51 protein-coding genes (2 of these 51 cut by a window edge) are annotated in these 56011 nt (G+C 71.8%); 29 read left to right on the forward strand and 22 right to left on the reverse strand.

The features are described from left to right. Positions 1-271: the 5' portion of a S1 family peptidase gene (locus ACIBK3_RS17925; RefSeq protein ID WP_399366580.1), read on the reverse strand. Its footprint begins 1178 nt before the window's first position; 271 of the gene's 1449 nt are visible here — the first part of the coding sequence; it begins with the start codon at positions 269-271; its stop codon lies off the left edge, out of view. A gap of 909 nt (positions 272-1180) precedes the next feature. Between ACIBK3_RS17925 and ACIBK3_RS17930 the strand changes: the two genes are divergently transcribed. The 10 genes from ACIBK3_RS17930 to ACIBK3_RS17975 all read left to right on the forward strand — a co-directional run bounded on the left by ACIBK3_RS17930 (position 1181) and on the right by ACIBK3_RS17975 (position 11612). Then, complete coding sequence (locus ACIBK3_RS17930) at positions 1181-1396, forward strand: type A2 lantipeptide (RefSeq protein ID WP_399366582.1); 216 nt, start codon at positions 1181-1183, stop codon at positions 1394-1396. A gap of 96 nt (positions 1397-1492) precedes the next feature. Next, positions 1493-2299, forward strand: coding sequence for an HlyD family efflux transporter periplasmic adaptor subunit (locus ACIBK3_RS17935; protein WP_399366584.1), 807 nt, complete (start codon positions 1493-1495; stop codon positions 2297-2299). After that, entirely contained in the window at positions 2296-4518 is a 2223-nt protein-coding gene (locus tag ACIBK3_RS17940; protein ID WP_399366586.1) for an NHLP family bacteriocin export ABC transporter peptidase/permease/ATPase subunit, read from the forward strand. Before ACIBK3_RS17935 ends, ACIBK3_RS17940 begins: the two co-directional genes overlap by 4 nt. 1 nt (position 4519) lies before the next feature. Next, a complete protein-coding gene (locus tag ACIBK3_RS17945) occupies positions 4520-7336 on the forward strand; it encodes an NHLP bacteriocin export ABC transporter permease/ATPase subunit (protein WP_399366588.1) in 2817 nt (938 codons plus the stop codon). 404 nt (positions 7337-7740) lie between these two features. After that, entirely contained in the window at positions 7741-8748 is a 1008-nt protein-coding gene (locus ACIBK3_RS17950) for a Ppx/GppA family phosphatase (protein ID WP_399366590.1), read from the forward strand. Between the two features lie 111 nt (positions 8749-8859). After that, entirely contained in the window at positions 8860-9057 is a 198-nt protein-coding gene (locus ACIBK3_RS17955) for a hypothetical protein (protein WP_399366592.1), read from the forward strand. A 100-nt stretch (positions 9058-9157) separates the two neighbouring features. Beyond that, positions 9158-10171: an iron-containing redox enzyme family protein gene (locus tag ACIBK3_RS17960; protein ID WP_399366594.1), complete on the forward strand. Its 1014-nt coding sequence runs from the start codon at positions 9158-9160 to the stop codon at positions 10169-10171. Positions 10172-10215: 44 nt separating this feature from the next. Next, positions 10216-10857 carry a HemK2/MTQ2 family protein methyltransferase gene (locus tag ACIBK3_RS17965; protein WP_399366859.1) on the forward strand — a complete coding sequence of 214 codons (642 nt, stop codon included), beginning with the start codon at positions 10216-10218 and terminating at the stop codon, positions 10855-10857. Continuing rightward, on the forward strand, positions 10838-11035 hold the full coding sequence (locus ACIBK3_RS17970; RefSeq protein ID WP_399366596.1) for a CDGSH iron-sulfur domain-containing protein: 198 nt from the start codon (positions 10838-10840) through the stop codon (positions 11033-11035). The genes ACIBK3_RS17965 and ACIBK3_RS17970 overlap by 20 nt, the downstream gene beginning before the upstream one ends. A gap of 190 nt (positions 11036-11225) precedes the next feature. After that, positions 11226-11612 carry an STAS domain-containing protein gene (locus ACIBK3_RS17975; protein ID WP_399366598.1) on the forward strand — a complete coding sequence of 129 codons (387 nt, stop codon included), beginning with the start codon at positions 11226-11228 and terminating at the stop codon, positions 11610-11612. A gap of 253 nt (positions 11613-11865) precedes the next feature. On the opposite strand, the gene ACIBK3_RS17980 is transcribed toward ACIBK3_RS17975, so the two are convergent. Continuing rightward, positions 11866-12300, reverse strand: coding sequence for a protease inhibitor (locus ACIBK3_RS17980; RefSeq protein WP_399366600.1), 435 nt, complete (start codon positions 12298-12300; stop codon positions 11866-11868). Positions 12301-12626: 326 nt separating this feature from the next. Here ACIBK3_RS17980 and ACIBK3_RS17985 point away from each other — a divergent pair, with 326 nt between their 5' ends. Together ACIBK3_RS17985 and ACIBK3_RS17990 are read left to right on the forward strand one after the other, a co-directional pair. Further along, positions 12627-13178: a hypothetical protein gene (locus ACIBK3_RS17985; protein ID WP_399366602.1), complete on the forward strand. Its 552-nt coding sequence runs from the start codon at positions 12627-12629 to the stop codon at positions 13176-13178. Between the two features lie 116 nt (positions 13179-13294). Next, complete coding sequence (locus ACIBK3_RS17990) at positions 13295-14458, forward strand: lactate 2-monooxygenase (RefSeq protein WP_399366604.1); 1164 nt, start codon at positions 13295-13297, stop codon at positions 14456-14458. Positions 14459-14483: 25 nt separating this feature from the next. Here ACIBK3_RS17990 and ACIBK3_RS17995 read toward each other — a convergent pair whose 3' ends face one another. The 3 genes from ACIBK3_RS17995 to ACIBK3_RS18005 all read right to left on the reverse strand — a co-directional run bounded on the left by ACIBK3_RS17995 (position 14484) and on the right by ACIBK3_RS18005 (position 17417). Beyond that, positions 14484-16259 carry an RICIN domain-containing protein gene (locus ACIBK3_RS17995; RefSeq protein WP_399366606.1) on the reverse strand — a complete coding sequence of 592 codons (1776 nt, stop codon included), beginning with the start codon at positions 16257-16259 and terminating at the stop codon, positions 14484-14486. Between the two features lie 531 nt (positions 16260-16790). Continuing rightward, positions 16791-17168 (reverse strand): toxin Doc, encoded by a 378-nt coding sequence (locus ACIBK3_RS18000; protein ID WP_399366608.1) that lies wholly within the window; start codon positions 17166-17168, stop codon positions 16791-16793. 3 nt (positions 17169-17171) lie between these two features. Further along, a complete protein-coding gene (locus ACIBK3_RS18005; RefSeq protein ID WP_399366609.1) occupies positions 17172-17417 on the reverse strand; it encodes a hypothetical protein in 246 nt (81 codons plus the stop codon). A 214-nt stretch (positions 17418-17631) separates the two neighbouring features. Between ACIBK3_RS18005 and ACIBK3_RS18010 the strand changes: the two genes are divergently transcribed. Together ACIBK3_RS18010 and ACIBK3_RS18015 are read left to right on the forward strand one after the other, a co-directional pair. Then, on the forward strand, positions 17632-18354 hold the full coding sequence (locus ACIBK3_RS18010; protein WP_399366611.1) for a 2OG-Fe(II) oxygenase: 723 nt from the start codon (positions 17632-17634) through the stop codon (positions 18352-18354). A 104-nt stretch (positions 18355-18458) separates the two neighbouring features. Continuing rightward, positions 18459-20039, forward strand: a complete 1581-nt coding sequence (locus ACIBK3_RS18015; RefSeq protein WP_399366613.1) for a cytochrome bc complex cytochrome b subunit — start codon at positions 18459-18461, stop codon at positions 20037-20039. On the opposite strand, the gene ACIBK3_RS18020 is transcribed toward ACIBK3_RS18015, so the two are convergent. Both ACIBK3_RS18020 and ACIBK3_RS18025 read right to left on the reverse strand, forming a co-directional pair. Beyond that, a complete protein-coding gene (locus ACIBK3_RS18020; RefSeq protein ID WP_399366615.1) occupies positions 19984-22236 on the reverse strand; it encodes a glycoside hydrolase family 9 protein in 2253 nt (750 codons plus the stop codon). The two genes, ACIBK3_RS18015 and ACIBK3_RS18020, sit on opposite strands and share 56 nt — an antisense overlap. Before the next feature lie 144 nt (positions 22237-22380). Then, a complete protein-coding gene (locus ACIBK3_RS18025) occupies positions 22381-25476 on the reverse strand; it encodes a glycoside hydrolase family 2 TIM barrel-domain containing protein (RefSeq protein WP_399366617.1) in 3096 nt (1031 codons plus the stop codon). Between the two features lie 266 nt (positions 25477-25742). Between ACIBK3_RS18025 and ACIBK3_RS18030 the strand changes: the two genes are divergently transcribed. Then, positions 25743-28133, forward strand: coding sequence for a SpoIIE family protein phosphatase (locus tag ACIBK3_RS18030; RefSeq protein WP_399366619.1), 2391 nt, complete (start codon positions 25743-25745; stop codon positions 28131-28133). Positions 28134-28207: 74 nt separating this feature from the next. Here ACIBK3_RS18030 and ACIBK3_RS18035 read toward each other — a convergent pair whose 3' ends face one another. After that, on the reverse strand, positions 28208-28759 hold the full coding sequence (locus ACIBK3_RS18035; RefSeq protein ID WP_399366621.1) for an RNA polymerase sigma factor: 552 nt from the start codon (positions 28757-28759) through the stop codon (positions 28208-28210). Between the two features lie 45 nt (positions 28760-28804). Here ACIBK3_RS18035 and ACIBK3_RS18040 point away from each other — a divergent pair, with 45 nt between their 5' ends. From ACIBK3_RS18040 to ACIBK3_RS18050, 3 genes are all read left to right on the forward strand, one after another. Beyond that, positions 28805-30175: a serine/threonine-protein kinase gene (locus ACIBK3_RS18040; RefSeq protein WP_399366623.1), complete on the forward strand. Its 1371-nt coding sequence runs from the start codon at positions 28805-28807 to the stop codon at positions 30173-30175. A 136-nt stretch (positions 30176-30311) separates the two neighbouring features. Continuing rightward, positions 30312-31007: a DUF4232 domain-containing protein gene (locus ACIBK3_RS18045; protein WP_399366625.1), complete on the forward strand. Its 696-nt coding sequence runs from the start codon at positions 30312-30314 to the stop codon at positions 31005-31007. Between the two features lie 116 nt (positions 31008-31123). Continuing rightward, on the forward strand, positions 31124-32380 hold the full coding sequence (locus ACIBK3_RS18050) for an SLC13 family permease (protein WP_399366861.1): 1257 nt from the start codon (positions 31124-31126) through the stop codon (positions 32378-32380). 60 nt (positions 32381-32440) lie between these two features. Here the strand turns inward: ACIBK3_RS18050 and ACIBK3_RS18055 are convergent, their stop codons facing one another. Both ACIBK3_RS18055 and ACIBK3_RS18060 read right to left on the reverse strand, forming a co-directional pair. Further along, positions 32441-34393 carry an RICIN domain-containing protein gene (locus ACIBK3_RS18055; RefSeq protein ID WP_399366627.1) on the reverse strand — a complete coding sequence of 651 codons (1953 nt, stop codon included), beginning with the start codon at positions 34391-34393 and terminating at the stop codon, positions 32441-32443. A gap of 422 nt (positions 34394-34815) precedes the next feature. Further along, a complete protein-coding gene (locus ACIBK3_RS18060) occupies positions 34816-35736 on the reverse strand; it encodes a helix-turn-helix domain-containing protein (RefSeq protein WP_399366629.1) in 921 nt (306 codons plus the stop codon). Between the two features lie 63 nt (positions 35737-35799). Here ACIBK3_RS18060 and ACIBK3_RS18065 point away from each other — a divergent pair, with 63 nt between their 5' ends. Beyond that, a complete protein-coding gene (locus ACIBK3_RS18065) occupies positions 35800-36606 on the forward strand; it encodes a phytanoyl-CoA dioxygenase family protein (RefSeq protein WP_399366631.1) in 807 nt (268 codons plus the stop codon). A 60-nt stretch (positions 36607-36666) separates the two neighbouring features. Here the strand turns inward: ACIBK3_RS18065 and ACIBK3_RS18070 are convergent, their stop codons facing one another. The 3 genes from ACIBK3_RS18070 to ACIBK3_RS18080 all read right to left on the reverse strand — a co-directional run bounded on the left by ACIBK3_RS18070 (position 36667) and on the right by ACIBK3_RS18080 (position 38709). Continuing rightward, positions 36667-37638, reverse strand: a complete 972-nt coding sequence (locus tag ACIBK3_RS18070) for an aldo/keto reductase (protein ID WP_399366633.1) — start codon at positions 37636-37638, stop codon at positions 36667-36669. Positions 37639-37713: 75 nt separating this feature from the next. Continuing rightward, positions 37714-38241: a flavoprotein gene (locus tag ACIBK3_RS18075; RefSeq protein ID WP_399366635.1), complete on the reverse strand. Its 528-nt coding sequence runs from the start codon at positions 38239-38241 to the stop codon at positions 37714-37716. 9 nt (positions 38242-38250) lie between these two features. Then, positions 38251-38709, reverse strand: coding sequence for a nuclear transport factor 2 family protein (locus ACIBK3_RS18080; RefSeq protein WP_399366637.1), 459 nt, complete (start codon positions 38707-38709; stop codon positions 38251-38253). A gap of 107 nt (positions 38710-38816) precedes the next feature. On the opposite strand from ACIBK3_RS18080, the gene ACIBK3_RS18085 reads away from it, so the two are divergent. Continuing rightward, positions 38817-39368, forward strand: a complete 552-nt coding sequence (locus ACIBK3_RS18085; protein ID WP_399366639.1) for a TetR/AcrR family transcriptional regulator — start codon at positions 38817-38819, stop codon at positions 39366-39368. Positions 39369-39501: 133 nt separating this feature from the next. On the opposite strand, the gene ACIBK3_RS18090 is transcribed toward ACIBK3_RS18085, so the two are convergent. Together ACIBK3_RS18090 and ACIBK3_RS18095 are read right to left on the reverse strand one after the other, a co-directional pair. Continuing rightward, on the reverse strand, positions 39502-39702 hold the full coding sequence (locus tag ACIBK3_RS18090) for a ferredoxin (RefSeq protein WP_399366641.1): 201 nt from the start codon (positions 39700-39702) through the stop codon (positions 39502-39504). Positions 39703-39714: 12 nt separating this feature from the next. Continuing rightward, positions 39715-40914, reverse strand: coding sequence for a cytochrome P450 (locus ACIBK3_RS18095; protein ID WP_399366643.1), 1200 nt, complete (start codon positions 40912-40914; stop codon positions 39715-39717). A gap of 331 nt (positions 40915-41245) precedes the next feature. On the opposite strand from ACIBK3_RS18095, the gene ACIBK3_RS18100 reads away from it, so the two are divergent. Then, positions 41246-41878, forward strand: a complete 633-nt coding sequence (locus ACIBK3_RS18100; protein ID WP_399366645.1) for a LysE family transporter — start codon at positions 41246-41248, stop codon at positions 41876-41878. Between the two features lie 11 nt (positions 41879-41889). Here ACIBK3_RS18100 and ACIBK3_RS18105 read toward each other — a convergent pair whose 3' ends face one another. Next, positions 41890-42324, reverse strand: coding sequence for a nuclear transport factor 2 family protein (locus ACIBK3_RS18105; RefSeq protein ID WP_399366647.1), 435 nt, complete (start codon positions 42322-42324; stop codon positions 41890-41892). Positions 42325-42533: 209 nt separating this feature from the next. Between ACIBK3_RS18105 and ACIBK3_RS18110 the strand changes: the two genes are divergently transcribed. After that, complete coding sequence (locus tag ACIBK3_RS18110) at positions 42534-42983, forward strand: nitroreductase family deazaflavin-dependent oxidoreductase (RefSeq protein ID WP_399366649.1); 450 nt, start codon at positions 42534-42536, stop codon at positions 42981-42983. A gap of 62 nt (positions 42984-43045) precedes the next feature. Here ACIBK3_RS18110 and ACIBK3_RS18115 read toward each other — a convergent pair whose 3' ends face one another. Further along, positions 43046-44017, reverse strand: coding sequence for a cation diffusion facilitator family transporter (locus tag ACIBK3_RS18115; RefSeq protein WP_399366651.1), 972 nt, complete (start codon positions 44015-44017; stop codon positions 43046-43048). Between the two features lie 223 nt (positions 44018-44240). Between ACIBK3_RS18115 and ACIBK3_RS18120 the strand changes: the two genes are divergently transcribed. Further along, positions 44241-45266, forward strand: a complete 1026-nt coding sequence (locus ACIBK3_RS18120; protein WP_399366653.1) for a glutathione S-transferase family protein — start codon at positions 44241-44243, stop codon at positions 45264-45266. A gap of 14 nt (positions 45267-45280) precedes the next feature. Continuing rightward, complete coding sequence (locus ACIBK3_RS18125) at positions 45281-45577, forward strand: DUF4235 domain-containing protein (protein WP_030675005.1); 297 nt, start codon at positions 45281-45283, stop codon at positions 45575-45577. Between the two features lie 166 nt (positions 45578-45743). Here ACIBK3_RS18125 and ACIBK3_RS18130 read toward each other — a convergent pair whose 3' ends face one another. Together ACIBK3_RS18130 and ACIBK3_RS18135 are read right to left on the reverse strand one after the other, a co-directional pair. Then, positions 45744-46136, reverse strand: a complete 393-nt coding sequence (locus ACIBK3_RS18130; protein WP_399366655.1) for a VOC family protein — start codon at positions 46134-46136, stop codon at positions 45744-45746. Between the two features lie 455 nt (positions 46137-46591). Further along, positions 46592-47299: a TetR/AcrR family transcriptional regulator gene (locus ACIBK3_RS18135; protein WP_399366657.1), complete on the reverse strand. Its 708-nt coding sequence runs from the start codon at positions 47297-47299 to the stop codon at positions 46592-46594. A 151-nt stretch (positions 47300-47450) separates the two neighbouring features. Here ACIBK3_RS18135 and ACIBK3_RS18140 point away from each other — a divergent pair, with 151 nt between their 5' ends. From ACIBK3_RS18140 to ACIBK3_RS18155, 4 genes are all read left to right on the forward strand, one after another. Further along, the gene (locus tag ACIBK3_RS18140; RefSeq protein WP_399366659.1) at positions 47451-49010 is read left to right on the forward strand and encodes an APC family permease; all 1560 of its coding nucleotides are present in this window, start codon (positions 47451-47453) and stop codon (positions 49008-49010) included. A 64-nt stretch (positions 49011-49074) separates the two neighbouring features. Then, on the forward strand, positions 49075-50703 hold the full coding sequence (locus ACIBK3_RS18145; protein WP_399366661.1) for an amidohydrolase: 1629 nt from the start codon (positions 49075-49077) through the stop codon (positions 50701-50703). Positions 50704-50782: 79 nt separating this feature from the next. After that, positions 50783-51145 carry a DUF1304 domain-containing protein gene (locus ACIBK3_RS18150; RefSeq protein WP_399366663.1) on the forward strand — a complete coding sequence of 121 codons (363 nt, stop codon included), beginning with the start codon at positions 50783-50785 and terminating at the stop codon, positions 51143-51145. A gap of 4 nt (positions 51146-51149) precedes the next feature. Next, entirely contained in the window at positions 51150-51713 is a 564-nt protein-coding gene (locus ACIBK3_RS18155; protein ID WP_399366665.1) for a TetR/AcrR family transcriptional regulator, read from the forward strand. A gap of 43 nt (positions 51714-51756) precedes the next feature. Here ACIBK3_RS18155 and ACIBK3_RS18160 read toward each other — a convergent pair whose 3' ends face one another. Beyond that, entirely contained in the window at positions 51757-52764 is a 1008-nt protein-coding gene (locus ACIBK3_RS18160) for a GlxA family transcriptional regulator (RefSeq protein WP_399366667.1), read from the reverse strand. A 71-nt stretch (positions 52765-52835) separates the two neighbouring features. Here ACIBK3_RS18160 and ACIBK3_RS18165 point away from each other — a divergent pair, with 71 nt between their 5' ends. Continuing rightward, entirely contained in the window at positions 52836-53786 is a 951-nt protein-coding gene (locus tag ACIBK3_RS18165; RefSeq protein WP_399366669.1) for an NADP-dependent oxidoreductase, read from the forward strand. A 42-nt stretch (positions 53787-53828) separates the two neighbouring features. Here ACIBK3_RS18165 and ACIBK3_RS18170 read toward each other — a convergent pair whose 3' ends face one another. Then, a complete protein-coding gene (locus ACIBK3_RS18170; RefSeq protein ID WP_399366671.1) occupies positions 53829-54935 on the reverse strand; it encodes an NAD(P)-dependent alcohol dehydrogenase in 1107 nt (368 codons plus the stop codon). 25 nt (positions 54936-54960) lie between these two features. After that, positions 54961-56011, reverse strand: the 3' portion of a protein-coding gene (locus ACIBK3_RS18175; RefSeq protein WP_399366673.1) for an aldehyde dehydrogenase family protein. The gene runs 404 nt beyond the window's last position; 1051 of the gene's 1455 nt are visible here — the last part of the coding sequence; its start codon lies beyond the right edge, outside the window; the stop codon is at positions 54961-54963.

The raw sequence follows: 56011 nt of genomic DNA on the forward strand, positions 1-56011 counted from the left end.
TTTTGTCGCCCGAGATGACGTTGACGACCAGCTGCTTGCTGTCGGTGTCGTAGTAGGAACCGGCGAAGGCGTCACCGAGCAGACCTGAGAGCTGCGAGGCGAGGTCCGAGGCGTCGCCGGCCTTCAGAGTCTTCGGCGCGGCGGCGGCGTCGTTCGAAGCGCCGTCCTGGGACGCGTTGGCGTTCGGGAGCAGAATCGCGGCTGCTCCGAGCGCCACCACGCCGCCCGCCGCTATCGCGGCCTTGCGCTTCGGAATTCGCTTGTGACTCAAACTTCTCGACCTCCTGAGGGACCGGAGTCTGCTGCCTCGTACGGCAGTTGTTGGGGCGCCTGGATGGCTGAAGGTACGGACGGGGTGCGCGGGGCGTTCAATTCCGTTTCCGCGCGCCGGGCGCACGGCACCGATTCGGCCATGGCTCAAGCCGAACGGCCGACGCGGGGATCAATCCCCCATATGGCGATGACGACCGCCGACATATGACGATGACGACTCCCGAAGCCGACACGTTCTGCGCCGCACGACTTCGCCCATGCGAATTCCTCCAACTGGGACTGCCAGAAGGCTCGTTGGGTGGCGTCCCGGGCGCCCGGGACCCGATGACGACGGTGCCGCGGCCGACGCCCTCCCGGGGCGCCGCAGCCGGTTCGGATGTCTTGATCGAAGCGGTTGCCACCCAGTGGGCTGTCACGAGCGACGCACTTCCTGGGCCCCTGTGGGACGACACGGTCGGCAACCTTTCGGTGACGGTCCGTCTCGAACGGCGGACCGAATCCTCCCTTCAGGGAATCTGCACATCGGCCGCCCAAGGAAGTCACTGTGCGCGGAAGTTCTCCACACGCCCGCAGCGCCCGCCCGAGCATTGGCGCGGAGTGTCGGATTCGCTCCCGGGGCCGCAAGGGCTCGTGTGAGCCGATGCCGCCCACCGTGTGAAGAAGTCGCCGCCAATCCGTGCCCGCTCCTGCACCAATCGGTGCCTCTGAGGCACAAGTGCGCTGGTGAGACGCATGGTTGATTGGAAGCGCGGAGGCGCCGCGTGCTTTGATCCATCGCACCGCAGGGGCCGTCCAGGGCTCTTCGGCAACGGACGCTCCCGGCGCCTGCGGTCGCGGCCGTCCATCTGTCCCCCAGAGGGGGCCGCTCCCCCCCTTGTGAAATACCCATACGAAGGGAAGTTCCATCATGAACTCCACCCCCCAGGTTGAGACCGTCGAGATCTCCGACGCTGAGCTCGACAACGTCTCCGGCGGCCTGTCCGTGAACGCCCTCGGCACCGCCACCGGCCTGGTGGACGGCGTTGCCCCGGTTTCCGGCCTGGTCAACACGGGTGTCAGCCTCGTCGAGGGTGTCACCGGCCTGAACACCGCCCCGGTCTCGGGCCTGGTCGCCGGTCTCTGACCGCACCTTTTATGACTGATGAGTCCCGGAGCCGTTCAGCGGTTCCGGGATTCTCGGGTGCCGTAAAAGATCTCTCCCACAGGTGAGGGAAGTTCCGTGCAGTTCCGCCAACAGGCCCTCGCCAAGCTCCAGTCGCCCGAAGAGCTCGACCTTCCGGTGCGCTTCGCCCGCCCCCAGGGCTGGCTCGTGCTGTCCGTGACGGTGATCGTCTTGGCGGCCGCGTCCGTGTGGGCGGTCACCGGATCGGTGGCCTTCACGGTCAGCGCGCCGGCGATCCTCACGCACGGGCAGGGCAGTTACATCCTGCAGAGCCCCGTGGCCGGGCAGGTCACCGAGGTCGTCGCCGAGCAGGGCGAACGGCTGCCGGCGAACGCGCCGGTGCTGAAGGTCCGTACATCCGACGGCACGACCGTGGTCCGCACGGTCGCCGCGGGCCGGATCACCGGGCTCGCCGCCACCATCGGGCAGATCGTCCAGACCGGCGCGAACGTCGCCGCCGTGGAGAAGGTCGCCCGACCCTCCGATCCGCTGTACGCGACGGTGTACGTGCCCGCCGAGAACGCGGCCACCATTCCCGCGAACGCGTCCGTGGACCTGACCGTGCAGTCGGTGCCGACGCAGGAGTACGGCGTGCTGCGCGGCCATGTGAAGACGGTGGACCGTTCGGCCCAGTCGGCGCAGCAGATCGCCGCGTTCCTCGGCGACAGTCAGCTCGGCGAACAGTTCACCAAGGACGGCAGGCCGGTGGCCGTCCTGGTGAAGCTGGACAAGTCGTCCGGCACGAAGAGCGGTTACCGGTGGTCGTCCGCGGACGGGCCGCCGTTCGCCCTCGCCTCCATGACGACCGCCACGGGCGCGATCCGGCTGGCCGACCAGCATCCCGTCGACTGGCTGCTGCCGTGAGCGCCGCGCAGGACACCCGCGGCAGGCGCCGTGCCGCGCCGCCCAAGCGCCCCGTCCCCACGGGGAAGGCGAAGACCGTCCGTACCCCCACCGTGCTCCAGATGGAGGCGGTCGAGTGCGGTGCGGCCTCGCTGGCGATGGTGCTGGGCCACTACGGCAAGCACGTTCCGCTGGAGGAGCTGCGCATCGCCTGCGGTGTGTCCCGGGACGGCTCGCGCGCCAGCAACCTGCTGAAGGCGGCCCGCGGCTACGGCCTGACCGCCAAGGGCATGCAGATGGACACGGCCGCCCTAGCCGAGGTGAAGACGCCGGCGGTCCTGTTCTGGGAGTTCAACCACTACGTCGTCTACGACGGCATGGGCCGCCGCTTCGGCCGCCGGGGCGTGTACATCAACGACCCCGGCAAGGGCCGCCGTTTCGTGCCCATGGAGGACTTCGACGGCAGCTTCACCGGTGTGGTGCTGGTGATGGAGCCCGGCGAGGGCTTCACCAGGGGCGGCCGCAAGCCGGGCGTGCTGGGCGCGATGCCGGCCCGGCTGCGCGGCACCGCGGGCACCATGCCCGCTGCCGTACTGGCGAGCCTGCTGCTGGTGCTGGTCGGCGCGGCGGTGCCCGCGCTCAGCCGCACCTATATCGACATGTTCCTGATCGGGGGCCAGACCTCCCTGCTCGGCGTGCTGTTCGCGTCGATGGGCGCGAGCGTGCTGCTCACCCTGGTGCTGACCTGGCTGCAGCAGGCGAACCTGCTGCACGGCCGCATCATCTCCTCCACCCTCTCCAGCGCCCGCTTCCTGCGCCATCTGCTGCGGCTGCCGGTCACCTTCTTCTCCCAGCGCAGCCCGGCCGACCTGGTGCAGCGCCTCCAGTCGAACGACCAGGTGGCCGAGACCCTGGCCCGCGACCTCGCGGCGGCGGGCGTCGACGCGGTGGTCGTCGTCCTGTACGCGGTCCTGCTCTACACCTACGACCCGCAGCTGACGTACGTCGGCATCGGCGTGGCCCTGCTGAACGTGGTGGCCATGCGGGTCGTCATCAAGCTGCGCGCCACCCGCACGGCGAAGCTGCGCGCCGACAGCGCCCGGCTCACCAACACCGCCTACACCGGTCTGCAGTTGATCGAGACGATGAAGGCGACCGGCGGTGAGGACGGCTACTTCCGCAAGTGGGCCGGACAGCACGCCACCACGCTGGAGGAGCAGCAGCGGCTCGGCGTGCCGAGCGCCTGGCTGGGCGTGGTCGCGCCGACGCTGGCCTCGCTGAACAGCGCGCTGATCCTGTGGATCGGCGGGATGCGGGCGGTGGAGGGCGGCATCTCGGTGGGCCTGCTGGTCGCCTTCCAGGCGCTGGTCACCCGCTTCACCGCCCCGATCACCCGCCTCAACGGCGTCGCGGGCCGCATCCAGGACTTCGCCGCCGACGTGGCCCGCCTCAAGGACGTGGAGAACTTCCAGGCGGACCCGCTCTACGACCGTCCGGGCGCCGTCGAGTCGACGCGCCGCCTGCACGGCCACGTCGAGCTGGAGAACATCACCTTCGGCTACAACCCGCTGGACAAGCCGCTGCTGACCGGCTTCGACCTGACCGTCGGCCCGGGCCGGCAGGTGGCGCTGGTCGGCGGTTCGGGCAGCGGCAAGTCGACGGTGTCCCGGCTGATCTCGGGTCTGTACACGCCCTGGGAGGGTGTGATCCGCATCGACGGGCAGCGCCTGGACGACATCCCGCGCGGCGCCCTCGCTGCCTCCGTCTCCTTCGTCGACCAGGACGTGTTCCTCTTCGAGGGCACCGTCCGCGACAACGTGGCGCTGTGGGACCCGTCCATCCCGGACGACGCGGTGGTGGACGCGCTGCGGGACGCGGCCCTGTACGACGTGATCGTGCGGCGGCCCGGCGGCATCCACAGCAAGGTCGACCAGGACGGCCGCAACTTCTCCGGCGGGCAGCGCCAACGCCTCGAGATCGCCCGGGCGTTGGTGCGCCGGCCCAGCATCCTGGTGCTGGACGAGGTGACGAGCGCGCTGGACGCGGAGACCGAGCTGGTGGTGATGGACAACCTGCGCAAGCGCGGCTGTGCCTGTGTGGTGATCGCACACCGGCTCAGCACCGTGCGCGACAGCGACGAGATCGTCGTACTCGAACACGGCACGATCGTGGAGCGCGGGCGGCACGAGGAGCTGGTGGCACGCGGTGGCGCGTACGCCCAGCTGGTCAGGGAGCACTGAGATGACGACCGCACCCGAGGGGGACCTCGTTCTCGGCGCGCTCGGAACCATGGGCACGCCCGTCGACTGCACCGGCTTCACCCGCCTCGACCTCGAGGGGCCGCAGGTGCTGTGGCTGGTCGCGGCGGGCGCCCTGGACCTGTTCGCGGTCGACGCCGAACAACAGGGCCACTGGCACCACCTGGGCCGGCTGGAGGCGGGCTCGCTGCTGCTCGGTCCGGTCGCCGGACCCCAGCACACCCTCGTGGCACGGCCGCTCAGGGACTGCGTGGTGCACCGGATCAACCTGCGCGAGCTGTACCAGCCCGCGAACACCCAGACCTGGTCCTACGACGAGTACGGCAACCCCCAGTACGTGCCGCCGACGACGAGCCCCCTGGAGTACGCCCTCGCCCTGGGCATCGGCCGCAGCCTGTCCATCCTCTTCCAGGCGCCGATGGCCACCGAGGGGGCCGTCGCACCGACCGATGACGACGTCTTCTGGATGCAGGTGCCGCCGGGCAGCGTGCAGTACGGCTCGGTGTACGGCGCTCAGGCGGCGGCCGACCTGCTGATGGACCCGGCGGTGTGGCAGAGCATGGTCGACCAGCAGTACCGGCTGCTGACCACGCTGGACCGCTGGATCGAACAGCTGGAGCACACGCACGAGACGCGGACGGCGGCCGGCATCAAGGCCGGTGAGGCGGTCCGCGCGCAGGCGGACCGGACGCTGCTGGCGTCGATCGGCAAGCGGTCCGCCCGGCGCACCACGGCCGCCGACGCGGACGCCAGTCACGCCGCGTGCAAGCTGGTCGCCCAGGCCGCCGGGATCCCGCTCTCCGAGCCCGCGCAGTCCGGCACCGAGAGCGACCGCCTCGACCCGGTCGAGCGGATCGCGATCGCCTCCCGGGTCCGCACCAGGGCGGTACGCCTCGACGGCCGTTGGTGGCGCGACAACGTCGGCCCGCTGGTGGGCCACCGGGCCCTGTCCGGCGCGCCGGTCGCGCTGCTGTGGCGGCGCGGCGGATATGTGGCCGTCCATCCGGCGACCGGCCGTGAGACACCGATCGAGAAGGCGAACGCGGAGGAGTTCGAGCCGCGCGCGGTGATGTTCTACCGCCCGCTGCCCGACCGGCCGCTCAGCCCCCTCAGGCTGCTGCGTTTCAGCATGCGCGGCACCAGGGGTGACCTGACGAACCTCCTGATCAGCGGACTGGTGACGGTCGCGATCGGGGCGCTGGTACCGATCGCGACCGGCAAGGTGCTCGGCGAGTACGTGCCGAAGGCGCAGAGCGACCTGATCGTGCAGGCCTGTCTGGCCGTGATGGTCAGCAGTGTGGTCGCGGCCGCCTTCATGCTGCTGCAGAACCTGACCATGCTCCGGCTGGAGGGCCGGATCGAGTCCACGCTGCAACCGGCGGTGTGGGACCGGCTGCTGCGGCTGCCGACGAATTTCTTCACCCAGCGCTCCACCGGCGAACTGGCCAGCGCGGCCATGGGCATCAGCGCGATCCGCCGGATGATGGCGGGCATCGGGCCGGTGGTCGCCCAGTCGGTGACCGTCGGCGCCATGAACCTGGGGCTGCTGTTCTGGTACAGCGTCCCGATGGCGTGCGCGGCGATCGGCATGCTCGTCGTCATCGCCGCGATCTTCCTGGGGCTGGGACTGTGGCAGGTGCGCTGGCAGCGACGCCTGGTCGTGCTCGGCAACAAGCTCAACAACCAGGCCTTCCAGACCCTGCGCGGGCTGCCGAAGCTCAGGGTCGCGGCGGCCGAGAACTACGCGTACGCCGCCTGGGCCTCCCAGTTCGCGCGCAGCCGTGAGCTCCAGCAGAAGGTGGGGCGCATCAAGAACCTCACCACGGTGATGGGCGCGGTGTATCTGCCGCTGTGCTCCCTGCTGATGTTCATGCTGCTCGCGGGCCCGGCGCGCGGGACGATGTCGGCGGCCTCCTTCCTCACCTTCAACACGTCGGTGACGATGCTCCTGACGGCCGTCACCCAGCTGACCGGTTCCTTCGTCTCCACGGTGTCCGCGCTGCCGCTGTTCGAGGAGATCAAGCCGGTCCTGGACGCCACGCCCGAGGTGCGCACGGCGAGCACCCGGCCGGGCCCGCTGACCGGCGCGCTCGAGGCCCGCCGTCTCTCGTTCCGCTACTCGGACGACGGTCCGCTGGTCCTCGACGACGTGTCGTTCGCGATCCGGCCCGGCGAGTTCGTGGCGATCGTCGGCCCGAGCGGCTGCGGCAAGTCGACCCTGCTGAGATTGCTGATCGGCTTCGACAAACCGGTCTCGGGCAGTGTGCTGTACGACGGTCAGGACCTGGCCGCCCTCGACCAGTCCGCCGTACGCCGGCAGTGCGGGGTGGTGCTCCAGCACGCGCAGCCGTTCACCGGCTCGATCCTGGACGTCATCTGCGGCACCGAGCCGTACACGCCGGAGGAGGCGCTGGCGGCGGCCGAGATGGCGGGACTCGCCGAGGACATCAAGCGGATGCCGATGGGCCTGCACACCATCGTCTCGGGCAGCGGGGCGATCTCCGGCGGGCAGCGCCAACGCCTGATGATCGCCCAGGCGTTGATCCGCCGTCCGCGCATCCTCTTCTTCGACGAGGCGACCAGCGCCCTCGACAACGAGACGCAGCGCACGGTCATCGAGAGCACCAAGGCCCTCAACGCCACGCGTATCGTCATCGCGCACCGCCTGTCAACGGTCATGGACGCCGACCGGGTGATCGTGATGGAGGACGGCAAGGTCGCCCAGCAGGGCCCGCCCGCTCAGTTGCTCGCGGACACCGGGGGCCGGCTGCACGAGCTGGTGCGGCGCCAGATGGCGTGAGCGCCCGGGCGTCCGGAGCCGCCTCGCCCAGGCCACGGTCGAGAGCTGCACCACCGCGTTCTGCCGGTCGGCGGGTTCTTCGCCGCGGGCGCGCTCATCGCGTTCCCGCTCTGCCGGCGTGGGGTGCCACAGCAGGACACGGAGGCGGCACCGGTCGTCCGTACATGAGCCGCGCCGTCCTGGCCGCGAGGTCCGAGCCGCCAGGTCGGGCCGCGAGCGCCGACCCGCCTGGTCCGACCCGCCAGGTCGAGGGGCCGCCGTCTGCGGGGAGACGGCGGCCCCTCTCCGCACTTTCGTTCGACTCGACACCCAACTGGCCTGTGCTGCCAGGCGGTTGACTGCCCAGAGACCTCCCGTCACGGCGGCCGACGTTGGACCGTCAGCCGAGTGGGTACTCGTCGGCCATGCGAATCAGCGTGGTGGACGTGGGGTCGAACACGGTCAGACTTGTGGTCGCGGACGCGGAGGGCGGCGTACCGCTGCCGGTCCACACCGCCAAGTGGCGCCTGAGGCTGTCCGATCACGTGAAGCCCGGGGGACCGGTGCCGGAAGAGGCCGTCGAGCGGCTGGTGGACGCGGTGGCGGAGGCGAGCCGGACCGCGACCCGGTGGGGTGCGGCGGTCCCGCTGGCCTTCGCCACCGCGGTGGTGCGCGGCGCCTCCAACCGCCAGGAGGTACTGCGCACCGTCCGGGCGCGGACCGGTGTCGACCTGTGCACCCTGCCCGGCGAGGTGGAGGCCGAACTCACCTTTCTCGGAGCCCGGCGCTGGATGGGCTGGCGATCGGGACCGCTCGCCCTGCTGGACATCGGAGGCGGCTCACTCGAAGTCGCCTTCGGTCGCGGACGGATGCCGGACTTCGTCGCCTCGCTGCCGCTCGGGGCGGGACGGCTGACCCACGAGTTCTTCGACGGGCAGGATCCGCCGTCCCCGGAGTCGGTACGGGCACTGCGCCGCAAGGTCCGCCACCAACTGCGGGACGTGGCGGCACGCATCCGCTGGGAGGGACCGCACACAGCGGTGGCCACCTCACGCACCTTCCAGCAGCTGGGCCGGCTGTGCGGGGCTCCGCCGGGGCGGCACGGCCCGTTCGCGGAACGCCGGTTGCACCGGGACGACCTGCGGGACGCCGTCGTACGACTGGCCGCCCTGCCCGCCGCCGAGCGCGCCCTGCTGCCCGGCATCTCCGCACCGCGCGCCCAGCAGAGTCTGGCCGGTGCGGTGGTCGGGCACACGGCGATGAAACTGACCGGGCTCAGGACCCTCACGCTCTGCCCGTGGGCGATCCGCGAGGGCGTGCTGCTCCGGCACATCGAGGATGGCGCTTCCTGGTGGGCGGAGATCACCCGCCACAGCGAGGAGGCCGCTCCCCCGGACCCGGTACCGCTGCGCATCGCCGCCGCGACGAGCTGAACCGGGGAACCCGGAGGACGACAGCCCCGGCCGAGGCACCGGAAACCGCCCGGGGCACCGGACAGCAACGACCACAAGCGAAGCAAGGACAGCAAGCGAAGGGAGCCAGCCGTGGCCGACACCGGCAAGCACGACCGGAACGACCGGACCCATGAGCCGCCCGAGACCGCGCTCGACGAGGTCCTGCGCGAGATGGAGGACGCCGGCACCCGCACCCGGGACTCCGACGAGCAGCGGCGCCGCCGAGGGGAGGCGGCAGAGGCCATCACGCCGAACACCCGTGCCCAGGAGGAGTCCGCGGGCGAGTGATCCGGGAGCGAGTGACCTGCTCGGTCGGCGTGCCCGGAGGCCGTCCCCGCCGCGCACAGGCCGGGCGGGTGGCCCGCTTCGGCCGGGGTACCCGGCGCACATGCCACACGAGAGTCAGGAACCACGGCTGCCGACCGCGCGGGGCCCGGTGTCGGCAGCCGTCACTCAGTACCTGCGGGGCGCCGGGCCGCTGCCGCGCCCCGAGGAGACCGCGGACGCGTCCGTGTACGGCGACGATCTCCAGCTGGCCCTGTACCTCTGCTACGAGCTGCACTACCGCGGTTTCGCCGACGTGCCCGCGGACCGCGAGTGGGACCCGGATCTGCTGCGCGTCCGTGCCGCGCTGGAACACCGTTTTCTGTCCGCCCTGCGCGCGGACACCCGCGTCCACGACCGCGTCGAGGACGCGCTCGCCGAGATCCTGGTCGAGCCCGTCGACGGCACCGGCGTCTCCCACCATCTGCGTGACAAGGGCGAACTGTGGCAGCTGCGCGAGTACGCCGCCCAGCGCTCCCTCTACCACCTCAAGGAGGCGGACCCGCACGCCTGGGTGCTGCCCCGGCTGTGGGGCCGGGCCAAGGCGGGGATGGCCGCGGTCGAGTTCGACGAGTACGGCGGCGGCCGTCCCGACCGCGTCCACGCCCGCCTGTTCGCCGACCTGATGACGGACCTGGGCCTGGACACGACGTACGGCCGCTACCTGGACGCCGCCTCGGCCGAGGTCCTGGCCACGGTGAACCTGATGTCCCTCTTCGGCCTGCACCGCTCCCTGCGGGGCGCCCTGGTGGGCCACTTCGCGGCGGTGGAGATCACCTCCTCCCCCGGTTCCCGCCGACTGGCCGAGGCGATGCGGCGCACGGGAGCGGGGCCCGCCGCCGAGTTCTTCTACGACGAGCACGTCGAGGCCGACGCGGTCCACGAGCAGGTCGTACGTCACGACGTCATCGGCGGTCTGCTGGAAGAGGAGCCGCGGCTCGCGCCGGACGTCGCCTTCGGCATCGATGCCACAGGACTGGTCGAGGACCGTTTCGCCGCGCGGCTGCTCGCCGACTGGAACGCCGGCCGGTCGTCCCTGCACGCCCCGCTGCCTTCCGAAATCTCCGGTATCTCCTGATTGCGCAGGGGTACTCGACCGAGGTGAATCCACTGGTGCTGCCACTGATCATCCCGGGTGTCTACACACCGCAGGAGGACACCGCCCTGCTGGCCGGTGCCCTGTCCGAAGAGCCGCTCCCACCGGGCGCGGACGTCCTCGACGTGGGTACCGGGAGCGGAGCGCTGGCCATCGAGGCCGCTCGCCGCGGCACCCGGGTGACCGCGGTGGACGTGTCCTGGCGTGCGGTGTGCACCGCGCGCTTCAACGCCTGGATGGCGGGAGTACCGGTCCGTATCCGGCGCGGAAACCTGTTCGCGCCCGTCCGGGACCGGTCCTTCGACCTCATCCTCACCAACCCGCCGTACGTGCCCGCCCCGGCGGGCATCCGGCCGCGAGGGATGGCCCGGGCCTGGGACGCGGGGCATGACGGACGGTTCGTACTGGACCGGATCTGCCGGGAGGCGCCCATGTTGCTGCGGCCCGGAGGGGTCCTGCTGATGGTGCACTCCGCGCTGAGCGACCCGGACCGGACCCTGGATCATCTGCGCACGGCCGGGCTGAAGGCCTCCGTGACCCGTCGGAGCCGGATCGCGTTCGGTCCGGTGCTGCGGGGGCGGACGGACTGGCTGCGGCAGCGCGGGCTGTTGTCCCCCGCCGACGAGAAGGAAGAGCTGGTGGTCGTCCGTGCCGAACTCCCCGTGTGACCAGCCCCGCCGGATCACGGTGCAGCGCCGGGGGCCTCTGCTGATGGAGGGCCCGGTGGAAGTGGAACTGGAGGACGGCAGCACGGTGTCCTCAGACCGTTTCCGCGTGGCCCTGTGCACCTGCCGCCGCAGCCGCCGCTATCCGTGGTGCGACACCAGTCATCGCGACCGGGCCTGAGCGGGGCCGAGCCGCTCCGCCAGGGCCCTGCGGCCCTACGCTCACCAAGGCAGCGGTATGTCAATCAAATTGACGGAACTTCACCGGGTCGTGTGAACCAGATCTTGCGGACGCCCTCTACAGGGATGCTCCCGACCGCGCCGGGGTAACTACCGAGATCGAATGCGCCCCCTGCCGAGGTGGAGCGAACATGACCCCGGACGCCGACGACCGCGCCTTCGAGCCGCCCGCAGCCAACCCGCACGCCCGCACCAGGACGAGCGGCGCCTTCACGGTGGTCGAGATAGCGGGCGAGATCGATCTGGCGACCGCCGGTCTCGTCGCGGAGCACCTCGACGCGGCGACCGCGGGCCTTGAACCGGACGTCCTGGTGGACCTGCGCGGCGTCGACTTCTTCGACTGCTCGGGCCTGCGGGTGCTGTGCCGTGCCGACAGCCGGGCCAGGGAACGCGGCGGCCGGCTCCGCGTCGTCCTCGACGAGCCACGGCTGCGCCGGCTGCTGCGCGCCGCGGGCCTGTGGGACCGCTTTTCCCCACTGCCCGCGATACCGCCCGCGATACCGGAGGTGCGGGACTGATCCGGCGCCCGGGCGCTTCCAGGGCGGTGAGTGGGCCTCCAGGATTTCCCACGGGTGACCCGCGGCCCGCGGGTCGGGACTCCACAGGGCGTCCCGACGCCCGGCGGATTCCGGCGTGGCCCAGGGGGTCGGCGGACGGCCCCACTCCGTCCGCCGACCCCGGGTGCGGAATCGCATGTCCTCGCGCCACGGGCCCGCACTCCCCAGCTGCGGGCCCTTGGGAGGGTCACGAGGACCCTGCGATCCCGGTCCTTCAGAACGCGAAGAGGCTGCTGCCCTGGGCGCTCTTCACGCACTCGTTGGAGAAGGTGTGCTCGTAGGACACGCGCCGCCCCTGCCAGACACCGTCGACCGTGACGACCACGGGGTCGTACTGCTTGGTGCACAGGACGCCGTCCCCCGCCGCCAGGGCGTCGAAGTCCCCACCGACGGAACGGAGTTCGGCGCACGCGGGCGCGGCGGCCGGGTGGCTGCCGGAGGCGGTCGGGGCGCAGTTCAGAGTGACCGCGCGGGCCGGAGTGGCGAGGGCCGCGCTCTCACCGTGGCCCACGGTGAGCACCAGGGCCGAGGGGGCGTAGAGCGAGGCCGGGGCGGTGGGCTGGTCGGCGAGGGCGGCTCCGGTCAGGGGGCCGCAGACGGCGGTGGCCGTCAGGCCGAGGGTCGCTGCCCAGCGCGCGGTGTTCCGCATGGTGTGCATCCTTCCGCTCGATTCGAGGGTGTACCGCGGACCGGCTCGGTCGGTGCCGGCCGCGGCGAGCGTGAGTCTGCCGAGTCCGCCGCCGGAATTCACATCGGACCCACCGGTTTCAGTAACCTTGCGTATTGAATCAGTGGCGCGAAGTCACGGAATTCGAACGTTCCAACCCCTGAAGAAAGCGGTTCATGATCGCCGGATCGGACCGCATGGCCGGATTCCCCCGCCTCGGCAATAGGCCTGAAACATTCCGCTTCAGCCGTGAGCGCACCTCGTCGCAGTCTCTTGCGTTCCCAGGCGAGCGGAGTAATGGTGATTACATGATTACGTCAGAGCAACGAGAGAAGCTGCGCGGCTGGTTCGCCGGCCGCTTGCCCGACGACCTGTTCGAGGAACTGCTCGAGGTCACGGTGGACCGCGAGGAGATCACCGTGATCGGCCGAGCCCCCGGGCCCCGGCTCGCGGAGGACGCGTCGGACGCCGAGCGCAAGTCGGCCGTCCAGGGCCGGATCCAGGAGTTCAGGGAGCGGACCCGGGACGCCCGGATCGCGGTGGCCCGCGACGCCGAGCACCGGTTCGGCCGGAAGGTCTCCTGGGGCGTGGAGTGCGACGGCGAGCGCGCCCTGTTCACCCATGTCGCGGCGCCCGTGATGACCCGGCTGCGGCAGCCGGAACGGCAGGTGCTGGACACCCTGATCGCCGGCGGTGTCGCCCGCAGCCGCAGTGACGCGCTCGCCTGGTGCGTACGCCTGGTCCAGCGCCACACCGACGACTGGCTGGCCGAACTGCGGGAGTCCCTGGAACACGTCGAGCGAGTGCGGGCACAGGGACCCGACGCCGAACCGCAGGAGGCGCCCACGGACGAGGCATGAGGAAGGATCCGCGTCCCGGTACGCCCCTCGCGGACCCACGCACCGGCCCGCCCGCCCGTACTCGCCGGTATCGTCGCCCCACGACGCGGTCTCCACGACGAGAGGCGGGACGTACGGTGGCCGAGCACTGGGCGGACTTCCAGTACGAGATCTATCTGAACGGGATGTCCGGTGCCGTACCGCGGCTGCCCACGGATCTGACCCGCCTGGAGGAGCTGACCGAGCAGCGGCTCGGCCCCGGTCCGGTCGGCTATGTGGCGGGCAGCGCGGGCAACGGCAGTACGGCCCGCGCCAACCGGGCCGCGCTGGAGCGCCGGCGGATCGTGCCGCGGATGCTGCGGGACGTGCACGAGCGTGATCTGTCCGTCGAGGTCCTCGGCCGCACGCTGCCCGCCCCGCTGGCCCTGGCACCGGTCGGTGTGCTGTCGATCATGCATCCGGACGCCGAGCGGGCCGCCGCCCGGGCCGCCGCCGCGCAGGGCGTGCCGTACATCCTGTCGTCGGCGTCCAGCACGCCGTTGGAGCAGGTCGCGGAGGCGATGGGGGACGCCGAGCGCTGGTTCCAGCTGTACTGGCCCAAGGATCCCGAGGTGGCCCGGAGTTTCCTGAGCCGGGCGAAGACGGCCGGGTTCACCGCGCTGGTCGTCACCCTCGACACCCCGCTGCTGTCCTGGCGGCCACGCGACCTCGACCAGGCGTATCTGCCGTTCCTGCACGGCGTCGGCACCGCCAACTACTTCTCCGACCCAGCGTTCCAGTCGGGCCTGGCCAAGCCGGTGCACGAGGATCCGAACGCGGCCGTCATGCATTTCGTCGGCATGTTCTCCGACCCGGCCAAGACCTGGCCGGACCTGGCGTTCCTGCGGGAGAACTGGGACGGCCCGATCGTGCTCAAGGGCGTCCTGCACCCGGACGACGCCCGGCTCGCCGCCGACGCCGGGATGGACGGGGTGGTGGTGTCGAACCACGGCGGCCGCCAGGTGGCCGGTGCCATCGGCGCGGCCGACGCGCTGCCGCGGGTCGTTCAGGCGGTCGGCGACCGGCTGACCGTCCTGTTCGACAGCGGCATCCGCACCGGCGACGACGTCTTCAAGGCGCTCGCGCTCGGAGCGCGGGCGGTCCTGGTCGGCCGGCCGTACGTCTACGGGCTGGGCCTCGACGGGCAGGCAGGCGTGGAACACGTGATCCGCTGCCTGCTCGCCGAGTTCGACCTCACCCTCGCCCTGTCCGGCCACGCCGGGCCGACCACGATCGGCCCGGCCGACCTCACGGACTCCTGACCTCACCCAGGGCCGGTCGGCACTCCTAGACCCGGTCCGACAGCCTCATGGCCGGCGCCGGCGGCCTCCGCGTGCCGGTGACCGACAGCGACCCCGGGGTCGCCGCCGACGCCGGGTCGGTCAGCCAGCGCTGCTCGTCGGAGCCGTCGCGGACCTTGACGACGATGTCGGCGCCCGCGTCGTCGGTGGTGGAGGTGAGCGCCAGCTGCCCGTCCCAGCGGGGCAGGAACTCGCCCCGCACGGTGAGGTCGTAGCGCACGTCGTCACCCCGCTTGTCCTTCTCGGCGGCGCAGGTGCCGAGGATCACCACGCCGGCGTCCACGTGGGAGTCCAGGCACAGATCGGGGTCGGCCACGCTGCGCAGCAGCCCGTCGGTCTCGTACGACCACTGCTGGGTCGGCGCGGACGAGCACGCCGCCAGCTGTGTCCCGGCCCCCTTCCTCGCCTCGCCCTGGATGTCGAGGCACAGGTCGGCGTCGGCGTCGCGCAGTCGGGTCCGGCCGAACGCGGCGGGGAGTCGAGCGGTGCCGGAGGACGCCGTCGGCGGGGACTGGGAGCCGGTGCCCGGGGTGGTGCCGAGACCGCCGTTCGCGCTGGTGGAGGCGGCCGGGTCGACGCCGTCGTCGCCGGACCACAGACCGGTGACGAGCACCGTCGCGAGCAGTCCGGCGGAGGCGAGCCCCACGCCGGTGAGTAACGTCCGTGAGGAGCGCAGGCCGCCGGGGATCCGGCGGTGGGGCGCGGGCACACCCGCCGTTCCGGGCACCCCCCGCCCCCCGGTCCGACCTGGTGTCCCGGTCTCACCCAGCTCCCCGGACGGAACCGGCGCCCCGGGCAGACCCGGCCGCCTGGGGACAACCGACGTATCCGACCCACCGGTCGTGCCCGGCACACCGCGGATCCCCGGCAGACGACGGCGTCGGCGGTGGCCGTGCCGGACGGACTCGTGGGTGTGCGCTTCCGCCCGGTCGCGGCCGGGGCGGGTGTCGAGGTAGCGGCGGGCGCCCCAGCCGAGTACCGCCTCGGCGATCAGAACGCCCAAACCACCCTCGAAATGGTTCAGTTGTTCGGCGGCGTTCCGGCAGTAACGGCACTGCGCCAGATGGTGCTGAACATCCGGCAGCAGGGCCCCGCCACGGCGAATCGGAACATCCAGGAGGCGGTTGTAGAAGCGGCAATCCTTGGTCGGCGCGAGTTCCCGATGAGCGTGTACAGACCCCTCTCGGAATTTTTCACGCGCTTGTTCGAGTGCGGCCGACGCGGTGTCGATGTCCATGCCGAGAAGTGCGGCCGGGACGGACAGCGACTCCGCCTCGACCTCCACATGCCACAGCAAACAGCGGGAGAGGCCGGGAAGAGCATGGAATGACCGCTCGGCGAGCTTGCGGTTTTCCGGTGTCATGGACTTGGCCGTACGCATACCGCGGCCGCCCGCGGGTTTCCCGATATCCGGCAGAACACCGGATATCCGCTCCTCCTGAGCCCACTGACGGACCGTGTCCCGCACGGCCAGCAGCAGTCGGGGGCGCAGCGCCACGGCCGTCTCGCCAAGGGCCACTCGGTCGAGGACCTGGTGGAAGGCGGCCGTGCCGGCCATGGAGGCGGTGTCCGACGGCGAGGCCAGGCAGATCACCGCGTATGCGTGGACGGACGGCCAGTGCCGGGCCATCAGCAGGGCGACGGCATGAGTGGCCTCTCGGTCCGGGCGGCCTCTCAGGGCGGCGCCGAGGCTCTCGTCGGATTCTTCCAAAGCCCCGCCGGGCGGGGGGTAAGGAGGGCGAGGGGGGTGGGGGGTGGACACTGAGCGGATTCCTTCCCACGCGCATGGGGGACACAGAAGTTCTGGTCGCCGAAAAGGGGCCGCAGAGTGCGGCACCTTTGGGCGCGGGCGCGGGGAGCGGAATTCACCACCGTCCATCCGTCCCGGTTCCCCGCGAGACGCATACGGTCCGGCCCTCACACCCCCCACACCGGTTGTTCACCCTTGCACAAGTCACTCATGACCAACAAGGCACTCGAGCAACCTCCACATCATTGAAGGAAAGTCAGATACGGCGGCAACTCAGCCGGCTGCACGAATTTTCGGGACTCCCCGCCCGCACCGGGTCGTTGGCGCCGGCACCCCGCGAGCGCCCCGTGTGAAACACGCGCACGCGCCGGGGCCCCGCGCACGCTCCCGCCGCAGGACCCCGCGTAGTGCACTGGGGTCGGCCTTTCCTCGGAGGCCCCGCGCAGGATGGCGGCTCTTCTGCGCGACGACGGCCGCCGACCCCGTTCCTCCCGCCCTCGGTCGGCGGCCCCGAGGGCGGTTCGGCAGGTCTCACGGAGGGGGTCAGATCTGCCAGGAGCGCAGCCGGTCGGCGGCGCCGTACACGTCGGTCTTGCCGGAGATCAGATCCCGGGCGAGATCGACGAGAGCGCCGTAGGGCGGGTCGATGCCCACGCCGCTGACGAACATGTAGGACACGGCCGTCGCGCAGGCGAAGCGGGCGTTGGCCGAGGGCAGGGGCTTGAGCAGGGCGAGGGTGTGCAGCAGGGCCGCGGCCCGCCAGGCGGGGTCGGAGTCCACGCCGAGTCGGGGCGGATCGACGCGGTGCCGGGCGACGGCGGCCACCAGCGCGGAGAAGTCGTTGACGGTGGGCTGGTCGGGCAGGACCTCTTCGTGACGCTGGAGCAGCCAGGGCACGTCGATGTGGACGACGGGGGCCATCAGTCAGGCGACCCGCCCCTCGCCCCGGATGTGTGGTTCGTCTTCGGGGAAGGCCGCCGCGAACTCGTCGGCGTGCGAGGCGAAGAAGCGGCGGAAGGCCTCGGCGCCCTCCTGCAGGGCCCGGTGCCGGGCGATGTCGGCCGCCGCCGCCTCGCGCACCAGAGCCTTCATCGACGTACCGCGCTCCTTGGCGATCTGCCGCAGGTCCTCCAGCTCGCGGTCGCTGAATTCCACGTTCAGTGCAGGCATGGCCCCACGGTACCGCTCGGGTACTCAATCGTAAATACCCACAGGTCAGGACAGGATTCCAGCGGTACCGGAGGGCCGACAACACCGTGTCCGATTCCCGCCGGACGCCCGTCCCGGCGGGCGGCAGACTCGTCGGAGAGAGCACACCGTACGCGCGGACCGCACGCACAGGCCCCACGAACAGACCACACAGACCGAGGAGGAGGGCGGACCCATGACCCTCACCGCCGACCGGGCCGTACGACGTGTCGCCGACACCGACTGGACCGCGCTCGCCGAGGAGTTGGACGTGCACGGCTGCGCGCCGACGGCCCCGCTGCTGACCCCCGATGAATGCCGCGACCTGGCGGCCCTGTACGAGAAGCCGGAGCTGTTCCGGACCACCGTCGACATGGCGCGGCACCGCTTCGGCTCCGGGCAGTACCGCTACTTCACCCACGAGCTGCCGGACGCGGTCGCAGCCCTGCGCGCGGCCCTCTATCCCCGGCTGCTGCCGATCGCCCGGGACTGGGCGGCCCGGCTCGGCCGGCCGGCGCCGTGGCCGGACTCCCTCGACGAGTGGCTGGAGCGCTGTCACGAGGCCGGGCAGGACCGCTCGGCGCAGATCCTGCTGCGGTACGGGGAGGGCGACTGGAACGCCCTGCACCGTGACGTGTTCGGGGAGCTGCTCTTCCCGCTCCAGGTGGTCGTCGGTCTCGACGCGTACGGCACCGACTACACGGGCGGCGAGTTCCTGATGGTGGAACAGCGTCCCCGAGCCCAGTCCCGCGGTACGGCGACCGCGCTCCGCCAGGGTCACGGCCTGGTCTTCACCACCCGGGACCACCCGGTGCGCACCCGGCGGGGCTGGTCGGCGGGGGCGGTGCGGCACGGGGTGAGCGTGGTGCGCTCCGGCAGCCGGCACGCGCTGGGGATCGTCTTCCACGACGCGTCCTAGACGCGCCCCGGGATGAGGCGTGGGTCACATTCCGCCGGGCCGATGTCACATTCCGGTCCCGCCGGCCGTCGCAGGGGTGAGCGCGCCGCTGGGGAGGCCCACTTATGTCCGAGCACACCGTTACCGACACCACCAGCACCAGCACCGCCGAGCTCGCCCCGCGTGCGCCGGCGGGAACCGGGGCGGGCAAGGGCGAGCGGGTGGCCGACTGGCTGGACGGCCGGCTCGGCATCCACACCCTCGGCAGTCGGTATCTGCGCAAGGTCTTCCCGGACCACTGGTCCTTCCTCCTCGGCGAGATCTGCCTGTACAGCTTCGTCGTGCTGATCCTCACCGGCGTGTGGCTGACGCTGTTCTTCCACCCGTCGATGAACGAGGTGACCTACCACGGCAGTTACGTGCCACTCAACGGCGTGCGCATGTCCGAGGCGTACGCCTCGACGCTGGACATCAGCTTCGACGTACGCGGCGGACTGCTGATCCGTCAGCTGCACCACTGGGCGGCGCTGATCTTCGTCGCCGGGATGTTCACGCACATGATGCGGCACTTCTTCACCGGGTCGTTCCGCAAACCACGGGAGGTCAACTGGCTGTTCGGCTGGTCGCTGCTGTTCCTCGGTCTGTTCGAGGGCCTGTTCGGCTACTCGCTGCCGGACGACCTGCTGTCCGGCACCGGCCTGAGGTTCGTCAACGGTGCCCTGCTGTCGGTCCCGATCGTGGGAACGTACCTGTCGATGTTCCTGTTCGGCGGCGAGTTCCCGGGCCATGACATCGTGGCCCGCTTCTACTCGCTGCACATCCTGGTGATCCCGGGCGTCATGGCGGCGCTCGTGGTAGCCCATGTGCTGCTGGTCGTCTATCACAAGCACACCCAGTTCGCGGGTCCCGGCCGGACCGAACGCAACGTGGTCGGCGCCCCGTTCATGCCGGTGTACCTGGCGAAGGCCGGCGGCTTCTTCTTCCTGGTGTTCGGGACCCTGGCGCTGATCGCGGCCGTGGCGGCGGTCAACCCGGTCTGGCAGTACGGCCCCTTCCGCGCCGACCAGGTCTCCACGGGCGCCCAGCCCGACTGGTACCTGGGCTTCGCGGAGGGCCTGGTCCGGGTCATGCCCGGCTGGGAGATCAGGCTGTGGGGTCACACACTCGTCCTCGGCGTGCTGGTCCCGATCGTGGTCTTCCCGCTCCTCCTGCTCTTCATCGGCGTGTATCCGTTCCTGGAGGCCCGGGTCACCGGCGACAGGCGCGAACACCACCTCCTCGACCGGCCCCGCAACAGGCCGGTGCGTACGGCGATCGGCGCGGCCTGGATCAGCGTCTACCTGATCCTGCTGGCGGGCGGCGGCAACGACATCGTGGCCACCCGACTCCACCTCTCGATCAACACGGTCACCTGGGCGGTCCGGATCGCGGTGTTCGTCGTCCCGGCGGTCGTCTTCGTCGTCACCCGGCGCATCTGCCTCGGACTCCAACTCCGCGTCAGGGAACTGGTGTTGCACGGCCGGGAGACCGGCGTGATCAAGCGGCTGCCGCACGGTGAGTACGTCGAGGTGCACCAGCCGCTCGATCAGGCCCGGCTCCACACGCTCACCGCGCACGAGCGGCCCGGGGAGCTGGTGGAGCACACGAGGGTCAGCCTTGATCCGCCACGAAGGACGCCATCCGGGTCAGGGCCGAGTTCCAGTTGATGGTGTGCTCGTTGGTCGACCAGGACTGGATGTCGTCGATGTAGCAGAACTGGCCGACACAGCCCTGGAGTTTGCTCTGCGCGTAGGGGTCCTGGATGGACGAGTTCGGCCCGCCCGCGAGGGTTCCGGCGGGCGGGTCCGGCAGGTTCGGGTCGAGCTGGTGGGCGTACCAACGGCTGTGCTGGTTGTGGGAGTTGACCTCGCCGTAGCCGGTCACGTACGAGATGTTCAGCGCGTTGCGGCCGAACAGGTAGTCCATGCTCTGGACGGCCCCGTCACGGTATTTCGCGCCTCCCGTGATGTCGAACGCGGTGGCGATGACGACCGCGTTGTGCAGGATCTGGTGGTTGGAGCCCCAGTCGTAGAGGTTGTCGGCGGGGGCGTACGGCATGCCGTACGGCTGTGACTTCAGGGTGGCCAGATAGCGGTCGGCGCCCTTCACGACCGACTGGCGCACCGCGTCCCGGCCGGGCAGCCTGCTCGGTACGGTCGCCAGGTCGAGGCGGGCCGCTGCCGCCGTGCGGGCCCAGTCGTAGCCGAGCGGGCCGAAGATGTCGGCGGTGTGGACGGGCGAGACGAGTACGTGGTCGGCGAACTGCTTCTCCCCCGTGGTGAGGTACAGCTCGGCCGCCGCCCAGTAGAACTCGTCGGTGGCGTCGGAGTCGGGGTAGGCGCCGCCGCCGATGCCGTCGTCGGGGTCGGCGTACATCGCGGGGTGGGCGAGCGCGGCCGTCCAGGCCTTGCGGGCGGCGGCCAGGGCCTTGGTGGCGAACGCCTTGTCGTAGGGCCGGTACAGGCGGGCCGCCTGCGCGGCGGTCGCCGCAAGGTTCAGGGTGGCCTGCGTGCTCGGCGGGTGCAGCTCGCGCTTCTGCGGGTCGTCGCTGGGGAGGAGGGGCAGCCCGGTCCACTGTTCGTCGTGGATCTTGTGGTGGGCCATGCCGGCCATCGGCTGTCCGTCGGGCACCTGCATCTTCAGCAGGAACTCCAGCTCCCAGCGCGCCTCGTCGAGGATGTCCGGCACCTTGTTGCCGCTCTCCGGGATGGCGAGCGTGCCGTCACCGAGCTCGGCCGGCCGTCCGGTGCGGGCGTGCAGCGCGCGTTCGTAGGTGCTGAGCAACTCCCAGGTGGAGATGCCGCCGTTGACGACGTACTTGCCGTGGTCGCCTGCGTCGTACCAGCCGCCGGTGACGTCGAGGCTGTAGTCGCAGACCCCGGGTTGGCAGGGCACGTTCGAGTCGCCCTGGTTGGGGGCCACGCCGACGTGGCCCGCCGGGCGGCCGTAGCCCGGGCGCAGGTCGTCGCGGATGGCGATGCCGCTGCGCTGGGTGTAGTAGTACTTCGCGGCGTCCAGGCGCAGCTTCTCGTAGGCGCTCGTCCCGATGTCGAAGGGGCGGCTGGTCTCGCCGTCCGCGACCAGGGTGAGGCCGGTGGCCTGCTTCCGGTAGGCGCCGAAGTCGATCGAGTGGACGTTCTGCCCGGAGGAGGCGTCGGTGCCGCGCGGCACGCTCCAGCCGTGCGCCACGACCGTGCCGCCGGAGTTCTTCAGCTGCCAGGGCAGCTTGGCGGTGGCGTCGGTGACGAGTGTGGCGTTCTTCGGTCCGGAGGGCAGATAGGCGACCTGGTTGACGCGTACGCGGGGTCCGGTGTCGGGCTCGTACACCTCGGGCGGTACCCCGCCCAGCAGCGACACGTCGTCCACGCAGAAGCGGAACGCCTCGGCGCTGCCGCCGAGTTGGAGGCCGACCTGGCCCTGGGTGGTGTCGACGGGTGAGGTGAAGGTGTAGGAGTAGGCGTTGCCCGAGACGCTGAGCTGCGGACTCACCTCGAAGTAGGTGTCGTACGGGGAGACCGACAGACCCACGATGGCGCGCACGACGTGTCCGTCGGGCGAACCGTTCGCGGTGAAGGAGAACTTGTACGACTCTCCCTTCACCAGGGTGATGTCGTTCTGGCCGACGGCCGCGTCCCAGCGGTTGGCGGTGCCGCCCGGCACGTCCGCGCACAGCTGTCCGTCGGACAGGCCCGCGGTGACGTTGCTGGTGGTCCACCAGGGGGCGGTGGTGGTGTCGAAGGTGCCGTTCTTGACCTGTTCCACCTCGTCGGCGGCGGCCCCGGGGGCGGGGAGGCCCACGAGTGCCGCCCCGATCAGGGCGGTCAGGGACAGCAGGGACAGCATGCTGGTTCTGCGTCGTTTCACGTCTGGGCTCCTCGGGTGAGGTGCGGGTGACGCTCGCGGTGGGAGCGCTCCCAGAAGCGGACGCAGCCATGCTTGTTTGAGGCATGACACTCCGTCAACGGTCCGGACGGGACTGGTTCCCGTCCGGACCGCGGCGCGAGCCGGTCAGCCCGCCGGGACCTCCAGCCTGCTGATGCGCACCGCGCCCCGGGCCTCGCCCGGGTAGGCGCTGGTCAGCGTGAGCCGCACCCGGGAGCCGCGCACGGCGTCGAAGGTGATGACCGTGGGCTCGTCCGAGGCGGTGGCCCAGTCGACGGCCGCTCCCTTCACCGGCGCATAGGTGCTGCCGTCCCCCACCTCGACCGCGACCGAGGCGGGCAGGCCGTGGGTCGCGCCCAGGGTGAAGGAGGCCTCCACCCGGGCGAAGGTCCGGGTCCGTCCGAAGTCCACCGAGACCCAGTCCTCGGCCCGGGCCCCGTCGAACGCGGGCAGCAGGGCCGTGGCCGCCTTGCTGAAGGCGTTGGACCAGCCGGTGGCCGGGTCGCCGTCGAGCATCGCGGCGGGCAGGGTGTCCGGTCGGCCGGAGTAACTGGCGTCCGCGTGAGGGTAGTCGGGAGCGGCCGGGTGGTCGGGCCCGAAGACGGCCGCCGGGGTGGTCGCGGCCGACCGGGCGGGCGTGGTGCGCACGCCGGCGGTGCCCGTCCGCAGGCCCTCCACGCGTGCGGTCACCTTCAGGGCGCCGGGACGCGTACCCGACCGGACGATCGCGAGCGCCTTGCCGTGGAAGGCGGTCCGGGTGCTCGCCTGATACCGCTCGGCGCTCTCCTGGCGGCCGTTGTCGAGTCCCGCGAGCGAGCCGCCCCGCACCGCGAAGGAGATCAGGTGCTCGGCGTCGGGCACCACGACCCCGCGGGCGTCGACGATGTCGGCGGTGACGAAGACCAGTGAACGGCCGTCCGCGGCGAGGGAGTCGCGGTCGGCGGTGAGCCGCACGGCGTACGGCTCCCCTGCCGTGCGCAGGACATCGGTGGCGACGACCCTCCCGTTCCTGCGTGCCACCGCCTTCAACTCCCCAGGCCGGTACGGCACTTTCCAGGTGAGGTGGAGCTTGCCCGCGCTGCCGTTCGGGCTGGTGTAGCTGCCGGGGTAGGGGCCGTCGGTGAAGGTCTTGTCGTCGCCGGTGGCCTCAGTGGTCTCCAGGTACGCGCGGCCGTCGGTGGTCTTCTTGGTGTCGAACTTCCTTGTGCCCAGGGACTTTCCGTTGAGGAACAGTTCGACCGTGTCGACGTTGGAGTACGCCCACACCTCGACCGTGTCGCCCTCCCGGTGGTTCCAGGTCATCGGCAGCAGATGGACCATGGGATCACCGGCCCACTGGCTGCGGAACAGGTGGTACATGTCCTTCGGGAAGCCGGCCGTGTCGACCGCGCCGAAGAAGGACGCCTTCACCGGGAAGACGTCGTACGGGGTCGGCTCGCCGATGTAGTCGATGCCCGACCACAGGAACTGCCCGGCGAACCACTTGCGGTCGCGGTCCTTCTTGTGGCCGTACTCGCCGCTCATGGTCCAGGAGGCGAGGTTGTTGTCGTACGACGAGGTCGCCCGCCTGCCCGGCGTGTGATTCTCGCCGGTGTTGAGGTGCTCGGGCTCCTGGTAGGTGCCGCGCGTCGAGGTCTCGGAGGACGACTCGGACTCGAAGAGGAACAGGTGCGGGTAGGCGGCGTGCAGGGCGTCCACCGACTTGGCGGTGTTGTAGTTGAGACCGAGGCCGTCGAGCTTGGCCAGCATCAGATCGGCCGCCGAGCCCTTGGCCGGAGGTCGCCGGTACTTGTCGGAGCCGATCACCAGGGGGCGGGTGTCGTCGGCGGCCCTGATCGCGGCGATGATCCGGTCGGCCATGGCGAGTCCGGCGGTGGAGGTGGAATCCGGGATCTCGTTGCCGATGGACCACATCAGGACGGCGGGCGAGTTGCGGGCGGCCAGCACCATCTCCGTGGCGTCCCGCTCGCACCACTCGTCGAAGAACCGGCCGTAGTCGTAGCGCGTCTTTCCGGTCCGCCAGCAGTCGAACGCCTCCACCAGCATCACGATGCCCAACTCCTCGCAGACCTCGATGATCTCCGGCGAGGGCGGGTTGTGGGAGGTGCGGAAGGCGTTGACACCCATCGACTTCATGATGGTCATCTGCCTGCGGACGGCGTCCTTGCTGACCGCGGCGCCGAGGGCGCCCAGGTCGTGGTGCAGGTCGACGCCCTTGAGCTTGTGGTGGGTGCCGTTGAGGTGGAAGCCCTCGTCCGGGTCGAAGCGGAAGGTGCGCAGGCCGAAGGGGGTGCGGTAGGTGTCGACGACCTTGCCGCCGACGCGCAGCTCGGTCTCCAGGGTGTAGCGGCGGGGCGTGTCGATGTCCCACAGCTGAGGGTCCGGGACGGTGAGCTCATGGACCTCCGTGGCCTGTCCGTCGACGGTGACCGTGGTCGCCGTACCGGCCGCTGTCCGGCCGCGCGGGTCCCTGATCCGGGACCGGATCTCGACCGGGCGCGCACTGCCGGACTCGTTCACCACGGAGGTCTGCACCCGCACCGTGGCCCGGTCCCCGGTGATCTCGGGCGTGGTGACGCGGGTGCCCCAGCGGGCCACGTGCACCGGGTCGGTGACCACGAGACGGGCCTCGCGGTAGATGCCGCTGCCGGAATACCAGCGGCTGCTGGGCAGCCGGTTCCGCACCATGACCGCGAGCACGTTCTGTGTGGTCCCGTCGGTGTGCAGCAGGCCGGTGACGTCGAAGGCGAAGCCGGTGTAGCCGTAGGGGTGCCGGCCGACCTCGGTGCCGTTGCAGTACACGTAGGAGTCCATGTAGACGCCGTCGAACTCCACCGAGACCCGCTTGCCGGCCAGGGCGGGCGGCAGCGTGAAGGCGAGTCGGTACCAGCCGAGGCCGCCGGGGAAGAACCCGGTGCCGCTGGTGGTGCCGTGCTGCGTGGTCGGAGCCGGCTCGATGCTCCAGTCGTGCGGCACCACGACCTCGCGCCATCCGGAGTCGTCGTATCCGGGTGCGGCGGCGTCGGCGTACGCGCCGGTCGGGTCGGTTATCCCGACCGGGTCGGCCAGCACGAAGCGCCAGCCGTCGCGCAGGGTGACCGTGCTGCGGCCGGGCGCGCTGCCCGCGGTCTCGGCGGCGTGTGCGGCCTGGGTGCCCAGCAACGCTCCGGCGGCCGGTGCGGCGGCGGAAGCGAGCAGGACCGATCTGCGAGTGACCTGCATGGCGGCTCTCCCTCATCAGGGCCCAGAAGTACTCACAACTGATCGTGAACAAACAGATTCTGACGGGCCGCCACTCAGACCCGTCAAGGGTGCGGGCACGTCCTTCTGCCTCAGGCGTCACAACGGCCGGATCTCCCCCTTGACCGGTACCTGGTCGCCTGTTTTGTCCGCTCCGGGAGTTGGGGTCCATGGGCGGCCCCCAGGCACTACGCTGGAACCCATGTGACCGCACCTGTTCACTGAGCGTGCGCAATGGAGTGGCGCCGATGAGTCCCGCGTATCCGTTCGACGATTCCGCCACCGCGCGGGCGGTCATCGACGCCACGGGCACGCTCGTCGAGTGGAACGAGGGCGCCCGCAGGCTGCTGGGCCACACGGCCGCCGAGGTGGTGGGCCGCCCCGCTGCCGAACTGCTGGCCGACGGCTCGAAGCCGTTCGCCACGCGGGCAGCCCGCTGGGACGGCACACTCACCCTCCGTCACCGCGACGGCTCGATGCTGCCGGTGTGGCTGCTCGCCCACCGCAGGCAGGCGGAGGGCGACGGCCCGGGCGGCTGGCTCCTGGTCACCCCGGTGGAGGGCGACGGACCGCGTCCCTACGACGACCCCCTGGAGAGGGCCCACCTCCTCCAGTCCCCCTGTGCCATCGCGATCTACGACGAGCGGCTGCGGCTGCGCCGGATGAACCCCGCCATGACGGAGGTCCTCGGGCTCCCCGAGGAACGGGTGCGGGGACTGCGCATACCGGAGATGAGCGACAGACCGCAGAGCGAGGGCCTCGAGCAGCATCTGCACCACGTGCTGACCACCGGCCGCGGCCACGACGTGCGAACCCACCTGCCGATAGGCGGCGACGGCCGGATGAACTCCTGGCTGGCCCGGATGGCCCCGATCACCGACGAGAAGGGCCGGGTGCGGGGCGTGTGCGTCGCCGCCCACGACTTCACCGACCAGTATCTCGCCCGGGAGCGGCTGCAACTGGTCAACGAGGCCAGCGTCCGCATCGGCACCACCCTCGACGTCACGCGGACCGCCCAGGAGCTCGCGGACGTCTGCGTCCCCGCCCTCGGCGACTTCGTCAGCGTCGACCTGCTGGATCCTCCCGAGGCCGGCGGGGAGTCCTTCACCGAGTTGCTGACCGCGCCGGTCAGCCTGCGCCGGGCCGCCGTGCGCTCGATCAACCCGGGCAGCCCGGAGGCCGTGGCCAAGCCGGGCCAGGTGGATGTCTATCCGGCCAACTCTCCGCAGGCCGACTCACTGGTCGCGGGCCACACCATCGTCGCCTCGATGGAGACCGGCGACCTCGCCGACTGGCTCGCCTGGGACGAGGAACGGCTCGAACGCATAAGGAAGTACGGCATCCACTCCACCATGTCCGTACCGATCCAGGCCCGCGGTCTGACCCTCGGCGTCGCCGTCCTCACCCGGTTCCGCAGGGCCGACGAGTTCACGCCGGACGACGTGCTGCTCGCCGAGGAGATCACCGCCCGGGCGGCGGTCTGCATCGACAACGCCCGCCGCTACTCCCGCGAACGGCAGACCGCCCTCGCCCTGCAGCGCAGCCTGCTCCCCCGCTCGCTGCCGCGCACCGCCGCCGTGGAGGCGGCCTCCCGCTATCTCCCGGCCGCCCGTGCCGGGGTTGGCGGCGACTGGTTCGACGTGATCCCCCTGTCCGGGATGCGGGTCGCGATGGTCGTCGGCGACGTCGTCGGCCACGGCATCCAGGCGTCCGCGACCATGGGCCGGCTGCGGACCGCCGTACGCACCCTCGCCGACATCGACCTGGCACCCGACGAACTGCTCACCCACCTCGACGACCTGGTCGTACGGCTGTCCGCCGAGGCCGGGAGCGAGGGCAGCCCCGGCGAGGTCGGCGCCACCTGCCTGTACGCGGTGTACGACCCGGTATCGCGGCACTGCACGGTGGCCCGGGCCGGCCATCCCGCCCCCGTGATGATCCTGCCGGGCGGCACGCCCCAGGAGGTCGACCTGCCGCCGGGGCCGCCGCTGGGCCTGGGCGGGCTGCCGTTCGAGTGCGCCGAACTCGACCTGCCCGAGGGCACCGTGCTGTCCCTGTACACCGACGGGCTCATCGAGACCCGGGAGCGGGACATGGACTCCAGCCACGCCCTGCTGTGCGAGGCACTGGCCGCGTCGCCTGGGCCGACCGGTTCGCTGGAGGAGGCCTGCGACCGCGTCCTGCACCGGCTGCTCCCCACGGGCGGCGCGCTGGACGACGTCGCGCTGCTGCTGGCGCGCACCCGGGGTCTGCCCTCCTCGCAGGTCGCCACCTGGGACATACCGGCCGACCCGGCGCTCGTCTCGCCGATCCGCAAGCAGGTCCTCACCCAGCTCGGCCGCTGGGAGCTGAGCGAGGTCGCGTTCACCGCCGAGCTGGTGGTCAGCGAACTGGTCACCAACGCCATCCGGTACGGCTCGCGCCCCATCCGGCTCCGGCTGATCCACGACGCGACCACCCTGATCTGCGAGGTGTCCGACACCAGCCACACGGCCCCGCATCTGCGCCGGGCCAAGACCTGGGACGAAGGAGGCCGCGGTCTGCTGCTGGTCGCCCAGCTCACCCAGCGCTGGGGCAGCCGGCACACGGCCGAGGGCAAGACCATCTGGTCGGAGATCCCACTCGTCGACGAGGAATGACTCGTCGTCATCCCTCGTCGACGAATCATGGGGACGAGTGCCGAGGAGCGACGACGAGCAGACCCTCGCGGGGGTCAGGCGGTCTCCGACAGCCACGGCCGGACCTGTCGGCGGGCTTCGTGCAGCCGTGACTTGAACGTGCCGAGGGGGATACCGGCGCGTTCGGCGGCCTCCGCGTACTCCAGCCGGCAGATGTCCCGGTACACCAGCGGCGCGACCAGGCGAGGGTGCTCGCGCTCCAGTCTCTCCAGCGCCTCCAGCAGATCGATCCGGGATCCGGCGATCACGCTGGTGGTGCGCGGGTCGGTGTACCGTGCCGCGTCGATCGGGGCCGGCTGCTCGGCGGATCGCCGCTTGAGCTCGCGGTACTTCTGGCGGGCGCAGTTGGCGACGACCGTGTACAGCCAGGTGCTGAACCGGCTGCGGCCCTCGAACCCGTCGATCTTGCGGGCGACCTGGAGCAGGACGTCCTGCGCGGCCTCCTCGGCGTCCTCGCGGCAGGGCAGGAACCGTCCGCAGCGCCGGACGACCTCGGGCCGGATCTCCCGGAGCAGCGCGTCCAGGGCCGCCCGGTCACCGGCGGCGGCACGCAGTGCGAGTTCCTCGGCCGGCGCCGTGTCCTGCACGGGTGCTCCCCTCGGAGTGGATCTCGGACCAGGCATGATAGTCCCATGCACTCCGCCGAACGGATCGGTCGCTACCGCCTCGAACGGCGCCTGGGCAGCGGCGCGTTCGGCACGGTGTGGCTCGCGCACGACGACGAGCTCGACGCCCCGGTCGCCGTGAAGGTCCTCGCCGACAACTGGTCCGAACGGCTCGACGTGCGCGAGCGGTTCCTGTCCGAGGCGCGGATGCTGCGCCGGGCCGGTTCGAACCGGGTGGTGCAGGTGTACGACATCGGCGAACTCCCGGACGGCAGGCCGTACTTCGTCATGGAGTACGCCGACGGCGGCACCCTCGACGACCTGCTCGCCGACGGACCGCTGCCCGTGCCCGAGGCGCTACGGCTGACCGCGCTGGCCGCCCTGGGCGCCGCCGCGCTGCACGAGGCGGGGATCGTGCACCGGGACATCAAGCCGAGCAATGTCCTGCTGGGCACGGGTCCCGACGGCGCCCGCCGGGTGCTGCTCGCCGACCTCGGGCTGGCCAAGAGTCTCGCGCAGGCCTCGGGGCTCACCCAGGCCGCCGGTTCGGACGGGTACCGGCCGCCCGAGCAGACCGTGCCCGGGGCCGGCATCGACGAGCGCGCCGACGTCTACGGTCTCGGCGCGGTCGGCTACCACCTGGTCACCGGCCAGGTCCCCGGTCCGCCCGGCCGGGTGGTCCGGCCGGACCGGCTGCGTCCGGGTCTGCATCCCGGGGTACGGCGGGCCCTGCTGCGCGCGCTGCGACCGGACCGGGAGCGCCGCTGGCCGGGTGCGCGGGCGTTCGCACAGGAGCTGGAGCGGCTGGCGTCCGCGTCGTACGCCGGGCGGTCCCGGCACCGTACGAAGGCCGTGGCGCCGGCGGCCGTGGTGGTCGCGGTGGTGGCGGCCGGGGTGACCACCCTGCTGGTGGACCGGCCTCCCGGGGCCGGCGGCGTACAGGTCGAGGACGGCACCGGCCGGATCACCGCGGAGGTGCCGGACGGCTGGGGGCGGCAGCTGCGCGACTCGGGCTGGGATCCGGCGGCCATCGGGCTGCCCGCCGGGCGCGAGCCGGGCCTCGTCGTCGCGGACGAGCTGGCGAACTGGCCGGACCTCACCGGCGCGGTGAACGGCGTGTTCGTCGGCCTGAGCGAACACGGCGACGTCACCGCAAGGGTGAACGCCGTCACCCATCCGGGCTGCCGCTACGAAGGTGCCCGCGCCTACAGCAGCGCCGCCTGGCACGGCAGGATCCGCGGCTGGAGCTCCTGTCCGGGCGACGGCGGGTCCGTGACGGATACGGCGCTCACCCCGGCGGACGGAGGCGGGCAGCCGCAGGTGTACGTGCAGATCCGGCAGCACGGCGGCGCCTCGGTGACCGGCCGTGTCCTGGAGGCGGTACGCGTCCGGAACTGACACGATTTCCCTGGGCGACGCGCGAACTTTTCCGCGCCCGTCCGCATCGCACCTCAGTGACGGGGCACAAGGCGCCGTACACACGTGGGCCATCCGTGGCCACGGGTGCGAGGGATCTCCGGGAGTGTGGACAGACATGGTGAAAACGTCCCAGGGCGCTCGGCGGGCGGCCGGGCTCGCGGGCGCGGTCGCGGTGATCGGCCTGCTGACCGCGTGCGGCGGCAACGATGCGGCGGGCGGTCCCCGGACGGTGTCCGGGACGGCCGCGCCCGCGACCGACGGCGCCACGACCGCCTCGGCCTCACCCACCGACACCGCGACCGACATCGGCTCCACGACGGACACCGCGACACCGAGCGCGCACTCGGCGACACCGGCCGCCACCGGGACCACCGACGCGGCGGTGGTCTCCAGCAGCCGCTGTCACACCTTTGAGCTGCGCGCGTCGGTCGGGCGCAACGACCCGGGCGCCGGGCAGGAGAACTTCCCGATCGTCCTGACCAACAAGTCCGGCCGTACCTGCACGGTGCGCGGTTACCCGGGCGCCGCCTTCCTCGACGCGTCCGGCAAGCAGCTGGGGCCGGACCCGAAGCGGTCCCCCGCTACGCCCGGGACCGTGAGGCTGGCACCGGGCAAGAGCGCGTGGGCCGGGCTGTCCTTCGCCAACCCCGAGATCAGCGGGGCACACTCGGCCACTCCGGAGTCGCTGCTGGTGACTCCGCCGGACGAGCGGGACCCGCTGAAGGTGAAGTGGAAGGGCGGTGCGGTACCGGTGTCCGGCAACGAGTCGTCGGTGAAGCTGATCCCCTTCAGTCCCGGTACCGGCGCCTGACGGACGGCTCCCCCGGGAGGCCCGGCCTCCCGGGGGCGAGGGGTGCTTGGTGAATCTCTTACCAGGTCCTGGTTCGATGGCGGGGCTCCGTCTGATCGCGCTCGAAGGATCCCGCCCTGAACGCCCCGCTCGCCGAGTCCCTGTCCGTCGTGCTGCTCGTCGCCGTCCTCACCTGGGCGGTGCTCAGGCCCTTCGGCCGGCCGGAGGCGGTGGTCGCGGTCCCGGCGGCGGGGTTGGCGGTCGCGGCCGGGGCGATCTCGCTGGACCACGCGCGGCAGGAGGCCGAGCGGCTGGGGCCGGTGGTCGGCTTCCTCGCCGCGGTACTGGTGCTCGCCCACTTCTGCGATGTCGAGGGACTCTTCACGGCGTGCGGGGATTGGATGGCCCGCCGGGCGGCCGGGTCGCCCGGGCGGCTGCTGGCGGCGGTGTTCGTGCTGGCGTCGGCGATCACGGCCGTCCTCAGTCTGGACGCCACCGTGGTGCTGCTGACGCCGGTGGTGTTCGCCACCGCCTCCCGCATGGGGGTCGCCGCCAAGCCGCACAGCTACGCGAGCGCGCACCTGTCGAACACCGCCTCGCTGCTGCTGCCCGTCTCCAACCTCACCAACCTGTTGGCGTTCGCGGCGAGCGGGCTGAGCTTCACCCGGTTCGCGGCGCTGATGGCGCTGCCGTGGCTGGTCGCGATCGGTGCCGAGTACCTGGTCTTCCGGCGCTTCTTCGACCGCGAGCTGACGTGGGCCGCCCCCTCCCCCGGCCCGGCCGACGCACCCGGGCTGCCGCTGTTCGCGCTGGTGACCGTCGCCTGCACGCTGGCGGGGTTCGTCGTGACCTCCGCCCTCGGCGTCGAACCGGCCTGGGCGGCGCTCGCGGGAGCACTCGTGCTGGCCGGCCGGGCGCTGGTCCGCCGGCAGGCCACCCCCCTCACCGTGGTGCGGGCGGCGTCGCCGGCGTTCCTGGCGTTCGTGCTCGCGCTCGCCATCGTCGTCCGCGCGGTCGTCGACAACGGCCTGGCCGGCGCGCTGCGGCACGTGCTGCCGAGCGGGACGGGCCTCGCCGCGCTGCTCGGCATCGCGGTGTCGGCCGCCGTACTCGCGAACCTGATCAACAACCTGCCCGCCGTGCTGGTCCTGCTGCCGCTGACCGCCGCGGCCGGACCCGGCGCCGTTCTCGCGGTGCTGCTCGGCGTGAACATCGGCCCCAACCTCACCTACGCCGGATCGCTGGCCACGCTGCTGTGGCGGCGCATCGCGCACCGGCACGACCACGAAGTCGGACTCGGAGAGTTCACCCGGCTCGGACTGCTCACCGTCCCGGCCGCGCTCGGCGGCGCCGTGCTGGCGCTGTGGGCGTCGCTCCAGGTGGTCGGAGGCTGAGCCGGGAGCCGCGACGGGGCTGCGTCGGGGCTCGCGTCGCCTTCGGGGCCGAGGGCCCGGTCAGCGGCGAGCGCCGCCGTAGCCGGGGCCGTAGCCGCCGCCGTAGCCGCCGCCGTACTGGCCGCCCCAAGAGCAGGAGTACGGGTTGTAGGAGCAGGACCCGGCTGGGGGATACGGAGCCGACGGCGGCGCTGTCGGGGTCGGCCTGGCCTTGGGAGTCGACGGGGTCGCGGACGGCTTCGGGGTGGGTGTCGGCGTCGGGCTCCTGGACACCTTGGGCGTGGCCTCGGACCGGGGCGGGGCCGGCGGGGTGCTGTCGGCGCCCCAGTTGACCACCTCCATCTGGAGGTCGGTCTTCGAGGTGTCGATGGTCCAGCGCTGGGCGGAGCTGTCGTCGCGGTTCTTGACGACCAGGGCGCCCGCCGCGTCGGTGGCCGCGGGGGTGAGCGCCAGGTCCTGGTTCCAGCGCGGTACGAGGGCGCCCTGGAGGGTGAAGTCGTAGCGGATGTTCTTGGCGTCGGCCTTGGCCGTGCCGGTGCCGGTGCAGGGGGCCAGGCGTACGGAGTAGCCGAGGTGGGAGTCCAGGCAGAGGTCGGGGGCCGCCACGCTGCGCAGCACACCGTCCGCCTCGTACGACCACTGCTGGTCCTCGTCCGCGGAGCAGGCGGTGAGTTCGGTCTCGGCACCCTCGACGGCCTTCTTGCCGATGACGTCGACGCACAGCCCGGACGCGACGTTGTGCAGCCGGCCGCGCACGGTGCCCTGCGGCGGGTCCCCGGCGCCCGCCCAGGACGGGTCGGAGGTCGAGGTGTCCGCGCCGGAGCCGGGTGCCTCGGAGGGGCGGGCGTCGTCGCCGGGCGCGTTTCCTTCCGAGGAGCCGAGGGAGGACCACAGGACCAGCGGCAGGACGATCAGCCCGCTGACGGTGAGAACGGCCACGGCGAGATTGCGGCGGTTGGTGCGGCGGGCGGCCCTGTGGGCCGATCTGCGGGAGGCGGTACGGGTGCCCGTGGCGGGGGTGGCGGACGCGGGTGTCGCGGGTGCGGGTGTCGCGGGTGCGAAGTCCTCGCCCATGATCGAGGGATCCACCGTCCGGGGCGCGCGGACGAAGGGCTCGCCCCGGGCCGCCGCCGGCCGCGTATCCGTCTCCTCCGCTTCCCGCGGCCCGTGCGGAGCGGCGTGCACGCGGGCCCGGGCCTCCACGTAGGCGTGGGAGCCCCAGCCGAGCACCGCTTCGGCGAGGGCGCCGCCGAGACCTTCGTTGAACTGGTGCAGTTGGTCCGCGGTGTGCCGGCAGTGCCTGCACCGCTCTAGGTGGCCGCGCAGGTCGGGGTCGAGGTCGACAGCGCCGCGCCGGTAGGTCACGTCCAGCAGGCGCAGGTAGTGCCGGCAGTCCGCCTCGGGGGCGAGTTCGCGGTGGACCTGGAGGCACTCCTCGCGCAGCCGTTCGCGGGCCCGCCGCAGTTCGACGCCGGCGTCCTCCTCGTCCAGGCCCAGGAGTGCGGCGGGTATGCCGATCGGTTCGGACTCGACCTCGATGTGCCACAGCAGACAGCGGGCCGACTGGGGCAGCCGCTGGAACGCCCCCGACATCAGCCGGCGGTTCGCGGGCGGCAGCAGGCGGGCCGCGGCCCGGTCCCCGCCGCTGCCCTCGGTTCTCAGCTCCGGGTGCAGCATGTCGCGCCTGTGGTCGGCGTCCCACTCGGCGGCGATCCGGCGCACGGTGACCAGAAGCTGTGGGCGCCAGGCGGAGCTCGGCCCGGTCTGGCGCAGGGATTCGCCGAAGAGGCGGGTGAATGCCGCGGTGGTGAGCATTCCCGCGGGGCGGGGGCCGTCGGTGCACAGCCGGGCGTAGGCGAAGGCCGCTTCCCAGTGCCGGTCGAGGAGTTCACCGACGGGCTGCAGCGCGGGTGTCGCCCCGCTCCACTTCTTGAGCTCAGCGCTCAGTTGTTCGTCCGTGGCGTCGGACGGACGCGCGGGAGTCGGGGAATTCGACAGGCCTGCGTCGTTCACGGCGGCATTTCCTCCGAGGGCTTACTGCACAAAGTCCATACCATTGGGTATGCGGTGCCGCCGACAGAGCGACGGGATCCGTCCGCACAGGGTTCGGCGTCTCGAACACCCGCCCCAAAGGCAGCCCTTTTGGAGCGTGAGGAGCGGGCGGGATCAGCCTCGTGCGCACAGGGGAAAAGTTATTGTCCGTGCGCCGACCAGGCACACTTTTGCACAGGGCAGCCAGTAGTAACAAGGCATCTCGCGGTTCGATGCATTGTCGGTCATCCGCGGCGTTTTGACGAATCGTCAAGAGGCTGGGGCATTGGAGATTGCCCCGGTATCCCCCTCGTATTCGGAAATGATATTCAGGTGGCTGCGGGTCCCATCGACCCGAACCATTGAACGTCCACTCCAGCACGGGCTCCGCCCATCTACGCGGGTCACGTTCCAACCATTGGACCGCCCGACCGATAGGCACCGGGGGGCATGCCGTAGCGCTCACGGAAGACCCTGTTGAAGTGGAAGGGGCTCACAAAACCGGAGGCGGCGGCCACACGTTCCACGGGCAGGTCGGTGCCCTCCAGCAGTCGGGCGGCGTGGTGCAGCCGCACCTCACGCAGTGCCCGCATCGGCGACTGCCCGAGCTGCTGGGTGAAAATGTGCGCGAACCGGGAGGGGGACAGCGCGACTTGGGCGGCGAGCGACCGGACGGTGTGCGGGGCCGCCGGGTCGGCCGCTACCAGCTCCTGGGCGCGGCGCACCCGCGGATCGACGCCGGGGCCTGACGACGGGCCGCGCACAGCGCCGGCCGTGAGCAGGACGACCTCCTCCAGCGCGCACAGGGCGAGTTCACGGGCCGCGGTGCCGTGCGCCACGGCAACCTGCTCCCGGTCGGCCTCGACGGCGGGCGGTGCCCCGGTGCCCGTCCAGCGGGCGTCGGCCAGCATCCGGCGGAACGCGGCCTCGACCCGGTGGTGCACGTCCGCCGGCGTCGGGGTGACGACATGCAGGCCGTCGGCGACGCCGTACGGACGCAGCCAGGCCGCCCACGACGGTCTGGCCCGGCAGTGCGCCCACCAGAAACGCCAGTGCGAGGCTCCCGGGGCGACGCCGTAGTCGTGCCGGACACCCGGCGCGAGCACCACCAGGTCGCCGGCACCGGCCCACGTCCCGGTCCCGCCCTGCCGCAGCCGGCCCCGCCCTCCCGTCGTCCAGGTGAACAGCCAGCTGCCCGCTCCCCGTGGCCGGTTGACGCCGTATCCCGGGGGTTGGTCGAACCGTCCGACCACCACCAGCCCCGGCGGCGGGTCGGGATCACCGGGCCCGGCAGCCCCGGGCAACGCGTCAGCGGTCACGGGCATCCTCCTTCGGCGTGCGGCGGCCTAGCGTGACATGCGGGACACCCGAGCGCGAGGAGCGGACGTATGACAGCCACGGACAACGGACCCTGCCTGGGGCAGACCTCGCTGCGCCGCTTCGAGGAGGACGGCTTCGCCGTCGTGCGGGGACTGTTCGGGTACGCCGAGATCGACCGGCTGTGCGCCGAGTTCGCGGCGGTGCACGCGGCCGGGCCCGTGCCGGGGCACTTCGAGCCGCGCGCGTCCGCGGATCCGCTGCACCGGTATCCGCGGGTGATGCATCCGCACGAGATCAACGGCCTTGCCCGGAACATGCTGTTGGACCCGCGGCTGCGCACGGTGCTGGAGGCGCTGCTGGGCGAGGAGGTGCTGGCCGCGCAGAGCATGTTCTACTTCAAGCCGCCGGGGGCCCGGGGGCAGGCGCTGCACCAGGACAACTTCTATCTACGGGTCGAGCCGGGCACCTGTGTGGCGGCGTGGGTCGCCTGCGACGAGATCGACCGGGACAACGGCGGTCTGGAAGTGGTGCCGGGCACGCACCGGATGGAGCTGTTCTGCCCCGAGGAGGCGGACGCCGAGGTGTCGTTCGCGCGGGAGTACGTGCCCCCGCCGCCGGGGCTCGCGGCCGTGCCCGTCGACATGCGGCCGGGGGACGTGCTGTTCTTCAACGGCAGCCTGGTGCACGGCTCTCGGCCCAACCGCTCCACCGACCGCTTCCGCCGCTCTTTCATCGGCCACTACGTGGGGCGGTCGACCGAGCGCATCGGGCACTACTACCGCACGCTGTCGATGAACGGCGAGCGGGTGGCGCTGCCGGAGAGCGAGGGCGCGGGTCCCTGCGGCACGGAGTTCGCACCGCAAGGACCACACTGACGGGCACTGAGGCGCCGGCGGTCCGGCGGGCCCGCGCCGATCGCCTCGCGCCGGCCTCCCTCAGGAGTGGCCGACGATCGGCCGGGTCGTGTACGGCTGCTCCAACTCCTCGATCTCCTTGTCGCTGAGCTCGACTTCGACGGCGGCCACCGCGTCCTCGATGTGCCGCGGCTTGGCGGCGCCGACGATCGGGGCGGCCACCGTGTCCCGGTGCAGCAGCCAGGCGAGGGCGACCTGAGCGCGCGGGACGCCCCGGTCGTTCGCGATGCGGGTGACCGCCTCGACGATGGTGCGGTCGCCCTCCTGGTAGAGGCGGTTGCCGAAGTCGTCGCTCGCGCTGCGCTCGGTGACGGTGCCCCAGTCCCGGGTCAGCCGGCCGCGGGCCAGCGGGCTCCACGGCAGGACACCGACGCCCTGGTCCGCGCAGAGCGGCAGCATCTCGCGCTCCTCCTCGCGGTACAGGAGGTTGTAGTGGTTCTGCATGGACACGAACTTGGTCCAGCCGTGCAGTTCGGCGACGTACTGCATCTTGGAGAACTGCCAGGCGTACATCGAACTCGCCCCGATGTAGCGCACCTTGCCCGCCTTCACCAGGTCGTGCAGGGCTTCCATGGTCTCCTCGACCGGGGTGTGCGGGTCGAAGCGGTGGATCTGGTACAGGTCGACGTAGTCGGTGCCGAGACGGGCGAGGCTGTGGTCGATCTCCGTCATGATCACCTTGCGGGACAGGCCGGCGCCGTTGGCTCCGGGCCGCATCCGGCCGTGCACCTTGGTGGCGAGGACGACGTCGTCACGCCGGGCGAAGTCGGCGAGCGCCCTGCCGACGATCTCCTCGCTGGTGCCGTCGGAGTAGACGTTGGCGGTGTCGAAGAAGTTGATCCCGGCCTCCAGCGCCTGCCGGATCAGCGGACGTGACGCCTCCTCGTCGAGGGTCCACTCGTGTGTGCCTCGGTCCGGCAGGCCGTAGGTCATGCAGCCCAGACAGATCCGCGACACGTCCAGGCCCGTCGAACCGAGCTTCACGTACTGCATCGTTGCTGCTCCTGCCTTGGGGATGGGGTACGAAGGGGAGCGTACGACTTCCCGTCCGCTGACCGCCCCGCGTGTTCACGCCAGCAGGTCCAGCGCCCGCTCCCACCGGAACTCCGGCCGCCTGCCGTCCTCCCCCGGCTCGCCCGAGTACGGCTCACCGAACCGCACACCCATCGCGCGCAGCCGTATCAGACTGTCCCGGTAGGCGGGATGGACGGCCAGGGTGTCGGACACGCACGGGAGTACGGCGACCGGGACGCGCATGCCGTACGTCTCGCACAGGGTGGCCACGGCGAGGGTGTCGGCGAGGCCGGCCGCCCACTTGTTGAGGGTGTTGAAGGTGGCGGGCGCCACGACCACGGCGTCCGGCGGCGGGAACGGACGCGGGTCGCCGGGCCTGCGCCAGGCCGAGCGGATCCGCCGGCCGGTCAGCGCCTCCACGGCGGCGGTGTCGAAGAACCCGTTCATGGCGACGGGGGTCGCGATGACACCGACCTCCCAGTTCCGCTCCTGGGCGGCGGTGATCAGCTTGCTGACGTCGGCGGCGATCCCCGCCGCGCAGACGACGGCGTAGAGGAAGGGTTTTCGGGCCTGTTCGGTCACCCCGGAACCCTACTGAAGCGGGAACGACTGTCCGCGTTCGGTTTCCGGCCGCGGGCCGAGGATCCGGCGCTGCCCCTCCTCGATGGGCACGTCGTTGATGCTCGCCTCCCGCCGGGTCATCAGCCCGTGCTCGTCGAACTCCCACAACTCGTTGCCGTACGACCGCCACCACCGGCCCGCGGCGTCCCGGCACTCGTACTGGAAGCGGACGGCGATGCGGTTGCCGTCGAACGCCCACAGGTCCTTGCGCAGCGCGTACTCGTGCTCCCGTGCCCACTTCGCGGTGAGGAAGTCGACGATCTCGGCGCGGCCGGTGACGAAGGTGTCGCGGTTGCGCCAGACCGAGTCCTCGGAGTAGGCGAGCGAGACCCGGTGCGGGTCGCGGGTGTTCCAGGCGTCCTCGGCGGCCTGCACCTTCTGGGCGGCGCTCTCTCGGGTGAAGGGCGGCAGGGGCGGGCGGTCGGTCATGGCATCCTCCGCGGCTCACACGGGAGAACGAGCGTTCTCCGGCACTGCTGCTACCGTAGGAGAACGCTCGTTCTCGCGTCAAGGAGCGGCTCAGGGAGTGGTCGGACATGGACAGCGCGGTCGCCCGGGAACGGCTGCTGGACGCTGCCGAGGAACTGTTCTACCGGCGGGGTGTCCAGTCCGTCGGCATGGACGACATCCGCGGCGCGTCCGGGGTCTCCCTCAAGCGGCTCTATCAGCTCTTCCCGGCGAAGGAACAGCTCGTCGAGGCCTATCTGGAGCGGCGGGACGGGCGCTGGCGCGGGCGGCTCGCCGCGTGGGTGGAGCGGGTGGCGGATCCCGAGGAGCGGATCCTGGCGGTCTTCGACTGGCTGGAGGGATGGTTCGGCGAGGCGGGCTTCCGCGGATGTGCGTGGATCAACTCGTACGGCGAACTGGGGGCGACGTCCGCTCCGATAGCGGCCCAGGTCCGGGCGCACAAGCAGGCGTTCGCCGACTACATCGCCTCCCTGGTGGCCGGCGCGGGACGGCCCGCCGCGCTGGCCGCGCCGCTGTTCCTGCTCGCCGAGGGCGCCATGGTGACGGCCGGGATCACCGGGAGCCCGCGGCCGGCCGCCGAGGCGCGGGAGGCGGCGCGGCTGCTGCTGGCTTCGTGCTGAGTCGGTCGGCTGGTGGGGAGTCGGCCAAGCGGCTGGTCAGACGGCGAATCGGCTGGTCGGTCGGCTGGTCGGTCGGCTGGTCGGCTGCGAGTACCGTCGGCGCCGCACACCCCCGGGGTCGATCCGCCGGACGTCAGCTCACCGTCTCGGAGACCGTGATCGCGGAGACCGGACAGGCCCGGGCCGCCTCCCGGACCATGGGGTCGCCGGCGCCGTCCTCACGGCCGGGCAGAAGGGTGCTGAGGCCGTCGTCGTCCTGGGTGAAGACGCCGGGAGCGGCCAGGGCGCACTGCCCCGCGCCGATGCAGACGTCCTTGTCGATGTCGATGTGCATGACCAGAACCTCTTACCAGGTCACGGGGAGTTCCAGCATCCCCTGGATGGTGTCGCCGGGTTTGAAGGGGATCTCGTCCGCGGGAGCGGCGAGGCGGAGCGTGGGCAGCCGGTCGAAGAGCGTTTTCAGGGCGATCTCCAGTTCGGCGCGGGCCAGGTTCTGGCCCAGGCACTGGTGGATGCCGAAGCCGAACCCGACGTGGTGGCGGGCCGGCCGGTGCCAGTCCAGGGTGTCCGGGTCGGCGTAGACGTCCTCGTCGCGGTTGATGACCGAGGTCGCGAAGACCACCCCGTCGCCCGCGCGGATCGTCGTCCCGGCCACCTCGATGTCCTCGGTGGCCAGTCTCAGCAGCCCGTCGGCGATCGACAGCATCCGCATGAGCTCCTCGACCGCGGTGGGCAGCAGGGCGGGGTCGGCTCGCAACTCGCCCAGCCGTTCGGGGTGTTGGAGGAGCGTGTAGGTACCCAGCGAGATCATGTTGGCGGTGGTCTCGTGTCCCGCTACCAGCAGGATGATAGCCAGGGAGATCACCTCCTGCCGGTCCAGTTCGCCGTTCTTCAGCCGCTGGTGGACGAGTTCGTCCAGCACGCCGTCCCCGGGCTCGGACTGCTTCTGTTTGCGGTCGATCAACTCCCCGATGTAAGCCTCCAGTTGGTCGCGGGCGTCGATGGTGTCCGCGGCCGTCGGTCCGCGCAGCAGGCGTCGGGACTGGCCCTCGAAGAACTCGTGGTCGGCGTACGGGACTCCGAGCAGCGCGCAGATCACCGTCGAGGGGACGGGCAGTGCGAAGGCGCTCACCAGTTCGGCGGGCGGTCCCTGCGCGATCATCGCGTCGAGGCGTTCGTCCACGACCTGCTGGATGCGCGGGCGCAGTTCGGTGGCGCGTTTGAGGGTGAAGGCGGGGATCATCATCCGCCGTTGGATCTGGTGCTCCGGGTCGTCGACGCCGAGCAGCGCGCTCTTCCGGTTGCGTGCCGCGGCGAAGCGGGCGGTGGGTGCGGGGAAGTCGGGGTGGGTGCGGTCGGTGGACAGCCGCCGGTCGGCCAGCAGGGCGCGGGCCGTGGCGTGTCCGCTGACCAGCCAGGCCGGGCGGCCGTCGAAGAGGGAGATCCGGGTCAGCGGGCGGGCGGCGCGCAGCGTGTCGTAGGCGGTGGGCGGGTGGTAGGGGCAGGTGCGGTCCTGGGGGAAGGTGACGGGCTCCGTTTCCGGCATGGAGACCTCTCAGACGGGGGCGGACGTCGTGGTGATCTTCATTAGATGCCCCGGGCATCCATAGGGCGACGACAAGTTCGGCCAATCGGTGGTGCGGGGCAATCTGGCCGGGGACGTTCCCTTCGCGGGCGGAAATCGGAGGGAGTGGTTCACCGTGCGCGGCGGCACCGCGAGGGCACCTCGGAAAACGGGTTGCCCGGCGCGGCGCGTACCCCCAGGATCTGGCCATGCCTACGACCGTCGCCTCCCCGCCGCTGACCGCCACCGCCCGCTGCCCGGTGCGCTTCCAGCGGCAGCCCGGCCGACCGCGGAGGCCCACGCTTCCGCGCTCATGACCGCCACCCTCCTCGCGGGCCTGCTCGCGGGGTACGGCATCGCCGTTCCCGTCGGCGCGGTGGGTACCTATCTGGTCTCCCTCACCGCTCGTACGTCCCTGCGCACCGGTGTCTGCGCCGCGCTCGGCATCGCCACCGCCGACGGGTTGTACGCGCTGGTGGCCACCCTGGGCGGGGCCGCCCTCGCCGACGCGCTGCGGCCGGTGGTCGGGCCGCTGCGCTGGGCTTCCGCGCTGGTGCTGTTCGCGCTGGCCGTGCTGGGCGCGGTCACGGCCGTACGCCACCACCGCGGCCACCGGCTCGCGACCCGTCCCGATACACCTCCGCCGGGCCCCGCGCGGGCCTACCTGGGGCTGCTCGGGATCACCCTGCTCAACCCCGTGACCGTGCTCTATTTCGCGGCACTGGTGCTCGGCACGCACACCGAGGACGCCGTACTGCCCCTGGAACAAGGGCTGTTCGTGCTGGCGGCCTTCGCCGCGTCCGCGAGCTGGCAGCTGCTCCTCGCCGGGGGCGGCGCCCTGTTGGGGCGGGCGCTGACCGGGCCGCGGGGGCGGCTGGTGACGGCGCTGCTGTCGAGTGGCGTGATCACGGTGCTGGCGGTGCGCTTGCTGGTCGCCCCCTCATGAGGGGGCGCGGGTCAGGGTGCGAAGGCGCGGGCCACCGTGAGGCTGTCCTCGTAGACGTGATGACGGACTATCAGCCCGCTCTCGACGGTGAGGTGCAGGGCGAACCTGGCGCGATAGGGGCGTCCGGTGGCCGAGGCGGTCTGCCGGATCTCGCCCAGCACCACGGCGTCGGCGCCGTCGACGAGGATCCGCTCGATCTCGGTCGCCGCCTGCCCGGGGACGTGGTGGGCGGCCAGCGCCCGGAAGTGGGCGGCGGCGTCGGCGCGGGTGGCGCGGTGCCGGATCCAGGGGGTCGCCGTGCTGTCGTGCTCGTCTTCGGGCCAGTTCAGTTTCCAGTCGGCCCGCTCGGCGTACAGTTCGGCGATCCGCTCCGGGTCGCCGTCGCCGATCCGCAGCAGCAGGTTCTGGACTACGGCGCGGGTCGTCGTGTCGGTGGTCGTGGTCATGACGCGGCCCTCTCGTTCGGTCCGGCGGCTGTCGTGCCGGCTCGTCCACGACTGTGCCGTAAGGGAATCCGTCCGCGCGATGACGTCCGAGGTAAGGGCCGGGGCACCGTTTGGTGTCGTAGGGGAACTCGGTAAGGATGAAACCCGCACGGTTCGATGGTGAACCGCGTTGCGAGCACGCCGTAGTCGACGACGATGGGACGGATGCCATGCCTCTCGAGGGCGAGTACGAACCCAGCCCTGAGCAGTGGGTGCGCGACCAGGTGGAGCTGTACGAGAGCTCCGGCGGCACCAAGGGGACGACGCTGTTGGACACCGGGATGCCCGTCATCCTGCTGACGACCCGGGGCGCCAAGAGCGGCAAGCTCCGCAAGACGCCGCTGATGCGCGTCGAGCACGGCGGCCGCTACGCCGTCGTCGCCTCCAAGGGCGGGGCGCCCCAGCACCCGGTCTGGTACTACAACGTCAAGGCGGACCCGCGGGTGGAACTGCAGGACGGCCCGTCGAAGTGGGACATGACGGCCCGTGAGGTCACCGGGGCGGAGAAGGCCGAGTGGTGGGAGCGCGCGGTCGCGGCCTACCCGCCCTACGCGGACTACCAGACCAAGACGGACCGGGAGATCCCGGTCTTCGTACTGGAGCCCGTCGAGGGGAACTGAGCCCGGCCGAAAACAAATTGCCCAGGGGACGCATGAACCCGCGTCGCCCGGGCACCCGAGGGTCAGGCCCCGCCGCGCTCCCCCGTCGCGGCGGGGCTTTCTCGTGCCTCGGCGGCGGGCCGGTCGGTCACGTCGAGGAAGATCTGGTCCGTCTCGGCGACGGTGCTCGCGATCGACCGTTTGATCCGTACGGCGACCTCCTCGACCCGTTCGCTGTCCAGACCGGGCATCAGGTCGACACGGGCCGCCACCAGGACCGAGTCCAGGCCCATCTTCATCGTGAACAGCGCCTCCACGCTGTCGATCTCGGGCTGTGCCTCCAGCACCGCCCGGATGCGTCCGCTGGACTCCGGGTCGGCGGCCTCCCCGATCAGCTGGTCACGGGCGTCGCGCCCCAGCCGGTAGGCGACGTAGACGAGCAGCGCGCCGATCGCGAGCGACGCGGACGCCTCCCACACGACGTCCCCGGTGACCATGTGCAGCGCCATGCCGGCCATCGCGAGGGTGACGCCGAGCACCGCGGTGCCGTCCTCGGCGACGATCGTGCGCAGCGCCGGGTCGCGCAGACCCGCACCGCTCCCGCCCTGCCGGCGCACCTGGTAGAGGGCCCGGAGCAGCGAGGTTCCCTCCGCGAGGAAGGCGACACCCAGCACGATCAGGCCGGCCACGTACCCGCTGAACTTCTCCTCGGCGCCGTTGCGCAGGGCCTCGACGCCCTGGAAGAAGGAGAAGCAGCCGCCCATCACGAAAATCCCGACGGCCGCCAGCAGGGACCAGAAGAACCGCTCCTTGCCGTAGCCGAAGGGGTGACGCCGGTCGGCGGGGCGGCGGCTGCGGCGCAGCGCGGCCAGGAGGAAGACCTCGTTGAGGCTGTCAGCCACGGAGTGCGCGGCCTCCGACAGCAGTGCGGGTGAGGCGGCGAGCAGACCACCCGCCGCCTTGGCGACGGCTATCACCAGGTTCGCCACGAGCGCCACGAGCACGGTGACGCGTGTGTTGCGGTCGGCCTTCTGACTTGAGGATGTCCCTGTCACCTCCGCCGACTGCCCCGGTCGGTGGGACTCACACCGTGCCGTCGGCGGAAAACGGGGAACGCGTTCACCAGGGCGGGCGCACCGTGGGATACGGCGGTGGCGCACCGCTGGGTACGGCGGCGAGTACGCCGCAGGGTACGGCCGCGGGCGGGCCCGAGGACACGGCTCGGGTACGCCGCGGCAACGGCTGCGGGCACACCGCAGGGCAGAGCGAGGAGGAGACATGGATGCCGGTGAGGACGGCAACGGCGGATACGGCAGGAAGGCGTTCAAGCGGTCCAAGAGCCACTTCGCGGACCGGATCACCGCCGACGGCAGGGACGGCTGGCCGGTCGAGACGGGCCGCTACCGTCTGGTGGCCAGCCGCGCGTGCCCGTGGGCCAGCCGGGCACTGGTCTCCCGGCGGCTCCTCGGGCTGGAGGACGCCCTCTCCCTCGCGATCACCGATCCGATCCAGGACGACCGCAGCTGGCGCTTCACCCTGGACCCGGACGACCGCGACCCGGTCCTCGGCATCCGCTACCTCAGCGAGGCCTACGACCGGCGGGAGACCGACTACCCGGGCGGGGTGAGCGTGCCGGCGATCGTGGACGTGCCGAGCGGGAAGCTGGTCACCAACGACTACCAGCAGATCACCCTGGACTTCGCCACGGAGTGGACGGCCCTGCACCGGGAAGGGGCGCCGGACCTGTATCCGCGGGCGCTGCGCGACGAGATCGACTCGGTGATGGCGGAGGTCTACGAGGATGTCAACAACGGCGTCTACCGGGCGGGGTTCGCCACCGGCCAGGAGGAGTACGAGGCCGCGTGCGCGGGCGTCTTCCGACGCCTCGACCTGCTGACACCGCGTCTGACCCGGCAGCGCTACCTGGTCGGTGACACGATCACCGAGGCGGACATCCGGCTGTTCACCACACTGGTCCGTTTCGACGCCGTCTACCACGGTCACTTCAAGTGCAACCAGTGGAAACTGGCGGAGAACCCCGTCCTGTGGGCGTACGTCCGCGACCTGTACCAGACGCCGGGCTTCGGTGACACCGTCGACTTCGACCACATCAAGCGGCACTACTACCAGGTGCACACCGGCATCAACCCGACCGCCATCGTGCCCATCGGCCCGGATCTGTCGGGCTGGCTGACACCCCATCACCGGGAGGAACTGGGCGGCCGGCCGTTCGGCGACGGGACACCGCCGGGCCCGGTGCCGGCGGCCGAGGCGGTCCCGGCCCACCACCGACCCACCCGCTGACCAAGGAGACTCACGTGGCAAAGAAGAAGAAGCTGCCCCTCGCCTACAAGCCCCTCGGGTTCGTGCTGGGCTGGACGAGCGGAACGCTGGCGGGACTGGCCTTCCAGAAGACCTGGAAGGCGATCCGGCACGAGGACGACGCACCCGACGCCCTGGACCGTGACCGCGGCTGGGGAGAGATCCTGCTGGCCGCCGCGGTCCAGGGCGCCATCTTCGCCGTGGTCCGCAGCGCGGTGGACCGCGCGGGCGCCACAGCCATCGAACGCTCCACCGGCGTCTGGCCGGCGGACGAGAAGGGCGGCCGCGACTGACCCGGGCCCCTACCGGGTCCGGGCGAGGCCTCCTCGCAGGCCCGGAGGGAGGCCGACTCGTGGCGCGGCCCGGGCGCGTGTGACGGGCTGATACGGGGGACGCATCCCGGACCCGGTCCGGGATGCGTCCCTGGGGCCGGTCAAGGTGCCGCCTCCGGGGCCGGCCTCAGCCCTGTTTGGGTGCCGTCGACGGGGTGAGGCGGAGGGTGAAGGAGTGGCCGGCCGGGTCGGCGAAGCCGCGTTCCTCGTAGGGGCCGGCCGCGTCCTTGGTCTCCAGGGGGCGTCCGCCGAGTCCGATGACCTTGCGTTCCGCCTCGTCCAGGTCCTCCACCACGAAGTCCAGGTGGGCCTGGAGGGCATTCTCGGGACGGGGCCAGCTCGGCGGTGTCGCGTTCACGTCACGGCGGAACGCCAGCCGCAGTCCGTCACCGCCCCTGATCTCCACCCGGTTGGCGCTCTCGTGCGTCTGCTCGGCGTCCAGCAGCTCCTTGTAGAACACCGCGAGCTTCTCCGGCTCGGCACAGTCGAGCACGACGACGCCCGCTTTCACCAAGGCCATGTCTCCTCCGAAGGTTTCGGGGCGCGGGACGTTCGTGCCCCGCAGCCCTGTACCTTGCGGATATCCCGAGCCGCCCGGTTCAGTCGATGACCGGCGACTTCCCGTGCCGTGGCGATCTCCCGGGCCGCATCGGCCTCCCCGGGCCGCATCGGCCTCCCCGGGCCGCATCGGCCTCCCCGGGCCGCATCGGCCACCCGGGGCCGCCGCGGCCACCCGCGCCCCATCGCCGGCCCGGGGCCGCATCGGTCACCCGCCGCATCGGCCACCTGACCGCATCGGACACCCTGGGGCCCGCATCGCCCACCCAGCTGCATCAGTCACGTGCGTCGGCCACCGAGGCACCGCCGCCACCCGAGCCGCTCGGCTCCCGAGCAGCTCGCCTCCCCAGCCGCCCGGCTCCCGCGCCCCGTTGACGACCTCCGCCGTATCGGCCGCAGGTACCCGTGCCCTGTCAATTACGCGGCGAGCGCCGCCAACCGTGCCGCCGCCGCGTCCAGCAGCAGATCCAGGGCCGCCGGATAGGAGCTGCGCCCCATGTCGGCGACGAGATGGCGGGCCGTGGCCGCGATGTGCGGGTGGGTCTCGGCGGGCAGCCGGGCGTACGTCGTGCGCCACACGGAGGTCTCCGCGTCCCGGGCAGGCTTCGGCAGGGCCGCGCCCGCCGAGTCGAGGGCGCTGAAGGCGAGGGCCTGGTCGACGAAGGCGTGGTAGATCCGTACCGCCTCGGCGTCGGGGAACCCGGCGCCGCGCAGCACGCCGAGGATCGCCTCGACGGCCTCGATCTCGTGCGCCCGCCCGGTCACCCGGTAGGCGCTGAGGACGGCCGCCCGGGGATGGGCGAGGGCGCCGGCGTGCATCCGCAGGCCGAGGTCTCTCAGGTCGGCGCGCCAGTCGCCGCGGGGCCGCCAGGTGCACATCGTGCGGCCGATCAGTTCGTCGGCGATGGCCAGCATCAGGTCGTCGGTGTGGCGGAAGTACCTGTAGAGGGAGCTCGGGTCGGCGCCGAGCGCCCGGCCGAGGCGGCGCACCGACAGGGCGTCGGCGCCGTGCTCCTCGATGAGGCGCAGGGCGGTGGCGACGATGAGTTCCTCGGACAGGACGACGCCCTGCTTGGTCGGGCGTCTGCGCCGCCGTTCCACGGCGGGGACGACACGGTCGTTCACGGGGCCTCCAGCCTCTCGTCTCCAGCCTCAGCCTCCACGGGGCGGTTGCGCGTCACCTTATGACAACACCGTTGACCTGTTAAGCCCCCGGACAGTTTCATGTCAGTTCACCGGGGCCGATCGAGCCCCCTGGTGCGAGCGGAGCCCGGCCATGTCCGACCAGCCCTTCGGAATCGACGTCGACCCTCCCTCCAGACCTGCCCCCAAGGGGTCGGCCGCGCCCAGGCAGGGCGGGCCCCCGCCCCGTCCCGCGCTGCGCACCTCCCTCGGCGTCCTGGACGGCGTGGCGATCGCCGCGTCCAGCACGGCCGCGACCACCAGCATCGGCATCGGCCTCGGCGTCACGGCCGGCGTGGTCGGCCTGCACCTCCCGGCGATCATGCTGCTGGCCTTCCTGCCGATCCTGGGGATCGCCGGCGCCTACTCCCGGCTCAACCGCGTCGAGCCGAACGCGGGCAACGGCTATGTGTGGGTGGGCCGTTCGCTCAATCCGTGGCTCGGCTTCATGGTCGGCTGGGTGAACATCGTGGCGACTGTGGCGTTGCTCGCGTACACCACCGCGGTCACCGGCTCCGCGCTGATCCAGCTGGCCGGGGACGCCGGCCTGCACCGGGTGGGCGGTCTGGTACTGGATCCGGGGTCGACCGCGCAGACGACCGCGCTCGGAATCCTGGTGCTGGTCGCGGTCACGCTGACCGCCGTCACGGGCGTGCGGACGGCGGCTCGGCTCCAGAGCGGGCTCCTGGTCTTCGAGTACGTCGTCCTGCTGGGCTTTTGCGGATACGGCATCGTCACCGGCCCGCACGCCTTCAGCCTCAGCTGGTTCGACCCGTTCGCGATTCCCTCGGCGTCGGCGCTCGCGCAGGGCATGCTGCTGTCGGTGTTCTGCTACTGGGGTTTCGAGGCCGCGTTCAGCGTGAACGAGGAGGTGCGCGAACCCCGGGACGCGTCCCGGGCCGGCATCAGCACCCTGGTCACCATGCTGGGGCTGTTCCTGCTCGGCTCGATCGCCTTCCAACGGGTGCTGTCCGAGTCGGAGTTGGCAGGTCACGGCGCTCAGGGCCTGGCCTTCTTCGGTGACCGGCTCGCCTCCCAGCCCCTGGCCGCGCTGCCTCTCGTGGCCCTGATGTTCTCGGCGGTCGCCTCGCTCCAGGCCGGGGTGATCCCGACGGCCCGGGCGATGTTCGCGATGAGCCGGGACCGCAGCCTCGGGCCGGTGTGGTCCAAGGTCAGCCCCCGGTACGGGACTCCGGCGGCCGGGACCGTGCTGATCGGTGCCCTGGCGGCCGCGGTCGCGGGGGTCGCCCTGGTCATCCCGCGCCTGGCGGACATGATCTTGGCGACGGTGAACGCGGTGGGCATCGTGGTCGCCCTGTCGTACGCGCTCGTCGCGCTCGCGGCGGCCGTGCGGTTCCGCTCGCTGCTGCGCGAGGACTGGCGCCAGGGCGTACGGGCGGTGGTGCTGCCCACGCTCAGCGCCATGGTCCTGCTGGGGCTCGGCGGTTACCTCGGCTGGTCCTTCTACACCTCCACCGACCATCTCGAACTCAGCCCGGACAACGGCTGGTTCCTGCTGCTCACTCCCCTGCTGATGATCACGTCCGGCTTCGTGGCCGCCGCGTGGGCTCGATGGGTGCGCAGGTCGCCGTACTTCCGCACCGGCGAGGGCACCGACGCCGACGCCCCGCAACTGCTCGCCACGCCTCACTGACCCCCACCGGGAACACCAGAACGCCAGGAACGCCAGGAACACCCGGAACACCAGGAAAAGGGACATGTACGCGGATCTCCTCTTCACCGGCGGCCCGGTCCTCACCCCCGAGGGCCGCACCGCCACCGCCGTCGCCGTCACGGGCGACCGTGTCAGCGCCGTGGGACGCGACGAGGTGCACGACCTCGCCGGGCCCCGTACCGAAGTCGTGGACCTGGCCGGGCGGCTGCTGCTGCCCGGGTTCCAGGACGCGCACGTGCACCCCGTCCCGGCCGGCCTGGAGCTGACGCAGTGCGATCTGACCGGGGCCCGTACGGCGGACGAGACCGTCGCCGCCGTACGGGCCTACGCCGAGGCGCATCCCGAGCGGGAGTGGATCACCGGCGGCGGCTGGTCCATGGAGGCGTTCGAGGGCGGGACTCCGACGAAGGAGCTGCTGGACGCGGTGGTCCCCGACCGGCCGGTCTACCTGCCCAACCGGGACCATCACGGCGCCTGGGTGAACAGCCGCGCGCTGCGTCTCGCCGGTGTCACCCGTCGGACCGCGGACCCCGCCGACGGGCGCATCGAGCGGGACGGCTCCGGTGAGCCGAGCGGGACCTTGCAGGAAGGCGCGATGCAGTTGGTCGGGCGGCTCACTCCCCCGGTGACGCCCGCGGACCGGCTGACGGCCCTGCTGCATGCCCAGCACCGTCTGCACGCGCTCGGCATCACGGCCTGGCAGGACGCCCTCGTCGGGGACTTCCTCGGCATGGACGATCCCTCCGACGCGTATCTCGCCGCCGCCCGGGACGGCTCGCTCACCGCGCGGGTGGTCGGCGCCCTGTGGTGGGACCGCGAACGCGGACCCGAGCAGATCCCCGAACTCGTCGAGAAGCGGGCGGCGTTCGGGCACGGCCGGTTCCGCGCGGGCAGCGTCAAGCTGATGCTGGACGGGATCGCCGAGACGGGCACGGCCGCGCTGCTGGAGCCGTATCTGGACCGCTGCGGCTGCGCCACCGCCAACCGGGGCACCAGCTTCATCGACGCGGGCCAACTACCCAAGTACGTGACGGAGTTGGACGCGCTCGGCTTCCAGTGCCACTTCCACGCCCTGGGCGACCGGGCCGTACGCGACGCTCTGGACGCCATCGGGGCCGCGCGTGCCGCGAACGGGCCGAGCGACACCCGGCCGCATCTGGCGCACCTGCAGGTCGTGCACCCGGACGACGTGCCGCGGTTCGCGCGCCTCGGGGCCACGGCGAACATCCAGCCGCTGTGGGCCGCGCACGAACCCCAGCTGGACGAGCTGACCATCCCCTTCCTCGGGGCCGAACGGGCCGCCTGGCAGTACCCGTTCGGCGCGCTGCTGCGCTCCGGCGCCACCCTCGCGGCGGGCAGCGACTGGCCGGTCAGCAGCCCCGACCCGCTGCGGGGCATCCATGTCGCGGTCAACCGCGTGGCCCCGGACGCGGGACACGGGCGGGTCTTCCTCCCCGGCGAACGCCTCGGCCTGAGCCAGGCATTGACCGCGTACACGGCGGGTTCCGCGTACGTGAACCACCTCGACGACACCGGGCGGATACGGGTGGGGGCGCTGGCGGATCTCGTGGTCCTGGACCGCGATCCGTTCGAAGGGCCGCCGGAGGCCATCGCCCGGACCCGGGTGGCGCAGACCTACGTCGGCGGCGCACGCGTGTACGCGGCCGACTGAGGGAATCGCGGGTTTCCTGGACAGGTGTCCATGTATGCTGGTCACCTGTCCAGGAAACCTGTGTGAGGAGCGCCCCCGCGTGGAGATCGTCGCGAATGTACTCGTGGGGCTGGTGGCCGCCCTGCACGCCTACATCCTGGTGTTGGAGATGTTCCTGTGGCAGAAGAAGCCGGGCAGAGGACTGCACGGCTTCGGCCCCGAGATGGCCCGGGCGACCGCCCCGATGGCCGCCAACCAGGGGCTGTACAACGGCTTCCTCGCGGCCGGACTGGTCTGGGGCCTGATCGCCGCCGATCCGACCGGGTTCCGCGCACAGGTGTTCTTCCTGTGCTGTGTCGTGGTCGCGGGTGTGTACGGGGCCGTCACCGCCAACCGCCGGATCCTGTTCGCGCAGGCCCTGCCGGGCGCCCTCGCCCTGGGCGCCGTGCTGATCGCGGGGTGAGCCGGTGAGCCGCGGCGGACCCGAGGACCCGCGTGCCGCGCGCACCAGGGAGCGGCTGCGCCGGGCCCTGCTCGACGAGTGCGCCGAGCGGCCCCTGGCGGAGGTCGGCGTGGCCGCGCTGGTGCGCCGCGCCGGAGTCGGGCGGGCCACGTTCTACGTGCACTACGCCGACCTGGAGGCGCTGGCGGTCGACGCCTGCGCGGACGTCGTACGGGAGGCCGTGGAGGCGCTGCACGCCTGGCGCGGACGGCCCGACCCGCTGCACGCGCCGCCCGCGCTGGCGGAGTTCTTCGCCTCGCTCGCCCCGCATGCCTCGCTGTACCGGGCCCTGCTCGCGCCGGGCGGCGGCGGCCCGCTCGGCCGGGTTCTGCACCGGGACCTGCGGGCCTACAGCCTGCGCGAACGCGAACTCGCCGGGGCGGCGGACGCGCCCCTGGTCGCCTCCGCCGTCGCCGCCACCTTCGCCGGAGTGCTGGCCGACTGGCTGCACGGCCTCCTCGAAGCCGACGCCCCCGGCATCGCCGACCAGGTCTGGCAGTTACTGGTCGCCCTGCACACCAGCAGGTGAACGGTGGCTGCCACGTGCCGGTTTCGGCACCGTCGTACGGTGCTCAGCGCGCCGCCGCCTGGAACGTCCGCCGGTAGGCCTGCGGCGAGACACCGATCGCCGCGTGCAGGTGCTGGCGCAGGGAGGCGCCGGTGGCGAAGCCGACCTGTCCGGCGATCTGGTCCACCGACAGGTCGCTGGCCTCCAGCAGATGACGGGCCCGGGCGACGCGCTGCTGGATCAGCCAGCGGCCGGGGCTCATGCCGACCTCGTCGTTGAAGCGGCGGGCGAAGGTGCGCAGGCTCATCCGGGCATGGGCCGCCAGGTCGCCCAGGGTCAGGGGTTCGTGGAGGCGCCCCAGGGCCCAGGCCCGGGTGGCGGCGGTGCCGACGGCCTCGCTCGGCGGGACCGGCTGCTCGATGTACTGGGCCTGGCCGCCGTCCCGGAACGGCGGGACCACACAGCGCCGGGCGACCTTGTTGGCCAGCTCGCTGCCGTGGTCCGCGCGGACGATGTGCAGGCAGACGTCGACGCCGGAGGCGGCTCCGGCCGAGGTGAGGATCCGGCCGTCGTCGACGAAGAGGACGTCCGGGTCGAGATCGACGGTCGGGTACATCCGCCGGAACCTGTCGACCAGTTGCCAGTGCGTGGTGGCCCTGCGGCCGTCGAGGAGGCCGGCGGCGGCGAGGACGAAGGCGCCCGTGCAGATGGACACGATCCGCGCGTCGGGGCGGATCCGTGCCAGCGCGGCGGCGACCTCGGCGGGCAGCTCGGCGGTGATGTGCGAGGGGTCCATGGAGGCGACCACCACGGTGTCGGCGGTGGCGAGGATGTCGGGGCCGTGCTCCACGGCGATCGTGAAGTCGGCATTGGTGCGCACCGGTCGGCCGTCGGCGGTGCAGGTCAGCACCTCGTACCGCCCGTCGGCAGCGCCGAAGATCCGGCTGGGGATCCCCAGCTCGAACGGGTACACCCCGTCCAGGGCCAGCACCACGACCCGCTCGACCCGCCCCTCGGCCGGACCCACGGTCCGGCCCACGGCCCGCTCCACTCCCTGCTCCACATCACGCATGGCACGATCTTATCGAAGGTTGGCAATCATGCCATTTCCCGGGCGGGCGATCCCGGGCAGGCTGGTTCACCATGAGCACTGTGAACACGATGCGAGCCATCAGCCAGGACGTCCTCGGCGGTCCCGAGGTCCTGAAGGAAGTACGGGTGGAGCGCCCCGAGCCGGGCCCCAACCAGGTGCTGGTCCGGGTCCGCGCCGCCGGACTCAACCCCACCGACTGGAAGCACCGGGCGACGGGCGGCTTCCTCGGCCGGCCGCCCTTCGTGCTCGGCTGGGACGTCTCCGGCGTGGTCGAGGCGGTCGGCATCGGGGTGGCCACCTTCAAGCCGGGCGACGAGGTCTTCGGCATGCTGCCGTACCCGTACGGCCACGGATCGCACGCCGAGTACGTCATCGCCCCCGTCCGCGCCCTCACCCACAAGCCGTCCCTGATCGACCACACGCAGGCGGGCGCGCTGCCGCTGGTGTCCCTGACCGCGTGGCAGGCCCTGGTGGAGAACGCGGACCTCCAGCCCGGTCAGCGGGTGCTGATCCACGCGGCGGCCGGCGGGGTCGGGCACGTCGCCGTGCAGATCGCCAAGGCGCGCGGCGCGTACGTGATCGGCACGGCGAGCGCGGGCAAGCACGACTTCCTGCGCGAGATCGGCGTGGACGAGGCGATCGACTACCGGGAAACGGACTTCGCCGAAGCTGTCAAGGACGTCGACGTCGTGCTGGACACGCTCGGCGGCGAGACCTCCGTGCGCTCGTTGCGCGTACTGCGGCCGGGCGGGATCGTCGTCTCGATCCTGCCGATCGGGTCGGACGAGTTGTACGAGGAGGCCGAGCGGCTGGGCGTACGGGCCCTGCGGATGCTCGTGGACGCCGACCGGGCCGGTATGAGGGCGATCGCGGACCTCGTCGAGCAGGGGAAGCTGCGGGCCACCATCGCGGACACCTTCCCGCTGGCCGATGCCGCCGAGGCGCACGCGCTCGGCGACACCGGCCGGACCACGGGGAAGCTGGTCCTCACGGTCGAGTGACCCAAGGGGTCGGAAGGGGCCCGGGTCTGAAGGGCGCCCGGGTCAGAACGTGAGCACCGGCTTGATCGCCTTGCCCGCGCCCATGTCCCGCACCGCCTGGTCGATGTCCGCGAACGGATAGGTGCTGATCAGGCGGTGCAGCGGGAGCCGCCCCTCCTTCACCAGCCGGACCAGGGCGGGGATGAAGGTCTGCGTCTCGGCGTCGCCGAGGGTGAGACCGACGACCTGCTTGCCGCCGAGCATCCCGTTGACGTCCAGGGCGACCTCGGTGCCGAAGGCCGGGGCGCCGACGATGACGAGGGTGCCGCGGGCGGCGAGCGCGTCGACGCCCTGGCGCAGGACGGCGACGTTGCCCGTGGTCTCCACGATGCCGTCCGCGCCCTGGCCGCCGGTGATCTCCGCGAGCGCCTCGCCGAGGTCGGCCTCGCCCGCGTGGACGGTGTGCGTGGCGCCCAACTCCTTGGCCAGCGACAGGCGTTCGCCGACCCGGTCCACGGCGACGATGTTGACGGCCGGGGTCAGGGCGGCGGCCATGACCGCCGACAGGCCGACGGCTCCGGCGCCGAGGACGACGACCGTGCTGCCGGTGACCGGCTTCAGTACGTTCCACACGGCGCCGACACCGGTCTGCACACCGCAGCCCAGCGGGGCGATCGACTCCAGGGGGACCTCGGGGTCCACCTTGACGAGGCTGCGCTCGTCGACCAGCGCCCGCTCCGCGAACGAGGACTGGCCGAAGAAGTGGCCGCCGAGCGGCTCGCCGTCGCGGCTGATGGTGCTGGTGCCGTCGGCGCGGCGGCCGCCGATGAGGTTCAGCGGCAGCCAGCCGGCGCAGTAGGCAGGGTGGCCGCCCCGGCAGTTGCGGCAGTCGCCGCACGAGGTGAAGGACAGCACGACATGGTCGCCGGGGGCGACGCCGGTGACGGCGGACCCGACGGCCTCGACGACGCCCGCGCCCTCATGCCCGAGGACTCCGGGCAGCGGGAAGGGCAGTCCGCCGCCCGCCACGCCGAGGTCGGTGTGGCACAGGCCGGTGGCGACCATACGGACGACCGCCTCGCGCGGGCCGGGTTCGTCGAGCTCGACATCGCTGAGGGTGAAGGGAGCTCCGCCGGACTCGACGACGGCGGCGCGGGTGGTGAGGGACATCGCAGGTACTCCTTGGAGGGCGCGCTCAGCCGAGCGAGACGACGACGGACTTGACCTTGGTGTAGGCGGCGAACGCCTCGGGCCCGTACTCGCGGCCGAAGCCGGAGTCCTTGACCCCGCCGAAGGGCACCGCGGGGTCGAGCATCGCCCAGTCGTTGATCCAGACGATGCCGGCCTGGAGCCGCTCGGCGACCCGGTGGGCGCGGGCGAGGTTGGTGGTCTGCACGCCCGAGGCCAGGCCGTACGGCGTCGAGTTGGCGAGGGCGACGGCCTCGTCCTCGGAGTCGAAGGGCTGCACGGTGAGGACCGGGCCGAAGATCTCCTCCTGGACGACCCGGGAGTCGTTCGGCAGGTCGGCGATGACGGTGGGCTGGTAGTAGTAGCCGCCGTCCAGGTCGAGACGTTCACCGCCGCAGACGACGCGGCCGCCCTCCTTGCGGGCCAGGGCGACGTACTCCTCGACCTTCTTCAGGTGCTTCTCCCCCGCCATCGGACCGACGACCGTCTCGGGCTGCCGGGGGTCGCCGACCGGGACGCCGGGCACGGCGTCGGCGAGGATGCCGAGCAGGGTGCTGTACACCGAGCGGGCCACCAGCAGCCGGGGGCCGCCCATGCAGAACTGGCCGGTGTTGAAGACGAAGCCCTTGATGACCGCGCCGACCGCCTTCTCCAGGTCGGCGTCCTCGAAGACCACGTGGGCCGCGTTGCCGCCGAGCTCCATGGTGACGGGCTTGAGGGACTCGCCGGCGACGCTCGCGGCGTGCCGGCCGACGGCGGTGGAGCCGGTGAAGGCGATCTTGTCGACGCCGCTGTGCCGCAGCAGTGCCTCCCCGGCCACCGGACCGGAGCCGGTGACGACGTTGACCACGCCGTCCGGGACCCCCGCCTGCTGGAAGAGGCGGGCCATGTAGAGGGCGCTGAGCGGGGTCTCGTCGGCGGGCTTGTGTACGACCGTGTTGCCGGCCGCCAGCGCCGGGGCGATCTTGGACCCGGCCAGGATCAGCGGGAAGTTGAAGGGCGTGATCGCGGCGACCACGCCGAGCGGCTCGCGCCTGGTGTAGGCGAGCGCGTTCATG

It is taken from the genome of Streptomyces sp. NPDC050287, assembly GCF_044459385.1.
In the GTDB taxonomy this organism is placed as follows: Bacteria; Actinomycetota; Actinomycetes; order Streptomycetales; family Streptomycetaceae; genus Streptomyces.

Bases quoted from the DNA above. Each gene is read 5' to 3' on its own strand.
- ACIBK3_RS17960 (WP_399366594.1), top strand. From the start codon at position 9,158: ATGCCACACGAGAGTCAGGAACCACGGCTGCCGACCGCGCGGGGCCCG.
- ACIBK3_RS18040 (WP_399366623.1), top strand. From the start codon at position 28,805: ATGCACTCCGCCGAACGGATCGGTCGCTACCGCCTCGAACGGCGCCTG.
- ACIBK3_RS18105 (WP_399366647.1), bottom strand. From the start codon at position 42,324: ATGACCACGACCACCGACACGACGACCCGCGCCGTAGTCCAGAACCTG.
- ACIBK3_RS18045 (WP_399366625.1), top strand. From the start codon at position 30,312: ATGGTGAAAACGTCCCAGGGCGCTCGGCGGGCGGCCGGGCTCGCGGGC.
- ACIBK3_RS18060 (WP_399366629.1), bottom strand. From the start codon at position 35,736: ATGCCCGTGACCGCTGACGCGTTGCCCGGGGCTGCCGGGCCCGGTGAT.
- ACIBK3_RS18160 (WP_399366667.1), bottom strand. From the start codon at position 52,764: ATGCGTGATGTGGAGCAGGGAGTGGAGCGGGCCGTGGGCCGGACCGTG.
- ACIBK3_RS18095 (WP_399366643.1), bottom strand. From the start codon at position 40,914: ATGCCGGAAACGGAGCCCGTCACCTTCCCCCAGGACCGCACCTGCCCC.
- ACIBK3_RS17980 (WP_399366600.1), bottom strand. From the start codon at position 12,300: ATGCGGAACACCGCGCGCTGGGCAGCGACCCTCGGCCTGACGGCCACC.
- ACIBK3_RS18140 (WP_399366659.1), top strand. From the start codon at position 47,451: ATGTCCGACCAGCCCTTCGGAATCGACGTCGACCCTCCCTCCAGACCT.
- ACIBK3_RS18100 (WP_399366645.1), top strand. From the start codon at position 41,246: ATGACCGCCACCCTCCTCGCGGGCCTGCTCGCGGGGTACGGCATCGCC.
- ACIBK3_RS18015 (WP_399366613.1), top strand. From the start codon at position 18,459: ATGTCCGAGCACACCGTTACCGACACCACCAGCACCAGCACCGCCGAG.
- ACIBK3_RS18090 (WP_399366641.1), bottom strand. From the start codon at position 39,702: ATGCACATCGACATCGACAAGGACGTCTGCATCGGCGCGGGGCAGTGC.
- ACIBK3_RS17930 (WP_399366582.1), top strand. From the start codon at position 1,181: ATGAACTCCACCCCCCAGGTTGAGACCGTCGAGATCTCCGACGCTGAG.
- ACIBK3_RS18030 (WP_399366619.1), top strand. From the start codon at position 25,743: ATGAGTCCCGCGTATCCGTTCGACGATTCCGCCACCGCGCGGGCGGTC.
- ACIBK3_RS18065 (WP_399366631.1), top strand. From the start codon at position 35,800: ATGACAGCCACGGACAACGGACCCTGCCTGGGGCAGACCTCGCTGCGC.
- ACIBK3_RS18000 (WP_399366608.1), bottom strand. From the start codon at position 17,168: ATGGCCCCCGTCGTCCACATCGACGTGCCCTGGCTGCTCCAGCGTCAC.
- ACIBK3_RS17975 (WP_399366598.1), top strand. From the start codon at position 11,226: ATGACCCCGGACGCCGACGACCGCGCCTTCGAGCCGCCCGCAGCCAAC.
- ACIBK3_RS17950 (WP_399366590.1), top strand. From the start codon at position 7,741: ATGCGAATCAGCGTGGTGGACGTGGGGTCGAACACGGTCAGACTTGTG.
- ACIBK3_RS18080 (WP_399366637.1), bottom strand. From the start codon at position 38,709: ATGACCGACCGCCCGCCCCTGCCGCCCTTCACCCGAGAGAGCGCCGCC.
- ACIBK3_RS17985 (WP_399366602.1), top strand. From the start codon at position 12,627: ATGATTACGTCAGAGCAACGAGAGAAGCTGCGCGGCTGGTTCGCCGGC.
- ACIBK3_RS18120 (WP_399366653.1), top strand. From the start codon at position 44,241: ATGGATGCCGGTGAGGACGGCAACGGCGGATACGGCAGGAAGGCGTTC.
- ACIBK3_RS18165 (WP_399366669.1), top strand. From the start codon at position 52,836: ATGAGCACTGTGAACACGATGCGAGCCATCAGCCAGGACGTCCTCGGC.
- ACIBK3_RS18110 (WP_399366649.1), top strand. From the start codon at position 42,534: ATGCCTCTCGAGGGCGAGTACGAACCCAGCCCTGAGCAGTGGGTGCGC.
- ACIBK3_RS18070 (WP_399366633.1), bottom strand. From the start codon at position 37,638: ATGCAGTACGTGAAGCTCGGTTCGACGGGCCTGGACGTGTCGCGGATC.
- ACIBK3_RS18130 (WP_399366655.1), bottom strand. From the start codon at position 46,136: ATGGCCTTGGTGAAAGCGGGCGTCGTCGTGCTCGACTGTGCCGAGCCG.
- ACIBK3_RS18145 (WP_399366661.1), top strand. From the start codon at position 49,075: ATGTACGCGGATCTCCTCTTCACCGGCGGCCCGGTCCTCACCCCCGAG.
- ACIBK3_RS18010 (WP_399366611.1), top strand. From the start codon at position 17,632: ATGACCCTCACCGCCGACCGGGCCGTACGACGTGTCGCCGACACCGAC.
- ACIBK3_RS18170 (WP_399366671.1), bottom strand. From the start codon at position 54,935: ATGTCCCTCACCACCCGCGCCGCCGTCGTCGAGTCCGGCGGAGCTCCC.
- ACIBK3_RS18005 (WP_399366609.1), bottom strand. From the start codon at position 17,417: ATGCCTGCACTGAACGTGGAATTCAGCGACCGCGAGCTGGAGGACCTG.
- ACIBK3_RS18025 (WP_399366617.1), bottom strand. From the start codon at position 25,476: ATGCAGGTCACTCGCAGATCGGTCCTGCTCGCTTCCGCCGCCGCACCG.
- ACIBK3_RS17945 (WP_399366588.1), top strand. From the start codon at position 4,520: ATGACGACCGCACCCGAGGGGGACCTCGTTCTCGGCGCGCTCGGAACC.
- ACIBK3_RS18085 (WP_399366639.1), top strand. From the start codon at position 38,817: ATGGACAGCGCGGTCGCCCGGGAACGGCTGCTGGACGCTGCCGAGGAA.